The following is a 57,671-nucleotide window of genomic DNA, read 5'->3' as shown; positions in this document are numbered from 1 at the left end:
GGCCGACGAAGAACCCTTCGTCCTCGATGCCTTGCAGCGCTACAGCCTGAGCGACAGCCTGCTGACCGCCGCCCTCGGCCATCTGGATCAACCCGAACCTGCGTTGCTGGCCCAGGCCAAGCGCCTGCAGGACAGCGGCTTGCTGCCCATGGCCGGTTTTGGCGAGTGCCTGCAGCGTGAATTGATCGAGCCCCTGCCGGACCTGCTGCAGCGTTATCAACACCTGCTGCAGTTGTGGCCAACGCCGCTGACCAGCGCCTTGCCCGTGTCGTTGAACCTGCAGGGCGTGAGCCTGGAAGGCTGGTTGGGGGGCCTGCATCAGCGCAGCGATGGCGGGTTGCTGACGGTCACCAGCATTCCCAACAGCATCGGTTCGCCCAAGACGCGCAAATGGCATCGCCTGATCCGGCCCTGGGTCAATCACCTGGTGGCCTGTGCCAGCGGTCTGTCGATGACCACCGGGCTGGTCGCCAGTGATGACAGCCTGCTGCTGGACCCGCTGGACCAGCCCCACGCCGAGCAGCTCCTGGGTGAGCTGATGCAAGCCTGGCAAGCGGGCATGCGCCAGCCCCTGCCCATCGCCGTCAAGACCGCCTTCGCCTGGCTTGGGCAGACCGACCCGCTCAAGGCCGATGCCGCTGCCCGCAAGGCCTACGAAGGCGATGGCCAGACCTCCGAGGGCGAGCGCCGCGAGAGCCCGGCCCTGGCGCGCCAGTTCCCTGACTACAACGCCCTGCTGGCCGACGAGACCTTTGACGGCTGGTGCGAAGCGCTCTACCGGCCATTGCTCGTTGCGCCCTGGCGCTCACTCACCGGCGAGGAGTCCAATTGATGACCGCGACATTGCCCCTGGCCCTGGCGTTTCCCCTGCGCGGCAGCCAATTGATCGAAGCCAGCGCCGGTACCGGCAAGACCTTCACCATCTCCGCGCTGTACCTGCGCCTGGTACTCGGCCATGGCGATGCCGCCAGCGGCTTTGGCCGCGAACTGTTGCCGCCGCAGATCCTCGTCGTAACCTTCACCGACGCGGCCACCAAGGAACTGCGCGAGCGAATCCGCACGCGCCTGGCCGAAGCCGCACGGTTCTTCCGCGACGAGACCCCGGCCCCCGACAGCCTGATTGCCGACTTGCGCGACCAGTACAGCGCTGAGCAATGGCCCGGCTGTGCCAACCGCCTCGACATCGCCGCGCAGTGGATGGACGAGGCTGCCGTATCGACCATCCACAGTTGGTGCCAGCGCATGCTGCGCGAACATGCCTTCGACAGTGGCAGCCTGTTTACCCAATCCCTGGAAACCGACCACAGCGATCTGCTCGGCGAAGTGGTGCGCGACTACTGGCGCCTGTATTGCTATCCCATGCAGGGCGATGCGCTGAACTGGGTCCGCGCCAACTGGGGTGGACCTGCCGCGTTGCTCGCGCGGGTGCGCGGCTTGTTCGACAGTGAGCGCGACAGCATCGAAGGCGAGCCGCCGCAGCAGTTGATCGCCGCCTGCCTTGAGCAGCGACGTGAGGCCCTGGTGACGCTCAAGGCGCCCTGGCCGGTCTGGGCACAGGAGCTGCGGGACATCTGCCTGCAAGGCGTCGCCAGCAAGGCCGTCGACGGGCGCAAGATGCAAGCACGCTACTTCGAGCCCTGGTTCGAGAAAATCAGCGCCTGGGCCGAGGATCCATCCCTTGAGCAACTGGACATCGGCACCGGCTTCACCCGCCTGACGCCCGAGGGCATGGCCGAAGCCTGGAAAGGCCAGGCGCCGGACCACCCCGGGCTGGACGCCATGGCCGGCTTGAAGGCCCGGCTCGATGCGCTGCCGACCCCGGACGCCGCCGTGTTGAAACATGCGGCGCAGTGGGTGGGCGCGCGTTTTGAGGAAGAGAAACGCCGGCGTGCCGAAATGGGCTTCGACGACATGCTGCTGCGCCTGCGCGCGGCCTTGCAGGCCGAGGGCGGCGAGCGCCTGGCGACCTTGATCCGCGAGCAGTTCCCGGTCGCGCTGATCGACGAGTTCCAGGACACCGACCCGGTGCAGTACCGCATCTTCGAGCGCATCTACCGCATCGAAGACAACGACCCGGCGTGCGGACTGTTTCTGATCGGCGACCCAAAGCAGGCGATCTACGCCTTCCGTGGCGCCGATATCTACACCTACCTGCGCGCCCGCCAGGCCACCACCGGCCGCCTGCATACCCTGGGCACCAACTTCCGCTCCAGCCACGGCATGGTCGCGGCGGTGAACCATGTGTTCCAGACTGCCGAACAGCGAGAACAGGGCCGAGGCGCATTTCTGTTCCGCGAGCCCAACGGTGACAACCCGGTACCCTTTGCCCCGGTCGCGTCCCAGGGGCGCAAGGAGTCGTTGCAGATCGACGGCCAGGCCGTGCCGGCGCTGAACCTCTGGCATCTGCCCAGCGAGCAGGCGCTGTCCGGGGTGGTCTATCGTCAGCAACTGGCCGCGGCCTGCGCCAGTCAAATCAGCGCGTTGCTCAATGGCGGCCAGCAGGGGCGGGCGGGTTTTGTCCGCGACAATCAGGCCCTCAAGGGCTTGTTGCCGGCCGACATCGCGATCCTGGTGCGCGACGGCAAGGAAGCCCAGGCCGTGCGCCAGGAGTTATCGGCGCGCGGCGTACGCAGCGTCTATCTCTCGGACAAGGACTCGGTGTTCGCCGCCCAGGAGGCCCATGACCTGCTGAGCTGGCTCAAGGCGTGCGCCGAGCCGGATGTCGAGCGCCCGCTGCGGGCGGCCCTGGCCAGCACCACCTTGAACCTGTCGCTGAGCGACCTGGAGCGCCTGAACCAGGATGAACTGGCCTGGGAGGCGCGGGTCATGCAGTTTCGCCAATACCGCGAAGTCTGGCGCAAGCAGGGCGTGCTGCCGATGTTGCGGCGCCTGCTCCACGACTTCCAGTTGCCGCAGGTGCTGATCGCCCGCAGTGATGGCGAGCGGGTGCTGACCAACCTGCTGCACCTCTCGGAACTGCTGCAACAGGCCGCCGCCGAACTCGACGGCGAACAGGCGTTGATCCGTCACCTGTCCGAACACCTGGCGTTGTCCGGGCAGGCGGGTGAAGAGCAGATCCTGCGCCTGGAAAGCGACGAGCAACTGGTCAAGGTGGTGACCATCCACAAGTCCAAGGGCCTGGAATACCCCCTGGTGTTCCTGCCCTTCATCTGCTCGGCCAAGCCGGTGGACGGCAGCCGCCTGCCGTTGCACTACCACGATGAGCGCGGCAAACCCCAGGTCACCCTGAACCCGACGCCCGAGCTGATCGCCCTGGCCGACCATGAACGCCTGGCCGAAGACCTGCGCCTGCTCTATGTCGCCCTGACCCGGGCCCAGCATGCGTGCTGGCTCGGTGTCGCCGACCTCAAGCGGGGCAACAGCAACAGCTCGGTATTGCACCTCTCGGCCCTGGGCTATGTGCTCGGCGGCGGTGCCGCGCTGGGGCAGTCCGCTGGCTTGTCAGCCTGGCTGCAAGCGCTGGAGCAAGGGTGTGCGGCGTTGCAGCATCAGCCGATGCCCGCCGCCAGCGACGAGCAGTACCAGCCGCCGCGCAACGCCGCACGGTTGTTGGCAGCGCTCAGTCCCAAGCGCAAGGCCGCGGAAAACTGGTGGATCGCCTCCTACAGCGGGCTGCGCATTGGCGACAGCCTTTCGGCCGCCAGCGAGGAAGCCCCGGAAAGTGCCCAGGCGCAAAAACTGTTCGATGACGAACGCCTCGACCCCGATGCCCCCCGTGAAGTCCAGGCCAGTGGCGGTGACATCCATCGCTTCCCGCGTGGGCCCAACCCGGGCACCTTCCTCCACGGCCTGCTGGAGTGGGCCGGTGACGAAGGCTTCAGCGCCGACCCGCAGGCGATTGAAGACGCCATTGCCCGGCGCTGCAACCGTCGTGGCTGGCAGGGCTGGATCGTCACGCTGAGCGACTGGCTACAACACCTGCTGCAGGTCCCGCTGCGCCTGGGCGCCGAGCAACCGCCGGTAGTCCTCGGACACCTGCGCGAGTACCGGGTCGAGATGGAATTCTGGTTCGCCAGCCATAAAGTCGATGTGCTCAAGCTCGACGAACTGGTGCGCCAATACACCCACGGCGGCGTCGCCCGGGTGGGGGCCGAATCGATGCTGCTCAATGGCATGTTCAAGGGCTTTATCGACCTGACGTTCGAGCACGCCGGGCGCTACTACGTGGCCGACTACAAATCCAACTGGCTGGGCAGCGATGATTCGGCCTACACCGAGCAGGCCATGGAGCAGTCGATGCTCGACCATCGCTACGACCTGCAATACGTGCTGTACCTGCTGGCCCTGCATCGCCAACTCAAGGCGCGCCTGGCCGACTACGACTACGACCGGCACATGGGCGGTGCCCTGTACCTGTTTTTGCGCGGTACCCGGGCGGCGAGCCAGGGCGCCTATTTCGCCCGCCCGCCGCGCGAACTGATCGAACGCCTGGACCGCTTGTTCCAGGGCAAACCAGAGGCCAAGCCTGAACCGGCCTGGGAGCAGGGTGTATTGCTATGAACCGTTCCTTTGCCGACCTGTTGCCCACGCCGCTGACGGCCGAGAGCCTGGCGCAACTCCAACCCCTGAGCAGCGCCACTGATTTGTTGCTGTTGCTGGAACGTTGGGTCGAGCGCGGCTGGCTGCGCGCGCTGGACAAAGCCTTTGTCGCCTTCCTCCACGAGCGGGCGCCGCACGACGATCCACTGGTGTTGCTGGCGGCGACCTTGACCAGTCACCAACTGGGGCACGGCCACGTCTGCCTCGACCTGTTCGAGACCCTCAAGGCGCCGGACTTCGCCCTGTCCTTGCCACCGGAAGGCGACGTGCAGACCGGTGCCCAACTGCTGCCCTCGCAATTGCTCGAAGCCCTGGACGGCGCACACTGGTGCAAGGTGCTGGCCTCCAGTCCGTTGGTGGCGCTGGCCGCCGATGGGTGTGAAGGCGCCATGCAGCGGCCGTTGGTGTTGTCCGGCAAACGCCTGTACTTGCGTCGCTACTGGGCCTACGAACGGCGCATCGACCAGGCGCTGCGCCAACGCCTGGTGGCCGCCGAACCGACCCCGGCCGACCTGCCCGAGCGCCTGGCCGGACTGTTCGGCCAGGCACGCGCCGGGGCGCCGATCGACTGGCAGAAGCTCGCCTGCGCCCTGGCGACCCGCAGTGCTTTCAGCATCATCACCGGCGGGCCGGGCACCGGCAAGACCACCACCGTGGTGCGTTTGCTGGCGTTGCTCCAGGCGCCTGCCGTGGAGGCGGGCAAGCCGCTGCGCATTCGCCTTGCGGCGCCGACGGGCAAGGCGGCCGCGCGCCTGACCGAGTCCATCAGCCAGCAAGTGCGCAGCCTGCAGGTCGCCGACGCGGTCCGGGACAAGATCCCCGCTGACGTGACCACCGTCCACCGCCTGCTGGGCAGCCGTCCCGGCACCCGGCACTTTCGCCATCACGCCGGCAATCGCCTGCCGCTGGACGTGCTGGTGGTGGATGAGGCGTCGATGATCGACCTGGAAATGATGGCCAATCTGCTCGATGCCTTGCCGCTCCATGCCCGCCTGGTGCTGCTGGGCGACAAGGACCAACTGGCGTCGGTGGAAGCCGGTGCCGTGCTGGGCGACCTGTGCCGGGATGCTGAAGCTGGCTATTACAGCCCGCAGACCCGGGCCTGGCTGGAGGCGGTCAGCGCGGAAGACCTGGGCCGCAGCGGCCTGCAGGAAGACCTCGACGCCAGCCACCCGCTGGCGCAGCAAGTGGTGATGTTGCGCCACTCGCGGCGCTTCGGCGAAGGCAGTGGCATCGGCCAGTTGGCGCGCTGGGTCAACCAACAGCACGCCGAGGAGGCGCGCAAGTTACTGGCAGCCCGCAGTCACGCCGACCTGTTTGTCCTGGCGCTCAAGGGCGAGCAGGACCGGGCCCTGGAGCGCCTGTTGCTGGAAGGTCACGGCGACGGACCGCAGGGTTACCGGCACTACCTGAGCCTGTTGCGCAACCAGCGCCCAAGCCCGGACGCCGCGCCTGAAGATCAGGTGTGGACGGATTGGGCGCGGCAGGTATTGCAGGCTTTCGACGCGTTCCAGCTGCTGTGCGCAGTGCGCAAGGGCCCCTGGGGCGTCGAGGGACTCAATCAGCGCATCACCGCGGCGCTGCTCAAGGCCCGGCTGATCGACAGCGATCAGCAGTGGTACGAAGGGCGTCCGGTGCTGATGACGCGCAACGATTACGGCCTGGGCCTGATGAACGGCGACATCGGCATCGCCCTCAAATTGCCTGAGCGTGATGCCCTGCCTGGCGGCAAGCAGGTGCTGCGTGTGGCCTTTGCCCGCAACGACGGGCAGGGCGGGGTACGGTTTGTGCTGCCCAGTCGGCTCAACGATGTAGAGACCGTGTACGCCATGACCGTGCACAAATCCCAGGGCTCGGAATTCGCCCACACCGCGCTGATCCTGCCGGACGCTCTCAATCCGGTGCTGACCAAGGAACTGATCTACACCGGCATCACCCGGGCCAAGGATTGGTTCAGCCTGATCGAGTCGCGCAGCGGGGTGTTCGAAGAAGCGGTCAAGCGCAAGGTCAAGCGCTTGAGCGGGCTGATGCTGGAACTGGCGGACGACAGCGATAGATGATCGACCAGTCAGTTTCCTGAGCGTCTCCCCCGCACGGCTATAAACGGGATAGCCCCGCCAGCTGGCAGGCGGGGCGTCCTCGCCCGGGTATCGGTGCTGTGCTATCGTTGCGGCATCATTTTGTCGCAATCAACGAGAATCCCCGCATGAAGCTGGCTGTCTGGACGACAGAATCCATGATGAGCTGCAAGCGCTTGGTGCTGGCCGGGATTCTCTGTTTGTTCAGCGCGCAGTTGTTCGCCGAGAGCCAATTGCCGGCCAGCATGGCCGAGCAGCGTGCCCGCTCGGTGACCCAGGTGGTCCTGGGGATTCTCAGCTACGCCCGCTGGCCCGTCGAACCCGACCAATTGCGCCTGTGCCTCCTCGGCCCCACCCAATACACCGACGACCTGGTCAAGGGCACCACCCAGGCCACGGGGCGTCCGGTGGTCGTGCGCCGACTGTTGGCCAGCTACCCGGCCATCGCCAGTCAATGTGATGCGGTCTATATCGGTGAAATGACCGCCGAGGAACGCAGTCAACTGTTCGCCTCGTTGTCCGGGCACCCGGTGCTGAGCATCAGCGAGGCTGACGAGCACTGCGCGGTGGGCAGCCTGTTCTGTCTGCGGGTCAGTGACCAGCAGGTCTCGTTCGAGGTCAACCTCGACTCGGTCGCGCGCAGCGGCGTGCGCATTCACCCCAGCGTGCTGCAACTCTCGCGCCGCAAGGCGGTTGCGCCATGAACCTGTTCAACCGAGAGGGGCGTCCGACCCTGCGTTCGGTCATTGGTCGGGGCAACCTGATCGTGGCGCTGGTCGGGGTGGCCATGACCAGCTTGTCCCTGACCGTGCTCGGCGTGCTGGCATTGCGGGTGTATGCCGATCACAACCTGCACCTGATCGCCCGCTCCATCAATTACACCGTGGAAGCGGCGGTGGTGTTCAACGACAAGGTCGCCGCCAACGAAGCACTGGCCTTGATCGCCTCCACCGAAGAGGTGGCCGACGCGCAGGTGTTCGATGCCCAGGGCCAGTTGTTGGCCCGTTGGCAGCGCGGGGAAAGCGGCCTGGTCTCGGCACTGGAGCTGCAGATCGCCCGCCACCTGCTGGAAGAGCCGATCCGCATGCCCATCGTCCATCAGGACCGGGAAGTCGGCAGCATCCTGATCGTCGGCCATGGCAGCAGCCTGATGCGCTTCCTGCTCAGCGGCCTGGCGGGCGTTATCCTGTGCAGCGCCCTCAGCGCCTGGGTTGCGTTGTTCCTGGCCAGGCGGCAACTCAAGGGCATTACCGGGCCGTTGCGCAGCCTGGCGCAAGTGGCGCACGCGGCCCGCAGCGAACGGGCCTTCGACCGGCGCGTGCCGCCGGCGCGCATCGCCGAGCTGGACAGCCTGGGCAACGACTTCAATGCCTTGCTCGACGAACTGGAGTCCTGGCAGACCCACCTGCAGAGCGAAAACGAAAGCCTGGCGCACCAGGCCAATCACGACAGCCTCACCGGTTTGCCCAACCGGGCCTTCTTTGAAGGACGGCTGGCGCGGGCGGTGCGCAGTGCCAGCAAGTACAACGAGCGAGTGGCCGTGCTGTTTCTCGACAGCGACCGGTTCAAGGGCATCAACGACAACTACGGGCACGCGGCCGGGGATGCGGTGCTGGTGGCGGTGGCGACCCGGGTACGCGCGCAATTGCGCGAAGAAGACCTGGTGGCGCGGCTCGGTGGCGATGAATTTGCCGTGCTGCTGACCCCCCTGCACAAGACCGAAGATGCCGAGCGCATTGCCGACAAAATCATCGCCAGCATGGCACTGCCGGTGCAGTTGCCGGATGGCTCCTCGGTCCAGACCTCGCTGAGTGTCGGGATCGCGCTGTACCCGGATCATGGTGACACCCCCGGCACCTTGTTACATGCCGCCGACGCGGCGATGTACCAGGCCAAACGCCTCTCCCGAGGCGGGCAATACACGGCACGGTCGGAGCACCTTGCCGCCCATCTTAAAACCAGGAGCTAACCTCGTGTTCTCAGTGACCCAGCGATCCTTTCGATTCTTCACCCTGACCCTGTTCATGGCCATGCTGGCCTTGACCGGGTGCCAGACGGCGCCGCAAAAAGGCCTGACCGCCGCGCAGATCGCCGTGCTCAAACAGCAAGGGTTCGAACTGACAGACGAAGGTTGGGCATTTGGCCTGTCGGGCAAGGTGCTGTTCGGCAGCGACGTGGAAAGCCTCAACGTGCAGAGCACGGAAATTGTCGAGCGCATCGGCAAGGCGCTACTGGGGGTTGGGATCGACCACGTGCGAGTCGACGGCCACACCGATGCCTCCGGCAAAGAAGCCTACAACCAGCAACTGTCCATGCGCCGCGCCAAGAGCGTGCGCAACGTACTGACCCGCGTCGGCATGCCTGAAGAAAACATCCAACTGCGCGGCCTCGGCAGCAGCGTACCGGTGGCCTCGAACAAAACCGCCAGCGGCCGCACCGAAAACCGCCGCGTGGCCATCGTCGTCAGCGCTGACTAATCGGTAAAGAAGATCTGGTGGAGCCGCAGCAGTACATCGAGTACTCCAAGGAACTCAGGTGACCCAATGAATACAGGGGCTAACCGCTATGAGCATCCTTGAAGTTCGAGTTGTGGTTACAAACCTCGCTGTTCCCTGAAACCGAGCACGAGGCTCGTCCACCATCGCCGCGTGAACTCCTCTGCGTATTTGCCATACTTGCTCAGGGTCGGAAAGGGTCAGATTCGCCTTTGCGCGGCTTCAAGCGAGCAATAACATCAGGGGACGTTTTTATAGGATGCTTTCGGAAAAGACCTCCGGTCATGCCCACATATCCGCAATGGATGTTTGATCAGATGTCATAGAAGTTTTCGTACTGTCCTTGTTTGCGCCAAATCCCGCTTCCCCTGATTCTAGAAAATATCGCCTTATGGTTTCGCTGTATCCGTGGTGCACTGCTTCAAGCGATCTGTATCCGTGCCACTGCCTTCACTTCTATCGATATCGCCGTTCGCATCAAGGTAAATGTGGGTCGTTGGCCATTTTGGGGTGATGTTGACGCAATGGTTGCGAGTCTTCTCACCCCACCAATAGAACTCCATAAAGAAGTCTTCATCTGGGAATATGTGTCCATAGTCCAACGTCGTTTCGCCGGGATACAGTCCTCCGCGGCCACTTCTGTAAATCCTGTTCTGCGTATTCCAGACGGCTCCGAGTTTTTCTGAGGCCTCCTTTGAATATTGGATGGTTACCCTTGGGGTTGCGATATACCAGAATGCAAACGGCGAGAGCAGCAGAAGTACGGTAAAGATTATCCTGCGTCTAATTGGTTTCACATTTGTGCACACGTACACCATCTCCCCATTCTATTGGCGAGACTGACAACACTTTGTCCATAACCATTTTGATTGTGATGCCTCCTCTTGGTTGCTCCTTGTAGAGCTGTACACCTATGCCAATCGATATCCGGTCGGGAGCATCATCCCAAGCCCGTAGCCCTTCAACATCCCCTGAGCGTTGTGGGCCGGGAAGTGGTTTTTCCGGCGTTTGCTGAGTCAGTAGTTCTTTAAAGTTTTCTCCCGACTTACGGAGGGAGTCCGAGACAATTTGCTCAAGCCCCGCACCATCAGAAAGCACACTTTCTGAAAGACCACCGGCCATACCTACATATCCATAATGGATGTTCGACCAAATGTCATAAAAGTACTCGTAGTCACCTTGCTTGTGCCAAACACCTCCCATGATCTCGGGAATCTTCCCCTTGTGATCCCAGTCCCGACCCTGACCTACTCTTTCAGTCCAAAGTGCCATAGCAGCCGCACCATTTGCAGCGCCAATAGCTTGAGGATTGGTCATGCCGATTTTGGCATACCAAGGCAGCTCCATTTGCTTGCGGGTTTCCTGCACAACGTCATAGCTGAGCAGTTCTTTCATCTTCAGAACAGAGGGGTGAAAGATATTGCGATTCATCTCGCCAGCAATGTATCTGGCGAGCTCTTCCATCTGGTGGGGATGATTGCACGTGGCGGAATTCGCGCTCGGCATGCTTGGAAAGGCAGCAGTATCATCTACTGACGTCGGATCAACCCAATTGGAGTTTGTCGCCGCTGGGTTGGATGCCCTAGTTGCTTGCGCTGCAGCACTTGTTCGCAACGGCGCTATCAGGCGGTTGCGACCCGTGGGGCAACCGCAGTGGATTCTTGAACCATCCAGCGCCGTAGCAACTCCCATCCACTTCATGGCGGGTAGGCTTTCGACAATTACGCCCTCTTCGCCGCATAGCGGGCAGGGGGTGGTTTTATCCCCAAGGCGCAAGACACCTCGACCCCCTTGTGTCGCATTGGGAAGGCTGCTGATACATATCGCGCCAGTAGTGGTTACATCACCGTGCAGACCTTGTCCTAAGCCGTTGACACTTGCCCGTATCATGATTCAACCCTCAATCGATGTCGGGAGGTCTTGTCACCTATTCCAATGTCGCGTCCTGTAACCATCGAGTGTCCCTACTTACTGTATTTGAATGCGGCAGGACGCTACCTCATGTGGTCATGGCGTGGCTGTAGGATGGTTCTCTAAGTTCATGAGGAATTTTCAATTGTTGCTTTGAAGGGGTGACTCTAGTGAGAGGGGCAATGCAGGCGTCGAGGTGTGACAAGCAGGGTATCAAGCACTGCTTCAAAGTCTTGGCAAAGACCTGCTTGCCTCATGATGCTGCTACTTGATTCCTTGAGGATCTGTCAGTCCGCAAACAGCGTCTCGCGACTGTCGCCCATCAGCAGACCCTGATTTTTTTCGGTCACGTTACGGATGTAGTCCCACAACAGGGTAATCCGCTTGAGCTTGCGCAGGTCCTCGCGGCAGTACATCCAGAACTGCCGGGTGATGTTGATTTCTGTCGGTAGCACCGGCAGCAGCCGTGCATCCTGGGCCGCCAGGAAGCACGGCAGGATCGCCAGCGAGCGCCCTTGCTGCGCGGCGACGAATTGGGCGATCACGCTGGTGCTGCGCAGGTTGGCACTGGCGCCGGGCAGGACGTTGGCCAGGTACAACAGCTCCGAACTGAAGGCCAGGTCGTCGACATAACTGATGAACTGATGCTGGGCCAGGTCCGCCGGGCGGCGTATCGGCGGGTGTTGGTCGAGGTAGTCCTGGGTCGCGTACAGCTGCAGACGGTAGTCGCAGAGCTTGCAGCAGACATAGGGCCCGTGCTCCGGGCGCTCAAGGGCGATGACGATGTCTGCTTCGCGCTTGGACAGGCTGATGAAGTGCGGCAGCGGCAGGATGTCCACCGAGATCGCCGGGTAGGCGTCGACGAAGTGGCTCAACTGCGGCGTGATGAAAAAGCTGCCAAAGCCTTCGGTGCAGCCCATGCGCACATGGCCGGACAACGCCACCCCCGAACCTGACACCTGCTCGCACGCCATGTGCAGGGTGCTTTCTATCGACTCGGCATAACCCAGCAGACGCTGGCCCTCGGCAGTGAGGACAAAGCCGTTGGTCCGCGACTTCTCGAACAGCAGGGTGCCCAGGGCTCCTTCCAGGGAACTGATGCGCCGCGACACGGTGGTGTAATCCACGGCCAGGCGTTTGGCGGCCGTGCTGGCCTTGCGGGTGCGGGCGACTTCAAGGAAAAACTTCAAGTCATCCCAGTTCAGGGAGCCCAAGGATGTGATGTTTTTTTGCATGTTTGACCGGCTTTTATGTGGGTTCTTATTAGAAGTTTGCACATCTATACTCCAAAAACAGTCCGCCCACCACGTCGCGGTCCACGCCTCATCTCAAGGCGGCTTGTTCGCCTTGGCTCCCAGCATAACTATAAGTCCCGGAGACCAGCATGAACGCATCCCTCACGCCCAACGAAACCACCGTGCAAACGGCCAAGCTGTTGATCGATGGTCAATGGGTCGAGTCCAAGACCACCGAATGGCACGACATCGTCAACCCGGCGACCCAGCAAGTGCTGGCCAAGGTTCCGTTCGCCACCGCTGAAGAAGTCAACGCTGCCATCGACGCCGCCCATCGTGCGTTCCAGACCTGGAAGCTGACCCCGATCGGCGCGCGGATGCGCATCATGCTCAAGCTCCAGGCCTTGATCCGCGAACACTCCAAGCGCATCGCCGTGGTCCTCAGTGCCGAGCAGGGCAAAACCATCGCCGACGCTGAAGGCGACATTTTTCGTGGCCTGGAAGTGGTCGAGCACGCGTGCTCCATCGGCACCCTGCAAATGGGCGAGTTTGCCGAGAACGTCGCTGGCGGCGTCGACACCTACACCCTGCGCCAGCCAATCGGCGTGTGCGCCGGTATCACCCCGTTCAACTTCCCGGCGATGATTCCACTGTGGATGTTCCCGATGGCCATCGCCTGCGGCAACACCTTCGTGCTCAAGCCGTCCGAACAGGACCCGCTGTCGACTTTGCTGCTGGTGGAACTGGCGATCGAAGCCGGCGTACCGGCCGGTGTGCTCAATGTGGTGCATGGCGGCAAGGACGTGGTGGATGCACTGTGCACCCACAAAGACATCAAGGCAGTGTCCTTCGTCGGCTCGACCGCAGTCGGCACCCACGTCTACGACCTGGCCGGTAAACACGGCAAGCGCGTGCAATCGATGATGGGCGCCAAGAACCACGCCGTGGTACTGCCCGATGCCAACCGCGAGCAAACGCTCAATGCCCTGGTCGGTGCCGGTTTCGGCGCGGCCGGTCAGCGCTGCATGGCCACCTCGGTGGTGGTCCTGGTGGGGGCGGCCAAGCAATGGCTGCCGGACCTCAAGGCGCTGGCGCAAAAACTCAAGGTCAATGCCGGCAGTGAGCCAGGCACCGACGTCGGTCCGGTGATCTCCAAGCGCGCCAAGGCGCGGATCCTCGACCTGATCGAAAGCGGTATCAAGGAAGGCGCCAAGCTGGAACTCGATGGCCGCGACATCAGCGTCCCGGGCTTCGAGCAAGGCAACTTCGTCGGCCCGACCCTGTTCTCCGGGGTGACCACCGACATGCAGATCTACACCCAGGAAATCTTCGGCCCGGTGCTGGTGGTGCTCGAAGTCGACACCCTCGACCAGGCGATCGCCCTCGTCAACGCCAACCCGTTCGGCAACGGCACCGGCCTGTTCACCCAGAGCGGAGCGGCGGCGCGCAAGTTCCAGAGCGAAATCGACGTCGGCCAGGTGGGCATCAACATCCCGATCCCGGTACCCGTGCCGTTCTTCAGCTTCACCGGTTCCCGTGGCTCCAAGCTCGGCGACCTGGGCCCGTACGGCAAGCAAGTGGTGCAGTTCTACACTCAGACCAAGACCGTCACCAGCCGCTGGTTTGACGACAACAGCGTCAACGACGGTGTGAACACCACCATCAACCTGCGCTAAGGAGCCCCACATCATGAAGATTGCGTTTATTGGTCTGGGCAACATGGGCGCGCCGATGGCGCGCAACCTGATCAAGGCCGGCCACTCGTTGAACCTGGTCGATCTGAACAAGGCGGTGTTGGCAGAGCTGGAGCAACAGGGCGGGCACATCAGTGCCACCGCCCGTGAAGCCGCGCAGGGCGCCGAACTGGTGATCACCATGCTGCCGGCCGCCGTGCATGTGCGCAGCGTCTGGCTGGGTGAAGACGGCGTACTGGCGGGGATCGGCAAAGGGGTCCCGGCGGTGGACTGCAGCACCATCGACCCGCAGACCGCCCGCGATGTCGCCGCAGCGGCAGCCAAGCAGGGCGTGACCATGGCCGATGCACCGGTGTCCGGCGGCACCGGCGGCGCGGCGGCCGGCACCCTGACCTTCATGGTCGGCGCCACGGTGGAGCTGTTCGCCACCCTGCAACCGGTACTGGCGCAGATGGGCCGCAACATCGTGCATTGCGGTGAAGTCGGCACCGGGCAGATCGCCAAGATCTGCAACAACCTGCTGCTGGGCATTTCCATGGTCGGCGTCAGTGAAGCCATGGCCCTGGGCGACGCGCTGGGGATCGACACCGGCGTGTTGGCAGGGATCATCAACAGTTCGACTGGCCGTTGCTGGAGTTCGGAGATGTACAACCCCTGGCCTGGGGTGGTGGAAACCGCGCCGGCGTCGCGCGGCTACACCGGCGGTTTTGGTGCCGAGCTGATGCTCAAGGACCTGGGCCTGGCGACCGAAGCGGCCCGTCAGGCGCACCAGCCCGTGGTACTGGGCGCGGTGGCCCAGCAGCTGTACCAGGCCATGAGCCTGCGCGGTGAAGGTGGCCAGGATTTCTCGGCCATCATCAACAGCTACCGCAAGCCGCAGTAAAAGTACCACGGCCACGCATAAATACCTGTGGGAGCGGGCTTGCCCGCGAAGAGGCCGGCACAGTCAATATCAACGTTGACGGTGCTGGCGCATTCGCGGGCAAGCCCGCTCCCACAATGGTTTTTTTGCACCCATTACCGGGTGCAATGTTCAGGCAAACACGAAGTACTTGCGCACGGTCTCCACCACTTCCCAGGTGCCTTTCATCCCCGGCTCGACCACAAAGATGTCACCCGCACGCAGATGGATCGGCGCCATGCCGTCCGGGGTGATCACGCAGTAGCCTTCCTGGAAATGGCAGTACTCCCACTTCACATAGTCGACCCGCCATTTGCCTGGCGTGCAGATCCAGGTGCCCATGATCTTGCTGCCATCCTCGCTGGTGTAGGCATTGAGGTTGACGGTGTGCGGGTCGCCCTCGAGCTTTTCCCATTTGCAGGCATCGAGCACTGGCAGCGGGTGGGTATCGCGAAGGACGGTAATGGGTTGGGACATGCTGACTCCGAGCGTTGGGCAGGAATGAACCTGCACCCTATAGCGCCCGGCGAAGGTTCAGTTGTCTGTGCTCGACACTCAGCTGTCCAGAAACGCGCAGGGCCTCAGACCCGCTCCAGCGTGCACTGGTCCTTCACCTGGGCCAGGCTGGCCTGCAGCGCGCTCAATTGCTGGTGTTGGCGGGTCAGTTGCTTGATGGTGTCGGTCAGTTGCCGCTTCTTGTCGGTGATCGCCTGGTGCGCCAGGTCCCAGGGCGGGGTCTGGCCACGGTACGGCTCGAACATCGCCTGCATTTCCTTGAGCTTGAAACCCAGTTGCTGGGCGCACTTGATGAAGCTCAGCAACTCGACGCTCTGCTGGTCGTAGATGCGGTATTTGCCCTGGCGCTGGGCTGGCGGCAGCAGGCCGATATCTTCGTAGTGGCGAATGCTCTTGATGGTGGTGCCGGACAGTTTCGCCGCTTTACCGATGTACATGAAAAGTCCCTTTTTCGTGGATGTCCCGGATAACGCGGCGGATTATCCCTGAGACTTACCCCTGAGCGATAGCCTTGGCGCGTGCCAGCCAGGTCTGGCGCTGACGTGCGGTCGAGCTCAGCAGCGGGCCGAAGGTCAGGGTGGTGCGCGGGCGGATGCCGCAGAACGCCAGGGTGGTCTTGCGCACCTGGTGCAGCCCGGGCATGCGATACACCCAGCGGTAGTACCAGGGCGGTGTGTCCATGGTCACCAACAGATCGGCGGTGCGCCCCTGCAGCAGCTTTTGCGGAAAGGCTTTGCCGGGGCGGTACTTGAACGCAAAGCCGGGAAGCAGCACCCGGTCGAAAAAGCCCTTGAGCAACGCAGGAATGGCCCCCCACCAGATCGGGTAGACCAGCGTCAGGTGCTCGGCCCAGGTGATGTCCTCCTGGGCCTTGAGCAGGTCGGCTTCCAGAGGCTGGATCTGCTGGTAGCCTTCGCGCAGGATCGGGTCGAAACTCAAGGTGCCCAGGCGCAGCTCGCGCACTTCATGCCCGGCCTCCCGGGCCGCCTGCACGTAGTGATCGGCGAGGGCGCCGCAGAAACTCTGGTTCGAAGGATGGCCGAGAATCACCAGTATCCGTTTGCTCATGTGCTTACCCCGCGATAGTCGAGGCGCGAGGATAAAGTCGGCCCCATGGGGGAGAGTCAAGGGCGGCGGTGGATGCCGCTGGCGCGGCGTGAAATTTCTATCGGCGAAACGGCGGTTTTTTAGCATTAAGTGCGAAACATTTGCCGATTGCCGAAGTTTTTCGCAAGAAAGTTCAGGGGTTTCGCTCGTATCATTCACGCGTGAGCAAGCCGAGATTTGAACAATGAAAAAAACACCATCCTGGTGGGACATCAGCCCACCCTTGAGCACCGCGACGCCCACCTGGCCGGGTGATACACCCTTTCAGGAAGAGCGGGTCTGGACGTTCGGCCCCGAGTGTCCGGTCAACGTCGGGCGCATTACCCTGTCGCCGCACACCGGCGCCCACGTCGACGCGCCTCTGCACTACAGCCCGGACGGCGCGCCCATCGGCGAGGTGTCGCTGGAGGTCTACATGGGCCCGTGCCGCGTCCTGCATTGCCTGGACAGCGGCGCCCTGGTGCAGCCCGAGCAACTGACCGGGCGCCTGCAACAGTTGCCTGAGCGGGTGCTGTTGCGCACCTACCGCCAAGTACCACTGGCCGCCTGGGACCCGCACTTCACGGCCGTGGCCAAAGACACCGTGGACTTGCTGGCCGGCCTCGGTGTGCGCCTGATCGGTATCGATACGCCGTCCCTCGACCCGCAACAATCCAAGACCATGGACGCGCACAACGCTGTCGCGCGCCATGGCATGGCGATCCTCGAAGGGATCGTCCTCGATGACGTGCCGGAAGGTGACTACGAACTGATCGCCTTGCCGCTGCGCTTTGCCAATCTTGACGCCAGCCCGGTCCGGGCGATTTTGCGTCCGCTGAACACATCGCCACTTGAGGAGCCTGCGCAATGAGCCAATGTCCCTATTCCCCGGGCAACCAGACAGACGAATGGCATAACGCCGAGCTGAATTTCTCCGACTCCATGAGCTACGGCGACTACCTGGACCTGGGGCGGATTCTCAGCGCCCAGCACCCGTTGTCGCCAGACCATAACGAAATGCTGTTCATCATCCAGCACCAGACATCCGAGCTGTGGATGAAACTGATGCTGCACGAACTCAAGGCCGCCCGTGAACACGTGCGCCTGGGCGAGCTGCCGCCAGCGTTCAAGATGCTGGCGCGGGTGTCGCGGATCTTCGACCAACTGGTGCATGCCTGGACCGTGCTGGCGACCATGACCCCCACCGAATACCACGCGATCCGGCCATTCCTCGGGCAGTCCTCGGGCTTCCAATCGTTCCAGTACCGAGAGATCGAATTCATCCTCGGCAACAAGAGCGCCACCCTGTTGCGCCCCCATGCCCACCGTCCGGAACTGCTGGCCGAGTTGCAGCAGTCGCTGGCCACGCCGTCGCTCTACGACGAGGCGATTCGCCTGATGGTCAGCGCTGGCCTGGCGATCGACCCACAGCGCCTGACCTGCGACCCCACCCAGCCCACCGCCCATGACGCCTCGGTCGAAGCCGCCTGGCGAGTGGTCTACAAGAACCCGACGCAGTACTGGGACCTGTACCAGTTGGCCGAGAAGTTCATCGACCTCGAAGACTCGTTCCGTCAGTGGCGCTTCCGCCATGTGACCACGGTCGAGCGGATCATCGGCTTCCAGCCAGGCACCGGCGGCACCGAAGGCGTGGGTTACCTGCGCAAGATGCTCGACACCGTGCTGTTCCCCGAGCTGTGGCGCGTGCGCTCCACCCTCTAAACACATCGCCTTATAGCCGCTGCCGAGCCGGCTCGGCAGCGGCTACAGTGGGTGTGGTTGACGCAGACAGCAAAAAGCCCCGGCATTCATCGAATGCCGGGGCTTTTTTAGTGGCTGGCGGTTATCGCGCGACCGACAACGCTCGTGTGCGGGCAACCCGCAGACGGTAGGCCACGTACAGGATCGCAACCCAGACCGGAATCGCGAACACCGATGCCCGAATGCCCGGGATCGCCAGCATCACGCAGATGATCACGAACATGAAGGCCAGGCACAGGTAGTTGGTGTAGGGCGACCAGAAGGCCTTGAAGCCCGGGACGATGCCTTTGAGGTGCATGGCCTTGCGGAACTTCAGGTGCGTCAGGCTGATCAGCGCCCAGTTGATCATCAACGAAGCAACCACCAGGGCCATCAGCAGCTCCAGCGCACCGTGAGGGGCCACGTAGTTGACCACCACGCACAGCAGGGTGACCAGCGCCGAAACGCTCAACGCCAGCAGAGGCACGCCTTGCTTGGTCAGCTTCATCAACTGCTTGGGTGCATCGCCCTGTTCGGCCAGGCCGTAGAGCATGCGGCTGTTGCAGTAGACACCGCTGTTATAGACCGAGAGCGCCGCGGTCAGGACCACGAAGTTGAGGATCTGCGCCGCTGTGTCGCTGCCGATCAAGGCGAAGATCTGCACGAACGGGCTGCCGCTGTAGGCATCGCCGGAAGCGCCGAGGGTCTGCAGCAGTTGGTCCCAGGGGTACAGCGAAAGCAGCACGGTGAGTGCGCCGACGTAGAAGATCAGTACCCGGTAAACCACCTGGTTGATCGCCTTGGGAATCACTTTGCGCGGCTCGCTGGCCTCGGCGGCGGTGATGCCCACCAGTTCCAGGCCACCGAAGGAGAACATGATGAACGCCATCGCCATCAGCAGGCCGGTGGTGCCATTGGGGAAGAACCCGCCGTGCTCCCACAGGTTGCTCACCGAGGCCTGCGGGCCGCCGGTACCACTGAACAGCATGTAGCAACCGAGGGCGATCATGCCGATGATGGCCACGACCTTGATGATCGCGAACCAGAACTCCATCTCGCCGAACACCTTGACGTTCATGGTGTTGATCAGGTTGACCAGCACAAAGAACACCGCCGCACTGACCCAGGTCGGCACCTCCGGCCACCAGAACTGGATGTACTTGCCGACCGCGGTCAGCTCCGCCATGCCCACCAGCACGTACAGCACCCAATAGTTCCAGCCGGACAGGAAGCCGGCAAACCCACCCCAGTAATTGTGGGCGAAGTGGCTGAAAGAACCGGCGACCGGTTCCTCGACAATCATCTCGCCGAGCTGGCGCATGATCAGGAAGGCGATGAACCCGGCAATCGCATAGCCGAGAATCATCGAGGGGCCCGCTGACTTGAGTACACCTGCGGAGCCGAGGAACAACCCTGTGCCAATGGCACCACCCAAGGCGATCAGCTGGATATGTCTGTTCTTCAGCCCTCGCTTGAGTGTGCCCTGTTGCTGTATTTCATCCGCCATCTGGTTACCTTCTAGTTGTTTTGGTCCGGCTGTGTTGCACCCCGACAGCTTATTCAATTACCGCCCGTTTGTGAGCGTCAGACGTTGCTTTCGGTGAACTTTTCGTAATAAAGCTGCACATTTTCCAGGCTTTGCGCCGCCAGCCAGGTCTTGATCGACTCGACCATCGGCGGTGGTCCGCAGACGTACATGTCGGCGGCGCTGTCGCGCCATTGGCTGGCATCGAAGTGCTCGGCGATGTAGCCGCGCTTGCCGGTCCAGGCCGGCGTGGGTTCGCTGACCACCTCGGTGTAGCGAAACCCCGGCAGGCGCTCGGCGTAGGCCTGGATGCGCGCGGCCTCGCACAGATCGGCTGCATCGCGCACCCCGTAGTACAGGTGCACAGGCTGATCACAACCGCGTTCGGCCATCTCGTCGAGCATCCCCAGCAGCGCCGATAAACCGGTGCCGCCGGCCACCAGCACCAGCGGCCGGGTGATGTGGCGCAGGTAAAACGCCCCCAGTGGCGCTTCCAGTTCGATGCGGTCGCCAACCTGGCAACGCTGGCGAATGTAGTTGCTCATGGCGCCGTCGGGCAGCAGGCGAATCAGGAACTGCAACTGATTGCTGGCGCCGGGGCGGTTGGCGAACGAATAGGAGCGTTTGCTGCTGGTGCCGGGAATCAGCAACCGCGCATATTGCCCCGGGAGAAAGTCCAGCAGCGGTGCGTCGGGGTCCAGCACCAGGTGCAGGATCGCGGTGCTGGCCGAGACCTGGGTGACCTGGCTGACGGTGCCGCTGAGCTGGCCCGGTCCGGCGGCGTTGCACAGGCTGGACGCGAAGTCGAAGTAGAAGGCGGCATCGGACTTCACCCGGGTCTGGCAGGTGAGCATCTTGCGCTGTTGCAGGTCCAGGCTGGAGAGGGCTTCCTCATCCACATAGTCCTGGCTGTAATCGCCGGATTCACAGCGGCCCTGGCACGTGCCACAGACCCCTTCGCGGCAATCCAGGGGAATCTTGATGCCATTGCGCAGCGCGGCATCGAGCAGTATTTCGTTGGCCTGCACGGGAAAGAACAGGGTCTTGCCGTCGGCAAAGCTGAACGCGACCTTATGGTTCATTCAGAACTCCTAAAATTTTCCGTAGCAGCTGTCGAGCCCCGGCGAGGCTGCGTTGCGTGTCCGCAGGACCGCCCCCTGGGGTTGACGTGCCTCGCGGGCTCGGCAGCTGCTACAGGTCACAAGTGGTAGAAGTCGAGCACCGAGTTGATGGTGTCGTTGAGCAGCAGCACATGCTTGCGGGTGATCAGCCAGCTGTCGTTGTGCGGCGTCAGGCGATAGGTGGCGTTGCCGTAGAACTGCTCGGAAGTGGCCAGGCGGTAGAACAGGGTGTGCCAGTTCAGGCGCACTTCCAGTTCGCCCTGGGGCAGCTCGCGGATCCGCACGTTGTTGATCAGGTGCAGGGTGCGGGGCATGGGCGTGGCCGAGGCGGCCTTGCCGGTGCGCAAGCGGAACACCCGGTCTTCCAGGCCGGAACGGTTGGCGTAGTAGATCAGCGACATTTCGCGCTTGGGGTCCTGGGTGTAGACGTGCTCTGAGTCCCATTGCGGCAAGTGGAACTCGCTCTGCTCAGCGAACAGCTGGAGGTAGGCGTCCCAGTCCTTGGCGTCGCACAACTCGGACTTGCGGTAGAAAAACTGTTCGATCTGATACTGCAATTGCGCATTCATGGTTACACCTCACGCAGCTTCAGGGATTTTTTGTCCAGGCCATCGAGCAGGAACTTCTGCCAGTTGGCGTGCTGGTTGACGTACAGCCCTTCGTGGGTGAACTCGGTGCCGGTCATGGCCGGGGCAATGCCGATGGCCTCGCTGTTGGGCGTGGCACCCGTGGCCCAGCGGTGGCTGCCGCGGGAGATATCGCTCCAGCGTTCCAGGCGGGCCTGGAAACCGCGCTGGGCTTCACGGAACTCCACCAGGTCGTCCGGGGTGCCAAGGCCGGAGACGTTGAAGAAATCCTCGAACTGGCGAATGCGGTTTTCCCGGTCGGCGTCCGACTCGTTTTTCACCCCCAGGCACTGGCTGATGATCTCGGTCTTGTTCCACGCCACCGGGCGGATGATGCGCAGCTGCGAGCTGATCTGATCGAGGAAAAACAGGCTCGGGTAGACGTTCAGGTTGCGCAGGCGATGCATCATCCATTCGGCCTTTTGCTGGCCGTGTTCTTCGATCAGGCGCGGCATGATGGTGGCGTAGCCGGAGCGTACCGTGGGGTTGGGCATGTCACTGAACAGCACGCTGTGCCCGTTGTTGAAGGCAAACCAGCCGTCATCGGTATTGGCGTCGCCGGCGCCGAGCTTGCTGTAGTCCAGGGTGCTGCCGCCGGCGCTGCCGTTTTCGCTGTTGACCTGCTGGCGATGCTGCACCGTGGCCACGTAGTTATAGTGGACCGTGCTCACGTGGTAGCCATCCAGGCCGTTCTCGTTCTGCAGTTTCCAGTTGCCGTCATAGGTGTACGCCGACTTGCCGGGCAGCACTTCCAGCTCGCCGGTGGGCGACTGCGCAACCATCATGTCGAAGAACACCCGGGCGTCACCGAGGAAATCTTCCAGGCTGTCGCTGCCCTGCACGTCGAGGCTGATGAACACAAACCCCTTGTAGCTCTGGATGCGCGCCTTCTTCAGGCCGCGAGTGGCCTTGTCGAAGCCTTCCGGGTACTCGCCGGGTGCCTTGACCTTGACCAGGCGGCCGTCGCTTTTGTAGCACCAGGCGTGGAACGGGCAAGTGAACGTGGACTGGTTACCCTTGCCAACCCGGGTCAGGGTGGTGCCGCGATGCTGGCAGGCGTTGATCAGCGCATTGAGCTGGCCGTCACCGTCGCGGGTGATGATCATCGGCTGGCGCCCGGCACGCATCGTGACGAAGTCGTGGTTGTTGGCCAGTTCGCTTTCGTGGCAGGCGTAGATCCAGTTCTTCTCGAAGATCAGTTCCATTTCCAGGTCGAACAGCTGCGGCTCGGTGAACATCTCCCGGGCAATGCGAAACACACCCTCCACCGGACGGAAGTCCAGGCAACCTTCGATAAACGTTTTCCACTGCTCGACGTTTTTCTCGCCACTCATGGGTCTGCCCCTTTTTTTATTCAGGCTAATCGGTGCGCACATTAGAGAGAGCAGGGCGGGGCAGGGTCTATCCGCTTACTCGACGAAGGTAATCCACAAAATTCGCGGGCTCGAACATCTGGCGGCGGCCAGGGGTAACACCTGGGCAGCGAATACCCATCGCCGCGCCCCAAACGATGAACGGCTGCCCCAATCGGCAGCATTGAGGTACTGTTTTGCCCAGTTTGCAGGACGGTGCCAGGGCAACTGTTCTGCTCTGCCACGCCAGGTTATCCGCTTATTCGGCGATTGTTATCCATCGACTCAGGGAGCGGGTCGAGTGGTCTGGAACTTGCTCCGTCCAAACCAGAGGTGCGCCGTCAGAGCGCACTGAAAAAATATTGCCGTGGGTGCGCCGTGATGAGTAGCAAAGCCGATCCGCAGAGTCGCGATATCCGTATCGATCACTATGACCTCGAAGGGGCCAGGACCTGGATGTCCGGTATCTGTGGCCCCCATCGCCTGGAAACCGCGACCCCGGAGCGGATCCGTTTTCACCACAGTGCCAATGTCTTCAAGTCCATGGCCACCACCCTCGGAACCATCGAGTACGGCACCGACGTGACGGTGGACATCGAAGACGCCGAGCACTTCAGCAGCTACAGCCTCAGCCTGCCGCTGGTGGGTGAGCAGGAGTTGCGCAAGAACGGCAGCCTGCTGCGCTCGGATCGTGACCAGGGGGTGATCATTTCACCGAACGAAAACCAGGTGCTGGCGATTTCCGGCGACTGTCGCAAGGTCCAGGTGGTGATCACCCGGGCGGCCATGTGCGAGTCCCTGGAAGGCATCCTGCAACGCCCACTCGACGCCCCCCTGCGCTTTGAACCATTGATGGATGCGGTGGACGGCGCGTCGGCGGCGTGGTGGCGCATGGCGCGCTATTTCATTGCCGAGCTTGAGCACAACAGCTCGCTGTTTGACCAGGTGACCTTCACCCGCGACATCGAAAGCTCGTTGATCAAGGGCCTGATCCTCGCCCAGCCCAACAACTACTCGGAGGAGCTGCGCGACGTGCTGGGGGTGAAGGTGCCGCACTACCTGGTGCGGGCCAAGCAGTACATTCACGACAACGCCCGCGAAGCCTTGCACCTGGAAGACATCGAGGCCGCGGCGGGGGTGTCGCGGTTCAAGCTGTTCGAGGCGTTTCGCAAATACTTCGCCCTGTCGCCCATGGCCTACCTGAAAAAACACCGCTTGAACGCGGTGCGCCAGGACCTGCTCGAACAGGGTCAGGCGCGCAATATTTCCGAGGTTGCCATGGCCTGGGGCTTTACCCACATGGGGCGTTTTTCCGCCGAGTACCGCAAACTGTTCGACGAGTCCCCCAGCGCGACCGTGCAGCGCAACGAAGCCCGGCGCATGCGCGGGCTGTGAGCCGTTGCCGGGCTACTTGCGCGCGACCAGGTCCAGCAGGTCGTCGCGCTCCTTGATCTTCTGCAGGACGATCTCCGAACGGATATCGGTGACCCCGGCCGTGCGGTTGAGCTTGTTGACGATGAAATCCGAGAAGTGCTTGAGGTTGCGTGCCTGCACCCGCAACACGTAGTTGCTGGCACCGGTGATCACATAGGCGGTGGCCACCTCCGGCCACGACTGGACCTTCTTGATGAAGGTCTCGTGCCAGTCCTCCGTGTCCTGGCGCAGGGACACATGGACAATGGCCTCAAGCTCCACCCCGAGGCGCTCGGCGCTCAGTTCGGCGCGATACCCGGTGATGATGCCCTCGCTTTCCAGCAGGCGTAGACGACGCAGGCAGGCCGAGGGTGACAGGGAGACCTTTTCCGCCAGTTCCTGGTTGCTGATGCGCCCATCCTGCTGCAGGTGATGGAGGATCCGCAGGTCTGTGGAGTCGAGATTCATGGTTTGAATAAATCCGCGTTTTTATCGGTTGGATTCGAATAATCTTCGAGATAACTACTATATGACCTCGCACTTTGCACGAAAATTCTGCAAGTCTTCGTTCATTATTTGCTCATCGTGCAGGTGCGAAAACCCCCGAAAATCGGTGCTCGCCGGCCGCATGCCACTTAAAGAACAGGACCGACAATGACCACAAGAAACGCTTGCCTGGCGCTCGATGCCGAGGACTCCCTGGCCCCTTTGCGTGCACAGTTCGCCCTGCCTGCCGGGGTGATCTACCTCGACGGCAACTCCCTGGGCGCCCGCCCGGTCGCCGCCCTCGAGCGGGCCCAGGCCGTGATCGCCCAGGAGTGGGGTGATGGCTTGATCCGCAGCTGGAACAGCGCCGGTTGGCGTGACCTGCCACAACGCCTGGGCAATCGCCTGGCCAGCCTGATCGGCGCGGGCGACGATGAAGTGGTGGTCACCGACACCACCTCGATCAACCTGTTCAAGGTACTGGGCGCAGCGCTGAAGGTGCAGGCCGGCCGTGCGCCGGAGCGCAAGGTGATCGTCAGCGAGTCGAGCAACTTCCCCACCGACCTGTACATCGCCCAGGGCCTGATGGACCTGCTGCAACAAGGCTACAGCCTGCGCCTGGTGGACAGCCCCGAGGCGCTGGCACAGGCCATCGACCAGGACGTTGCGGTGGTGCTGCTGACCCACGTCAACTACAAGACCGGCTACATGCACGACATGGCGGCCCTGACGGCGCTGATCCACGAATGTGGTGCGCTGGCCATCTGGGACCTGGCTCACTCGGCAGGGGCGGTGCCGGTGGATCTGCGCCAGGCCGATGCCGACTACGCGATCGGTTGCACCTACAAATACCTCAACGGCGGCCCGGGTTCCCAGGCGTTTGCCTGGGTCTCGCCGAAGCTCTGCGACCTGGTCGCGCAGCCGTTGTCGGGCTGGTTCGGCCACGTCCGCCAGTTCGACATGGAGTCCGGCTACGAGCCGAGCAAAGGCATCGCGCGCTACCTGTGCGGCACCCAGCCGATCACCTCGCTGGCCATGGTCGAGTGCGGCCTGGACATCTTTGCCCAGACCGACATGCTCAGCCTGCGCCGCAAGTCCCTGGCCCTGACCGATCTGTTCATCCAGTTGGTCGAGGAACGCTGCGCCGCCCACGACCTGACGCTGATCACCCCGCGTGAACACGCCAAGCGTGGCAGCCACGTCAGCTTCGAGCACCCGCAAGGCTACGCGGTGATCCAGGCCCTGATCGCCCGGGGCGTGATCGGTGACTACCGTGAGCCGCGGATCATGCGGTTCGGCTTCACCCCGCTGTACACCAGCTTCACCGAGGTGTTCGATGCGGTGCAGATCCTCGGCGAAATCCTTGATGAGAAAACCTGGGCCCAGGCGCAGTTCCAGGTGCGCCATAGCGTGACCTGACCCATAGGCTCACCGGATCCCTGTAGGAGCGAGCCTGCTCGCTCCTACAGGCCCCGGTGCCTGATCGACGATGTGCTCTAAAAAAACAAAATCCAGAGGACAGACACATGAGCGAAGCCGGCGGCTTTGACACGATTTCCAAGCGCGAACAGGGCCTGCGCCGACAACTGACGTCGGGGCAGATGAGCATGATCGCCATTGGCGGGGCCATCGGTACCGGGTTGTTCATGGGCAGCGCCTACGCCATCGGCTATGCCGGGCCCAGCGTGCTGCTCAGCTACGCGATCGGCGCGATCATTACCCTGCTGTTGATGGGCTGCCTGGCGGAAATGACCGTGGCCCACTCCACGTCCGGTTCATTCGGCGCCTATGCCGAGTTCTACGTCAGCCCGCTGGCCGGGTTCCTGGTGCGGTACGCCTATTGGGCGGCGATTGTGCTGGCGGTCGGCACGGAAGTGACGGCGGTGGCGATGTACATGAAGTACTGGTTCGCCCACGTGCCCGAGTGGATCTGGATCGTCTCGTTTTCCAGCGTGCTGATCGTGCTCAACGCTATCAGCGTGAAGACCTTCGGCACCTTCGAGTACTGGTTCTCGACCATCAAGATCGGCGCAATCGTCGGCTTCATCATCCTCGCGGTGTATGTGGTGTTCGGCTCCGGCAACCCGGAGTACGGGGTGCAGCATTACACCGCCCATGGCGGCTTCTTCCCCAATGGCCTGCAGGGCATGTGGGTGGCGGTGATCGTGTCGATCTTCAGCTACCTGAGCGTGGAAATGATCGCCGTGGCGGCCGGCGAGGCCGAGGACCCCGAGCGTGCGGTGAAACAAGCCTTTCGCGCGACCATCGTGCGCCTGGTGGTGTTCTACCTGCTGACCCTGGCCCTGATGCTGGCAATCGTGCCGTGGGTTCAGGCCGGGCAGGCGCAGAGCCCGTTTGTCACCGTGATGCAGACCATCGGCATTCCCGGGGCGACCGGGGTGATGAACTTCGTGATCCTGATTGCCGCCTTGTCGGCGATGAACAGTCAGTTGTACATCACCACGCGCATGATGTTCAGCCTGTCCCGTGGCGGTTACGCACCCAAGGCAATGGGCGCGCTGAGCAAGAGCGGAATCCCGCTCAACGCCCTGCTGCTGTCGAGCTCGGGCATTGCCCTGGCGACGCTGCTGAACCTGATGTACCCGGAAAGTTCGTTCACCCTGATGATGGCGATCTCGATGTTCGGGGCGATCTTCACCTGGTTCATGATCTTCCTCACCCACTACTGTTTCCGTCGCTATCACCAGCGCCACGGTGAGAAAAAACTGTCCTTTCGCATGCGCTTTTTTCCCTACAGCACGCTACTGGGACTGGTGCTGATGGCCGCGGTGATGATCACCACCTACTTCACCGATGCATTCAAGATGACCCTGGTGTTCGGCGTGCCGTTCCTGCTGATCCTGTCGGCGGTGTATGGGCTGTTCTTCAGAAAACCCAAGCCGTCCACCGTCAATCTGGAACGCGCCTAAGCCCTCCGTCAATCGGCGGACAGCGCCTCGAGCAAGGCACCCGCATACCGCGGCAAGGCCTCGAACGAGCGGGCGCACAGCAGCAGTTTGCGTTGCGCCCAGGGCTCTTCCAGGGCGCAGCATTTCCAACCCTGCCCGGCGGCAAATCGCTGCACCGCCGCCTGCGGCACAATCGCCAGTCCTGCGCCATGGGCGACCATGCGCATCACCCCGTCAAACCCTTCGGCCCGGATGCGCATCGACATGCGTTGGCCGCTGTGCAAGGCCTGTTCTTCCAGATAGATCGCCAGTGCATTGTGGGCATTGAGCCCGACGTACTCATAGGCCAGGGTCTGGTTGAAGCTCGGTGCTCGAACGTCGGCCAGAGGGTGGTCGTTAGGCATGATCAGCACCAGCGGATCGTCGCGAAACGGCCGGGTGTCCAGGCCCGAGGTGTCCACCGCATCGGACACAATGCCCAACTCGGCCGTGCCTTGATGCAGGGCGTGGGTGATGCGCAGGCTCGGCAGCTCTTGCAGGTCGATGTCGAGGTTGGGGTGTGCGCGCAGAAAATCCGCCAGCAACTCGGGCAGGTATTCGGTGATCGCCGTGGTGTTGCACAGCAAACGCACCTGGCCTTTGACGCCCTTGGCGTATTCCGCCAGGTCCTGTTGCAGGTATTGGGCCTGTTGCAGCATCAGCCGCGCGTGTTGCGCCAGTGCCTTGCCGGCGGGTGTCGGGCTGACACCCCGGCGCCCGCGCTGGAAAAACGCGATACCCGCCGAAGCTTCCATCCCGCGGATGCGCGCACTCGCCGCGGCCAGTGACAAATGACTGCAAGCGGCGCCGGCGGTGATATTGCCGGCTTCGAGGATGTTCAGGTACAGCCGAAGATCAATCAGATCGAAGTGCATGGGGGGACACCCTGTAGGAGCGAGCGCCCGCTTGCGGCGCCCGCTTGCGGCGCCCGCTTGCGGCTTGCTCGCGATGTTGGCATCAGCCGCGATGAAGTCTCTGGCTCTATTAAAACAAGAGGCAGCCTCAGTATATGGCAGATTTTCAGCGATGCCGGAACGCGCCAGGATACCCCCATGAACACACTTCTGGCGTTTTACCACAATCTTGGCCTGGGCCTTTCTTTGCTGGTGATCGTGACCTTCCTGATGGCGGGCATGATCAAGGGGGTGATCGGTCTTGGCCTGCCGACTATTGCCATGGGCTTGTTGGGTCTGGCTATGGCGCCAGCGCAGGCTGCGGCGTTGCTGATCATTCCGGCGACCCTGACCAACCTCTGGCAACTGGCGTTTGGCGGGCACCTGCGGGCGTTGGTGCGGCGGTTATGGCCGATGCTGCTGGCCATTTTTCTCGGCACCGGCGCGGGCACCCTGTGGCTGGGGATCGACGGCGGGCAGTGGGTGGTGCGGGCGTTGGGCGGCGCGTTGTTGCTTTACGCCCTGAGCGGACTGCTGCTGCCAGCCCTGCGTGTCGGCGGCGACCACGAGCGCTGGCTTGGGCCGCTGTGCGGCGTGCTGACCGGGGTCATCACGGCGGCCACCGGGGTCTTTGTGATTCCGGCGGTGCCGTACCTGCAAGCGTTGGGCTTGGGCAAGGATCAACTGGTGCAGGCCCTGGGCCTGTCATTCAGCGTCTCGACCCTGGCCCTCGCCGCCGCCCTGTTGTGGCGCGGCGCACTGGGCGGCGGTGAGTTGAGTGCGTCGCTGCTGGCGCTGATTCCCGCCGTGCTCGGCATGTGGCTGGGGCAATGGCTGCGCCAGCGGATCAGCGCCGTGCTGTTCAAGCGGGTGTTTTTCATCGGCCTGGGCTTGCTCGGCACTCACCTGCTGGTCAACGGCTAGCGGATGAGGGGCTGAGCATGTCGATCTGGCGGATCTCGAAATCGCGCTCCAGGTACTCCATGCGCTTGGCGAAGAATGCCTGCATGTGCGGCAGGTTCGAGTGCCGGTCCAGATCAGCCTGGGATGCCCAGATCTCGTAGAAGATGAACAGCGTCGGGTCCTGCTGATCACGCAGCATGTGGTACTCGATGCAGCCCGGCTCCGCGCGGCTGGGTTCGACGTAGGCGCGAAACAGCGCGGCAAAGGCCTCGGCCTGCTCCGGGCGGGTTTTGGCGTGCAGGATAAAACCCTGTTGCTGGTTCATGGAGAACTCCTCTTGAGTGGATGAGGGGAATTCTAAGGCAACAATCTGCTATTCATTCGTGCGTATAGGTCAAATGTATTTTGCTGCAACAGGGCTTATTCCGCCCAAGGGCGCTCTATAACCTGCCGTCATCGAATCAAACCTTACGGATCCCGCCACCTGTCCCAGGCAGCGGTGGATCAAACCCAGATGACGAGGCTCCCATGAAAAAAGTTCTGTTGCTCAACGGTGGCAAACAATTCGCCCACTCCGACGGTCGCTACAACACCACCCTGCATGAGGCCGCGATGAGCGTGCTGGATCGGGGCGGTATCGACATCAAGGTGACCCACATCGACGAGGGTTACGACGTTGCTGAAGAAGTCGCGAAGTTCCTCTGGGCCGATGTGATCATCTACCAGATGCCCGGTTGGTGGATGGGCGCGCCCTGGACCGTGAAAAAGTACATCGACGAAGTCTTCACCCAAGGCCATGGCAGTCTCTATGCCAGTGACGGTCGCACCCGCTCCGACGCCTCGCAGAAATACGGCAGTGGTGGCCTGATCCAGGGCAAGCAGTACATGCTGTCGCTGACCTGGAACGCCCCGCAACAAGCGTTCGACGACCCCACTGATTTCTTCGAGGCCAAGGGTGTGGACGCGGTGTACTTCCCGTTCCACAAGGCCAACCAGTTCCTGGGCATGAGCGGCTTGCCGACCTTCCTCTGCGTCGACGTGATGAAACGTCCGAACATCGAAGCCGACGTGGTCCGCTACACCCAGCACCTGCAATCGGTGTTCAACTTGCCGGCCGCTGCATGAGCTAGTATCGGCAGCTCAAAGCGCTGCCGGGAACGAGGACACACGTGAAAGCCAGATCCGATGAGTTGCAGATTTTTGTCTGCGTGATCGAGTGCGGTTCGATTTCCGCGGCGGCCGAGCAGGTCGGGCAGACGCCGTCGGCGGTCAGCCGCACGCTGTCGCGCCTGGAGGCCAAGCTCGACACCACGCTGATCAATCGCACCACGCGGCGCATGGACCTGACCGAAGAGGGCAAGTATTTCTTCGAGCAGGCCAAGCGCATCCTCGATCAGATGGAGGAACTGGAAGAACGCCTGTCGTCACGCCACAGCACGCCGTCCGGGCGCCTGCGGATCAACGCGGCGTCACCCTTCATGCTGCACGCCATCGTGCCCTACATCGATGAGTTCCGCCGGCTGTACCCGGATATCCAGCTGGAGCTCAACAGCAACGACCTGATCATCGACCTGCTGGAACAGAGCACCGACATCGCGATCCGCATCGGTGCCCTGGCCGACTCGACCCTGCATGCGCGTTCGCTGGGCTGCAGTCCGCTGCACATCCTCGCCAGCCCCGCCTACCTGGAGCGACACGGTACCCCGAGCACCGTGGCCGAACTGGCCGGGCACACCCTGCTGGGGTTCACCCAGACCGAAACCCTCAACCACTGGCCGCTGCGCCATGTGCACGGCGACCGCTGGCAGATCGAGCCGAGCATCAGCGCTTCCAGCGGCGAAACCCTGCGTCACCTGGCGCTGGAGGGGCAGGGCATTGCCTGCCTGTCGCACTTCATGACCATCGCCGACCTCAAGGCCGGCCGCCTCAAGCTGCTGCTGGCCGAAGCCAACAGCGGCTACCGCCAGCCGATCAACGCGGTGTACTACCGCAACTCGCAACTGGCCTTGCGCATCCAGTGCTTCCTGGACTTTATCCAGGGCAAGCTGGCGGGCTACGCCAACGAGGTGTTCGACGGCTGATTCGCCCCCGGAGCCTGTCAGTGCAACGCATCACAAAACGGCCACCTTCGGGTGGCCGTTGACGTTTTGGGATTGCTCAACACCCGTGCCAGGGCCTATGGTTCCACCTGCCTCAATAACAAGAAAAGGATGGATCTCATGCGTTATGTTTTGTTCAAGACCCTGACGCTCGCCGTGGCGATTGCGGCCAGTTCGTCATCATTCGCCGCGCTGCTGGAAGGGGGCGCCGTGGCCGCGCCGAACCAGTATGGCGCCGACGTCGCCGCACAGGTTCTGAAGAAGGGCGGCAACGCAGTCGACGCCGCGGTAGCAACCGCCTTTACCCTGGCCGTGACTTACCCGGAAGCCGGCAACATCGGCGGTGGCGGCTTCATGACGATGTTCATCGACGGCAAGCCGTATTTCCTCGACTACCGCGAAACCGCCCCGAAGGCGGCGACCCGTGACATGTACCTGGACGACAAGGGCGAGGTCATCGAGAACCTCAGCCTGGTAGGTTCCCGCGCGGCGGGCGTGCCGGGCACGGTGATGGGGCTGTGGGAGGCGCACCAGAAATTCGGCAAGCTGCCCTGGAGCGAGCTGATTACCCCGGCCATCGGTTACGCCAAGACCGGCTTCAAGGTCGCCGACAAGCAGTACCAGTACCGCGAAGATGCGCTGAAGCTGTTCAACGGTACCACCAACTTCGCCGACTACTTCGGCAGCATGAAACCCGGCGAGACCTTCCGCCAGCCGGAGCTGGCCGCCACCCTGGAACGCATCGCCGACAAGGGCGCCAACGAGTTTTACCAAGGCCAGACCGCCGACCTGCTGGTCGCCCAGATGAAGGCCGACAAAGGCCTGATCACCAAGGAAGACTTGCAGGACTACAAGGTCAACTGGCGCGAGCCGCTGACGGTCAACTGGCGTGGCAACACCCTGTACACCGCGCCGCCTCCGAGCTCCGGCGGCATTGCCCTGGCGCAACTGATCGCCATCAAGGAAGACCGCGCCGCGGATTTCAAGGGCGTTGAGCTGAATTCGGCGAAGTACATTCACCTGCTCGCCGAGATCGAAAAACGGGTATTCGCCGATCGCGCCGACTACCTGGGTGACCCGGCGTTTTCCGATGTGCCGGTCAAGCAACTGACCGATCCGGCCTACCTGAAAAAACGCGCGGCCGAGGTCAACCCTACGGCCATCTCGCCGACTGAAAAAGTCCGTCCGGGCCTGGAACCCCATCAGACCACGCACTTCTCCATCGTCGATGCCGATGGCAATGCGGTGAGCAACACCTACACCCTCAACTGGGACTACGGCAGCGGTGTCGTGGTCAAGGGCGCGGGCTTCCTGCTCAACGATGAAATGGACGACTTCAGCTCCAAGCCCGGCGTGGCCAACGCCTTTGGTGTGGTCGGCGGCGACGCCAATGCCATCGCTCCGGGCAAGCGCATGCTGTCGTCGATGAGCCCTAGCCTGGTGACCCGCGATGGCAAAGTCACCCTGGTCCTGGGCACCCCAGGCGGTTCGCGGATCTTCACCTCGATCTTCCAGGTGCTGAACAACCTCTATGACTACAACCTGCCGCTGGAAAAAGCCGTGGCCGCGCAACGCGTCCACCACCAGCTGCTACCCAAGGACACCATCTACTACGACGCCTATGCGCCGCTGACCGGCAAGGTCGCCGACGAGTTGAAAGCCATGGGTTACACCCTGGAAGACCAAGGCTGGGAAATGGGTGACATCCAGGCCATTCGTATCAACGGCAACCAACTGGAAACCGCCTCCGACCCACGGGGACGTGGGGTTGGCACAGTCGTGAAATAACCTGGCGTAACCCGGCGGCTGCACAGTCGCCGGGTTACTGCGCTCGCATTTCTCCTGTGGGAGCGAGTGCCCGCTTGCGGCTTGCTCGCGATGGCGATCTGCGCCACACCCTAGGTCTCGGTAATCCCCCCAATCCCCTGTAGCAGCTGCCGAGCCCGCGAGGCTGCGTCGCCGCGTTCGACTCAGACCCCATCCGCCTCACGGTGCATCTGGCGAAACTCGCCTGGGGGCATGCCGCGTCGGCTTTTGAAGGTGCGGTGGAAGGAGCGTGGTTCGGTGAAGCCCAGGTACTGGGCGATGTCCTGGATCGGCAGGGTGCTGTGCAGCAGGTAGTGTTCGGCCAGTTCCTGGCGCAGGTCGTCGAGGATCTGTTGGTACGAGGTGCCGGCCTGGTGCAGTTGGCGCTGCAGGGTCCTTACCGAGATGGCGAACTGTTCGGCTACCTGTTCCTTGCGCGGCAGGCCCTCCTTGAGCAGTTGGCGCAGGATGTTTTTCACCCGTTGTTCCAGCGAGGCGTCTTCCAGTGTGGCCATCAGGCCCAGGGCGTGTTCTTCCAGGGTGCGCAGCAATTGTGCGTCGGCCTGGCGCAGCGGCAGTTGCAGGTAGGGCAGGGGCACGATCAGGGCTGAGTAGGGCTGGCCGAACAGTACCGGGCAGTCGAAGAATTGTTGATAGGACGCCGGATCGGTGTCACTGGGCAGCGCATGTTCGAACCACACCGCGGCGGGCGAGAGGTGGGTGTCGGCGATCCAGCGTGCGTATTGCAGCCACGAACCCAGCACGTTTTCCACCAGGTGGCGGCGGATGCGTGGGCGCTGGTGGCGGCAGTTCCAGATCAGGTGCACGTGCTCACCCTGCAGTTCGGCGCGGCTGACCCCCATGTCACCCACCAGTTTCTCGAACGGCATGATGCGATTCATGGCGTCACCCAGGGTCGCGCAGTTCATGGTGATGTAGCCCAGCACGCTCCAGGAGTTGGGCAACACGAAGCGCGCCGAATTCAGGCCGAACAACGGGTCGCCGGAGTGCTCGCAGAAGTAGTCCAGCAGCCGTTCATGGGCCTCGCCCGGCAACCGCAGGCTGTTGTCGCTCAATTGCTCGACCTGCAACCCGGCCGCCGCCAACGCCGGTTCGATGGCCAAGCCCAGCTGTTCGGCATGGCGCACGTACTTGAGCAGCGGGGGCAGCGAGGTGTAGCCGAGGGATTGCATGATCGGGGTCCTTTGATCGAGGCAGACTGGCGCGGGTCAAGACCCTGAAAGGTAATTTGAAAGCACAGCTAAAGTAAATGCCTGGGGCCGGGTTCGCGTGTTGGCTCAATTGGCTACTCGCGCTGGCCGGATGCGACCGTGACAGGCGCGGGGGGCTGGCTAGTATAGGCGCCTGAAATGTCACTTATAAGAACCGCAAAAGGACACACGCATGCGACGCTGGAACGGCTGGGGGGATGCAACCACGGTGGTCGAATTGCCGGCCCAGGGCGCGGGGTTTCTCGCCGCACGGGTGGGCACCGGACGGGCATTGCCCGACGCCACACTGGAAACAGCCCTGGCCCGGGTCCCGGCTTCGCGCCTGGCGGAGCACCCGCTGTACAGCGTGCAGGCCCAGGACCGGCTGATGCACGCCCGTGGCCAGAGCCTGCCGGACTGGCTGGCACTGCGTGAGGGGGCGCTGGGCGTTTACCCCGACGGGGTGGCCTTCCCGCAGAGCGCCGAGCAGATCCGCGAGTTGCTGGCGTTGGCTCAGGAGCGCGACCTGTGCCTGATTCCCTACGGGGGCGGCACCTCGGTGGCCGGGCACATCAATCCCCCGGCCTCCACCCGCCCGGTGCTGACCGTGTCCCTGGCCCACATGAACCGTTTGCTCGACCTCGACGAGCAGAGCCTGCTGGCCACCTTTGGCCCAGGCGCCAGCGGGCCACAAGTGGAAAGCCAGTTGCGTGCCCGGGGCTACACCCTGGGGCATTTCCCGCAGTCGTGGGAGTTGTCGACCCTCGGCGGCTGGGTGGCGAGTCGCTCCAGCGGCCAGCAGTCGCTGCGTTATGGACGGATCGAGCAACTGTTCGCCGGCGGCACCCTGGAAACCTTCGCCGGCCCGCTGCAGATCGCGACCTTTCCGGCCTCGGCCGCCGGCCCCGACCTGCGTGAGGTGGTGCTGGGGTGTGAAGGACGGTTCGGGATCATTTCCGAGGTCAAGGTGCGGATCAGCCCGCTGCCGGCCGACGAGCGCTTTTATGGGGTGTTCCTGCCGAACTGGAGCCAGGCCCTGCAAGCCATCCGCCAGTTGACCCAGGCCCGCGTGCCCCTGTCGATGCTGCGCCTGTCCAATGCCGTGGAGACCGAAACCCAGCTGGCGCTGGCGGGCCACCCGCAACAGATCGCCTGGCTGGAGAAGTACCTGGCCCTGCGCGGTGCCGCTGCCGGCAAGTGCCTGCTGACCTTCGGCGTGACCGGTAACCGACGGCAGAATGCCCTGTCCCTGAGCCAGGCGCGGCAGCACCTCAAAGCCTTTGGCGGAGTGTTCACCGGAACCTTGCTGGGCAAGAAGTGGGCCCAGAACCGGTTCCGCTTTCCTTATCTGCGCGAGAATCTGTGGAACGCCGGCTACGTGGTGGACACCCTGGAGACCGCCACCGACTGGAGCAATGTCGACAACCTGCTCAATCGCATCGAAACCAGCCTGCGCGACGGTCTGGCGACCGAAGGCGAGCAGGTGCACGTGTTTACCCACCTGTCCCATGTCTATGGCGAAGGCTCGAGCATCTACACCACCTACGTGTTCCGCCCGGCGGCCACTTACCCGGCCACCCTGGCGCGCTGGCAGGCGCTCAAGCACGCGGCCAGCCAGACCATTGTCGAGCACCACGGCACCATCAGCCACCAGCACGGCGTGGGCAAGGATCACGCCCCCTACCTGTTGCGCGAGAAGGGCGCGCTGGCCATGGACACCCTGCAGGCGCTGAGCCAACACTTCGATCCGGCCGGGCGTCTGAACCCCGGCACCCTGCTGCAGGAGTGACGGCATGAGCCAGGACTGGAATGCCGCGTGGCGCCAGCAGGTACTGCCGACCCTGGCGCAGCAACCCTGGGACCTGATCGTCATCGGTGGCGGCATCAGCGGGGCCGGGATCCTGCGCGAAGCGGCCCGTCGCGGTTGGCGTTGCCTGCTGCTGGAGCAACGCGACTTTGCCTGGGGCACTTCCAGCCGTTCCTCGAAGATGGTCCATGGTGGCTTGCGCTACATCGCCAAGGGCCAATGGCGCCTGACCCGCGACTCGGTCCACGAACGCCAGCGCCTGCTCGACGAAGCGCCGGGGCTGGTGGAGCCCATGAGTTTCATGATGCCGCACTACCGGGGCGGGTTTCCCGGGCCAGGGGTGTTCGGTGGATTGTTGACGGTGTACGACGCCCTGGCTGGGCGCCGTAACCATCACTTTCATGACGCCCAGCAACTGCGCTACCTGGCCCCCGGGCTGAAGGAAGACCGGTTGCTGGGGGGCACCTGTTTTGTCGATGCGCTGACCGACGATGCACGCCTGGTGATGCGCGTGCTCGCGGAAGCGCGGGCGGACGGCGCGCTGGCGCTCAATGGCATGCGGGTCGAACAATTGTTGCGCGAAGACGGTCGGGTCTGCGGGGTGCAGGTGGCCGACAGCGAGGGCGGCGAGCCAATGCAATTGCGCTGTGGCGCGTTGGCGGTGGCCACCGGGGCCTGGGCCGAGCGACTGCGGCCCCGTGATGCCCCGTCGCAACTGCGTCCACTGCGCGGTAGTCATCTGTTGCTGCCGGGTTGGCGCTTGCCGGTGGCACAGGCCTTCACCTTCCTGCATGCGCGGGATCGGCGGCCGGTGTTTGTATTCCCCTGGGAGGGCGCCACGGTGGTGGGCACCACGGACCTCGATCACCAGGACGACCTGGACACGAGCGCGAGCATCAGCAGCGAAGAACTCGAGTACCTGCTGGCCGCCTGTGCCCAGCAGTTTCCCCAGGCCGAGGTGGTGGCGGACGATGTGCTGTCGACCTGGTCGGGGGTGCGTCCGGTGGTGGGCAGTGCCCATGGCGAGCAGGCGGGCAAGCCGTCCAATGAAACCCGCGAGCATGTGTTGTGGCTCGAACCTGGCTGCGTGACCCTGGCCGGCGGCAAGCTGACCACGTTCCGCCCGCAGGCTCTGGAGGTGCTCAAGGCCTGTGGGCAGATGCTCGGGCGCGAGGTCAGCGATGACGGCGCGCCGGTGTTTGCCAGCGTGCCGACGTTGCCGATCCCCGGGCTCAGCGCCAGCCAGTGGCGGCGCCTGGCCGGACGCCATGGCCGCGACTTGCCACGCCTGGCGCGGTTGCTGGAGCAACTGGGTTACGGCTGTGTCGGCGCGAGCGACACCCTGTGGGCGGAGCTGGCGTTCGCCTGCGACGCGGAACTGATCCTGCACCTGGACGACCTGTTGCTGCGTCGCACCCGGATTGGCCTGTTGCTGGCCCAGGGGGCGGCGCAGTATCTGCCGGCCATTCGCCGTCTGTGCCAGCCCCGCCTGGGCTGGGACGATGCCCGCTGGCAGGTGGAAGAACAGCGTTATCGGGACTTGTGGCAACGCCATCACGGGTTGCCATGACGCTTGCGTCACGGCTGTTACGGGGCGTCAGTTGCCAACGATGTGTAGATATCAGTGCCCATTCAAGAGAGCTCCATGGATAACGACAAGAACAAGCGCTACCTGCTGGCAATCGACAATGGCACCCAGAGCGTGCGCGCCTTGCTGTTCGACCTGCAGGGCAATCTGTTGGGCAAGGGCAAGGTCGAGCTGCAGGCCTACTATTCCAGCCAGCCCGGCTGGGCCGAGCAGGACCCGGACTACTACTGGGCCAAACTGGGCGAGGCCTGCCAGTTGTTGTGGCAGCAGACCGGCGTCGACCGCACGCAGATCGCCGGGGTTTCACTGACCACCCAGCGCGGCACCCTGATCAACGTCGATGCCCAGGGCCAGGCCCTGCGCCCGGCGATTCTGTGGCTCGACCAGCGCCAGACCGAAGTCGAAGGCGGGATCAAGGGACCCTGGGGCTGGCTGTTCAAGCTGGTCGGCGCCCAGGCCACCGTCGACTACTTTCGGGCCCAGGCCGAAGCCAACTGGATCGCCCGGCATCAACCCCAGGTGTGGGCGGCAACCGACAAGTTCCTGCTGCTTTCGGGGTTTCTCACCCATCGCCTGTGCGGGCGCTTCGTCGATTCGGTGGGCTGCTGCGTCGGCTACCTGCCATTCGACTTCAAGCGCCTGCGCTGGGCCGCGCCTGCCGACTGGAAATGGCAGGCGCTGGCGGTCCGTCCCGAACAGTTGCCGAGCCTGCTCAAGCCCGGGGAAACCCTGGGCCATATCAGTGCCGAGGCCAGCCGGCACACCGGTATCCCCGAGGGTGTGCCGCTGATTGCCGCCGGTGCCGACAAAGCCTGCGAAGTGCTGGGCGCCGGCGTGGTCGACCCGGCCACGGTGTGCCTGTCCTACGGCACCACGGCCACCATCACCACAACCCGCTCGCGCTATCTGGAAATCGTCCCGTTGATTCCGCCGTACCCCGCTGCGGTACCGGACCAGTACAACTGCGAAGTGATGATCTATCGCGGCTACTGGATGGTCAGCTGGTTCAAGAATGAGTTCGGCCTGCGGGAAATGCAGCAGGCCAAGGAACAGGGGCTGGAGCCGGAGCAATTGTTCGACGCCCTGGTCAATGCGGTGCCGCCCGGCTCCATGGGCCTGATGCTGCAACCCTACTGGTCGCCGGGCATCCGCGAGCCGGGGGTGGAAGCCAAGGGCGCGATGATCGGGTTTGGCGATGTACACACCCGGGCGCACATCTATCGGGCGATCCTCGAAGGCCTAGCCTATGCCTTGCGCCAGGGCAAGGAGAACCTCGAACGGCGTTCCAAGCAGCCGATCCAGCGTTTGCGGGTGGCCGGTGGCGGCTCGCAGAGCGATGCGGCGATGCAGCTCACGGCGGACATTTTCGGCCTGCCGGCCGAGCGCCCGCATGTCTATGAAGCCTCCGGGCTGGGGGCGGCCATCTGCTGCGCAGTGGGCCTCGGCCTGCACACCGACTTCCCTTCGGCGATCGCCTCCATGACCCGGGTCGGTACGGTGTTTTATCCACAGCCCGAGGCGCAGCAGATCTATGAGCGGCTGTACAAAGAGGTCTACCTGCGCATGTACCGCCAGCTCAAACCGCTGTACCAGAGCATCCGGAAGATCACCGGTTATCCCGCCTGATGTGTGGGAGCGAGCCTGCTCGCGATAGGGCCCGCACAGCCAACACCGGTGCAGCCTGGCACTCCGCTATCTTTCCTGGTGTCCGAATGTCCCCTGTGGGAGCGGGCTTGCTCGCGTGGCGGCCTCTGGGCCGACCAGGATGTTGGATTAGTCCGAGTACATATCCATTCTTGCGGTAACGGCCACTTATGGTTCCGCTCTTACAGCGGCTCACTTTTGAGAGCCCAAAAGTAAGCAAAACGCTCTTACCCCCACCACTCGGCACCTCGCTTGGGCTCGGTGTTCCCTCACTCCGGCTTGAATCCGTGGGCCGCCGCCACGCGCCATCCCTGGCGCGGGGCGGCTAACCCGGCGTCCTGCCGGGTTGCCCACGGCTTCAAGCCTGCGTTCGGCCAGCGTGGTTAACGGGGCGCCCAGGATCAAAAGCCAGAGCCAGAGCCAGAGCCAGATCAAAAGATGGCTGACTTCGTCAGCGTCTGAGGAACTAGAAGCTACACCGCGCATGCCCCAGTGATCAGGTCGGCTTTCAGGCCGCCTCGCTTTGTTTTTGATCCTGGGCGCCCCGTTAACCACGCTGGCCGTACTCCGATATTGATTTGGGGGGTAAACCGGCAGGACGCCGGTTTAGCCGCACTGGGCCAGGGATGGCCCATTGCGGCGGCCCCCCAAATCAATGTCGGAGTACGGGCATGCCGAGCCTAAGCGAGGCACCGAGTGGTGGGGCAAGAGCCTTTTGCTTACTTTTGGCTGGGCCGGCATTCCGGCTCTCAAAAGTGAGCCGCTGTAAGAGCGGAACCATAGGTGGCCATTACTGCAAGAATGGATATGTACCCGGCCTAATCCAACATCCCGATAGCCCACAGATGCAACGTCGCACCACAGTCGTGTAGATACCTATGCCGCGATGGGGCCAGCACCGCCAACATTTATCGACCTGACACATCGCCATCCCGGGTAAACCCGGTCCCACAGGCTCGCTCCCGCAATGGTTTTTGGCTGCTCGCAGATTGCGCATACCGCCACCCAACCTGCTCGCAATGGCGCTATCGGAGAGTTTTTTTGGCCAGATTGGACAGTGTCAGGTCCGGGGTCGGTTGTTAGGCTCAGTCCTCGAATTCAGCCAATAAGAATCAAAAGCAATGAAGCTGACAATTCTCCTGCTGCTGCTCTGCGGCACGGCTCCGGCGGCGTGGGGTTGGTCCAATCATACGGTGGGCAGCTACCTGGCGTTGCAGGCGTTGCCGGCCCTGCGCGAGGCGCCCCAGGTCAGGGTCGAACCGCTGGAGCAGTTCCTCACTGAGCAATATGGCGCCATCGCCGAGTTGCTGGAGCAGCAGGAGCTATTCGCCCGTCAGCACTTTGCCCAGTACCCACCACGTCCCGACAGCCTGCAGTTGCCCGCTACGCCGGGGGACAATGTGCGCCAGGCGTTCCTCAACGCCCTGCGGGTCAATCCGCAGATCCACCTGGCCATGGTGATCCAGCCGATGCCCGGGCAGGACCAGCCCCAGCGCGCGCACCTCAAGGCCGAGCAGGTGATGGTCGAGCAGACCCTGTCACCGTGGCATCGCCAGCGCTTCATCCTGCTCGCGGACGGCGAACACGTCGCGCCCCTGGCGGTGCTGGCCAGCGCCGCCGACGAGCCGGACTACGGGCACGACATCAACCTGTTCAGCGACAACCCGGGCGAGGTGGCTGCGGTTTACGGTTTCGGCCCGCAGCCGTTCGGCGATGATCGATTCCAGTACAGCTCCCAGGCGCCGTTCCACATGGGCTTCTTCCACGAAAGCCCAGTGGTCTATGCCGCCGCCGGTTTCCTGCAGCGCAGTTGGCCGGATTGGCGCGCCTATCAGTACCTGGGCCTGGCGCGGCTGGCGTTCGCCACGGGCCACTCCTACTGGGGCTACCGCTTTCTGGGCTGGGGCTTGCACCACATTCAGGACCTGACCCAGCCCTATCACGCCAAGCCACTGCCGGGCGTCGAGCTGGCGAGCATGCTGCTGATGGAAGGCAAGGCCCTGGCCGGTTACGACGGTGACAAGCACGCGGCCATCGAGCGGGTCGCCAGTCGCCACATGGAAGTGGAGAAGTATCAGGCCGCCTGGCTCTACAGCCTGTTGCACAGCGGGCAGCCCGTGCATCCGATGCTCCAGGCCTATGCCGATACCACGCAAGACGCCAGCTACCCGCCGTATTCGGTGGACTACCTGCGCGACGTGGTCAGCGCCCAGTCCGCGGAGGCCGGCGCCCAGTTTGACGAGGCTATCGGCCAGTGGCTGGCGACGGCACCGGCCACCAGCAGTTTCAGCGCCGGCAATCAGCTGCAGCGCGAAGACTACGACCACCCATTACTCAACCAGCAGCTGTTCCAGTTGCTGGGGCATTTCGGTGCGCACAGCCGGATTTACGTCGGTGCCGGACTCGCGCCAGCGGTTACAGGCAACGCAGCGCGTTAACCGCTGCCCGGACACAAAAACAACAAGATCAGGGAAGGGAGGAACACCGCATGAGGATTCGATTACGCCATTCGGGCGCGGCGATATCCGGAGTAGGCCTGGCAGGGCTGCTGCAACTGTGCGCGGTCGAGGGTGTGTGGGCCGCCGAGTTCAAGGTGCTGGACAACCAGGTCACGGGCTCGTTCGACAGCACCTTGTCCTACGGTCGTTTGTGGCGGGTCCAGGGGCGTGACAAGACCAACGATGACGTCAACACCAACGATGGCAATCGCAACTTCGACACCGGGTTGGTTTCCGAGGTCTACAAAATCACCTCGGAGCTGGAAGCCAACTACCAGAACTACGGGGTGTTCATGCGCGGCACCGCGTTCTACGACACTCAGTTGATGGACAAGCGCAACGATTACTACCACAACAACAGCCCCTCGCAACCGAGCCAGAGTTACCCCAACGACGACCATTTCACCGACCAGACCCGCGACATCGCCGGCAGCCGGATCGAGATGCTCGACGCCTACGTCTACGGCAACTGGGACGTGGCGCAGATGCCGGTGACCGCACGCCTGGGCCGCCAGGTATTCAACTGGGGCGAAGGCATTTTCTATCGCGGCGGGATCAACACCACCAACCCGGTGGACGCGGCCAAGTACCGCCTGCCGGGTGCCGAGGTCAAGGAAGTGCTGATGCCGGTGGAAGCGGTCAGCTTCAACATCGGCCTGAGCGACAACCTGACCATGGAAAGCTTCTACCAGACCAACTGGAAAGAAACCCGCATTGATCCGGTCGGCACCTTCTATTCCCAGGGCGACCTGTTCGCCGACGGCGGCAACACCGGCTACAACAACTTCACGGGCACCGCCCTCGACACCCCGGTGCCGGGCTTTGGCAACGTGATCGGCCTGTACGAAGCACTGGGCAACAACCCGGCGCTCAACCAGATCCTGGGCAGCACAGGCCTGTACGCCAATGGCGTGACCCCGGCCTACGGCAACACCCTCAAGGTGGCGTCCATCGGCAAGGACATCAACGCGCGTAACGACGGCCAGTTCGGCTTCGCCTTCCGCTACATCGCCGAAGAGCTCAACAGCACCGAGTTCGGCCTGTACATGGTCAACTACCACGCCAAGGAGCCGACCATCGCCGCCAATCTGGGTGGCTACAAGGGCATCGACATGGACGCCCTGACCAACCTGTTGAGCGGCCTGGCCGGTAGCCAGGCCGGTGCATTGGCCAATGGCCTGGCCACCGCCGACGTGATGGGCAACATCCAGGCCAATCGTCGCTACGCCGAAGACATCCGCATGTATGGCTTCAGCTTCAACACCACCTTGGGTCAGGCGTCGGTCTTCGGTGAGTTGGCCTACCGGCCGAACCTGCCGATTGGCATCGCGGCGACCAACGACCTGATCGGCGACCTGGCCAACGGCGCAGCCGCTGCGGTCACCGGCCAGTCGATCAACGTCGGCGGGCAGATGGTCACCCTCGACAGCCAGATCAACAACGCCGAGCGCGTGGAAGCGTTCAACACCTCGCTGGGCAGCATCTACAACTTCGGTCCGACCCTGTCGTTCGATTCGATGTTTGGGGTATTCGAGCTGGCCTCCGAGCACTTGCGCGGCAGCAGCCTGCAGTACACCGCCTTCGACGGCAGCAACCGCTACTACGCCGGTACCGGCAACACCTCCTATGTCTCGGGCGGTGATCGAGACGATCAGATCAATCGCGACTCCTACAGCTACACCCTGATGGTCAACGGCACCTGGAACGACGTGTACGCCGGGGTCAACGTTTCGCCGTACGCGGTCTACAAAGACGACTTCAAGGGCAACAGCTACCAGGCGGGCAACACCATCGAAGGTCGCAAGGCCTACACCCTCGGGATCAAGGCCAACTACCAGAACAAGTTGGAAGCGGAGCTGCAATACACCGAGTTCTACGGCGGTGGCCAGAACAACAGCATTCGTGACCGCGACAACGTTGGCTTCAACCTCAAGTACTTCTTGTGAGTGCCAGAGTCAGTTGAGTGCGCCCCCCGGTGGGAGCGAGCAGGCTCGCACCCACCGGGGTGTACCTTTATTTCGGAGAACATCCATGCTTGATACACCGCGACTCTTCAAGACCTCGCTGGCACTGGTCCTGAGCCTGGCAGCCGGCAGTGCGCTGGCGGCCATCTCGGCCGAACAGGCCCAGCAGCTCAAGACCACCCTTACGCCTCTGGGCGCCGAGCGGGCCGGCAACGCCACCGGCACCATTCCGGCCTGGGATGGTGGTATCACCCAGGCGCCCAAGGGGTATGTGCCGGGCAAGCATCACCTGGACCCATTCCCCGGCGACAAGCCGTTGTACACCATTACCAAGGCCAACCTGGAGCAGTACAAGGGGCAGTTGACGGCGGGTCAGATTGCGCTGTTCAACAGCTACCCCGACACCTTCCAGATGCCGATCTACCCCAGCCGTCGCTCCGGCTCGGCGCCGCAGTGGCTGTACGACAACACCCTCAAGAACGCCACCTCGGCCAAGCTGCTGGACGGTGGTAACGGCTTCAGCGATGCCTATGGCGGCGTCCCGTTCCCCGTGCCCAAGGACGGCGTCGAGGCGCTGTGGAACCACATCACCCGCTATCGCGGAATCTATGTGGTGCGGCGCGCTTCCGAAGCACCGGTGCAGCGCAACGGCAGCTTCGCCCTGGTGACCTCGCAACAGGAAGGGCTGTTCACCTACTACCGTCCGGGTGGGCAGTTCACCGACCTGAAAAACATCCTGTTCTACTACCTGGCCTTCGTGAAGAGCCCGGCGCGCCTGGCCGGTGGCGCGGCGCTGGTGCACGAGACCCTGGACCAGATCAAGGACCCGCGCCAGGCCTGGGTCTACGACGCCGGGCAACGCCGCGTGCGGCGGGCACCGAACCTGGCGTACGACACCCCGATCGCCTCTTCCGACGGCTTGCGCACGGCGGACGACACCGACCTGTTCAACGGCTCGCCAGACCGCTACGACTGGAAGCTGGTGGGCAAGAAAGAGGTCTACATCCCTTACAACAACTACAAGGTCACCAGCCCTGAAGTGAAGTACGCCGACCTGCTCACGCCAGGGCACCTGAACCCGAAATTCACCCGCTATGAGCTGCACCGGGTGTGGGTGGTGGAAGGCACGCTGAAGCCGGGCTCGCGGCACATCTACTCCAAGCGCGTGCTGTTTCTCGACGAGGACAGCTGGGGCGCGGCCGTGGTGGACCAGTACGACGGGCGAGGGGAGTTGTGGCGGGTGTCGATGGGCTACCTGAAGAACTTCTACGACCTGCCCACCACCTGGAGTGCGCTGGACGTGTTCCACGACTTGCAGGCGCGCCGTTACTACGTGCAGAACCTGGATAACGAAGAGTCGGAGACCGTGGACTTTTCCCAACCGGTGCCAGAAGACGCTTACTTCATGCCGTCGGCGTTGCGCCAGCGCGGTACGCGGTAAGGCAAAGCCGAGCTCGCTCCTGCAGTGATTTGCGCCACTGTGGGAGAAGCTCTCAAGCACCCATTCGCTCTTGGCCTGTAAGGGCGGGCGAGGCGGCCTACCGGCCGGCCTGCTTTTTTCCTGATGAATGAATTTCCCCTGTGGGAGCTAGCCTGCTAGCGATGGGGCCGGCTCATTCAACATCAATGGTGCCTGACCCACCGCCATCGCGAGCAAGCTCGCTCCCACACATGTGCTGGGTGTCTGCGAGATTTGCAGACAGCCAAAAACACTGTGCGAGCCTGCTCGCGATGCGCGTCAACGATGACGCGCAGGCCTACACCCGGAAGTGGCTGACCATCATCTGCAACTGGTTGCCCAGGCGTGCCAGTTCAATGCTCGAGGCGGCGGTTTCATCGCTGGCGGCGGCGGTCTGTTCCGAGACGTCGCGCACGTTGACGATGCTGCGGCTGATTTCCTCGGCGACCGCGCTTTGCTGCTCGGCGGCTGCGGCGATCTGCTGGTTCATCGACTGGATGTTCGACACCGTGCGGGTGATGTTTTCCAGCGACAGCCCGGCCTTGCGGGTCAACTCGACACTGCTGTCGGTCAGGCTGCGGCTGTTGCTCATCACCGTGGCGACCTGCTGGGTGCCGTTCTGCAATGCAGCCACCAGGCCTTCGATCTCCTCGGTGGATTTTTGCGTGCGTTGCGCCAGGCCGCGCACTTCGTCGGCGACCACGGCGAACCCACGTCCGGCTTCACCGGCCCGTGCCGCTTCAATGGCGGCGTTGAGCGCCAGCAGGTTGGTCTGCTCGGCCACGGCTTTGATCACGTCCATGACGCTGCCGATCTTGTCGCTTTCCTTCTGCAGCACGCTCATGGCCTCGGTGGAACGCACCACCTCGCTGGCCAGGCGCTCGATCTGGGTGATCGCTTCGTTGACCACCCGATCGCCTTCACGGGCTTCGCCATCGGCGGCCGCGGCGGCTTGCGAGGCTTGTTCGGCGTTGCGCGCGACTTCCTGCACGGTGGCCGTCATCTCGTGCATGGCGGTGGCGACCTGATCGGTCTCGACCTTCTGGCTGTTGACCCCGGCGCTGGTTTCTTCGGTCACTGCCGAAAGCTCCTCGGCGGCGCTGGCGATCTGAGTCACGCCATCGCGAATGCCGCTGATCAGGTCGCGCAGGGTCACACCCATGCGGGCGATGCCTTGCTGCAATACGCCGAGTTCGTCGCGACGGGTGACGCGGATGTCCTGGGTCAGGTCGCCACCGGCGATGCGCTCGACCACGGCCAGGGTTTCGCGCAGCGGGCGGGTGATCTGGCGGGTGATGAGCACTGCGGCAAGCACGCCGACCAGCAAGGCCAGCAAGGTGCTGATCAGTTGCAGGGTGCGGGCCTGGGCGCTTTCGATGTCGCGACGATCGAGCTGGATCTGATACAGCGCGTCGCTGCGGGTCACGATATCGCTGCCCTGGACCGTCATTTCCTGGCGTGCGGCGATGGCTTGGCTATTGGCGGCCTTGTAAGTCTGCAAGGCACTGCGGTAGCTGCTCAGCGCCCGTTCCAGCTGGCGCAGGGCGTCGCCCTGGGTGTCGGCAAAGTGACTGTTGAGGGTTTTCAGGCTGGCAATCGCGGCGTCCAGTTGCACGGCGGCCTTCTGCTCAGTGCCCGGGTTGCTGTCGGCGGTGTAGCCGCGCACTTCGTAACGGGCCAGCAGGAACTGCTCCTTGGCCTCGGTGATGGCCTGGAACTGCTCGAAACGCTGATCGCTGAGGGGCATCTGGCGCACACGGCTGTTGATGTCGTTGATCAGGTTGTTGGCGATTTCGGCGTTGTCGCCCATGGTCTGGCGCGCGCTGTTGGCAGCCAGGTAGGCACTGCGCATTTTGTTCAGCGACTGCTGGTAGGCGTCGATGACCGCGCCTTGTTCCCTGAGCAGCTTGAGGTTATCCGGGCTCTTGAACTGCGCCAGCAGGGCCTGTTGCTGGGCCTTGAAGTCATCGAGGGAGCTTTGCACGGTCTGCGCCACGCCCTCGTCACCGTTGGCCAGCATGTATTGCAGGCGGGTGATGCGCAGCTTGGTCAGGCCCGCGTTGAGGCGGGTGATGTCACTCATCCAGTTGCTGCGGTCAATCAGCCCGCCCAGGCTGGTCCAGCCCGTCAGGGCGAGCACGCAGGTAAGGGCCAGCACCAGGCCGAAACCCAGGCCCAGCTTGAGGTTGACGCTGATGTCGGCGAACCAGCTATTCATAAACAATTCCTCCAGGAACGTTGCACTACTTATCGTCATTGGGCTGGAAGATTGTTTTTGTTGGGAGCCAGCAAGGGGTGTAGTGGCCTGTATCGGCCGCGGTCGCGATAGCTGAACCGATTTTTGTCACAAGCGGATCACCGGTATTCAGCGCGTTGTCGGAGGACTTGCCTGAGATCAGGTTTTTTTCACATTCATTTCACCAACCACCCACCTGCCGGTCTTTACTGTCCGGCGATCGATACCGAGTGGGGATCCACGATGCAACTGTTCGCGCGCCAGCGATTCTATTGGATGAACCTGGGGATCCCGCTGCTCTGTGCGGCGCTGGTGTTCCTGTTGTTCGACATGACCCAGGTCGACATAGCCTTCAGCAACCTGTTGTTCGACCCGATCAGCCAGGCCTTCCCGCTTGATCACGTTCGCCTGTTCGAGCAGATCACCCACAAATGGGCGCGGATCGTGCCGAACTGGACGGCGGAAATCGCCCTGATTGGCGGGTTGTTGTCGTTGCTCTGGCCACGGATCAATAGCCAGAAGTACCCGGGCCTGGGTGGCTTTCTCGAGCGAAGCAAGGTGGCGCCCGTACTACGCTTTACCACCGAACACCGCCGGGACTTCTGGTTCGTGGTGTTTGCCTTTGCCATCTGCACCGGGGTGATCCACTTCCTCAAGGCACACACCAGCGTGTACTGCCCGATCGAAACCACCCTCTATGGCGGCAAACTGGCGCATATCGAGTGGTACAGCAACTTTCAACTGTTCAAGGAAGCCGGCGACGGCCGCTGCTGGCCGGGCGGCCATGCCTCCGGCGGCTTCACCATGCTGGCCCTGTACTTCGTCGCCCGGCGCCATCAGTGGCGCTTCGCCAAGGCCATCCTGTGGGGCTCGTTGTGGCTGGGCTTCATCTATGGCACCACACGGGTCCTGCAAGGCTGGCACTACATGTCCCACACCTTCTGGGCGGGAATCTTCGTCTGGCTGGCCTGCTTGCTGACGGCGCTGGCGTTCTACGGACGGGCACGGCTGGATGTGCCCGTGCTGCAGAAGGTCAACGCGCTGGGCTCCACGACGCCGATCCAGGCAGCAGGTTGAGACCAGCTCGCCAGAGAACATCCCGATCTACAAAGGCGATTGCCAGCGAAAGCGACCGTGAGATCGACTTCGCTGGTAAATGAGTACGCCGATAGTGACTACATCCAGCCAGCTATTTTGCCGATGCCACCCACTAGAAAAAGCAGGCTCACAAGCACGAATACGCTCCTGCGCAGAAGCACCAGCTTGTTTTTCAGTGACGGGGGGAAGTTATCGATATCTTGCGCGCTGAGGCGGCCGCTTTTAATGCTCTTGCCAGGGGAGGTGACGAGCGCAGCAATTTCCCCGATCAACTTCAAGTGTCCCCAGACTCCCAGTTGTCGATAGAACGCCAGCGCCTTGACCGCTGAACTGTTCTTCAGGTGCTCCAGCATCACATCCATCTTGGTGTAGGCCAGGTAGAGCGCGACGGCGATCCAGATGAATATCAGTATGAGAACGGCTCCGCCGAGAGAACCCAGGGCAAATTCGGCTTTGCTCATTCGACTTCATAGCCGCCGTCGGCGGTGGTCTTGGCCCCGACAGTGATGTGATAGCGCTTCATGCGACATGCGTCCTTGTTGGCTCGAAAGGACGCACGCTAGATAGCGGGGCAAAGGAAGATAAATCGGGCGTTTCTTTGGTTGTTGTAGGTTCTTTCTCTAAGTGATCGGCCGTCTTTCAAAAACGCTGCCTTTGGCGCAAATGCCGAAAGGTCCACGGTGCCTGATCGCTGGCGACCAGGCACCGTGGGGGCTGATCTAGGCGTCGGGTGTTGATGCTGACGCCAGGTTATCCAGAGTCTCTGCCGCCAGCGTGGTGAGTATCAGGCGCGAGGCAAAGCCTGGGCTTAGGTGCACGGTGTTGTTCGCGATGCGTTTGTGCCGGGCCTGGCCCTCGGGTTCGCCGCTGTTGGGGTTGACGTCGAAGCGCGGGAAGTTGCTGCTGGCGATGTCCAGGCGCAAGCGATGGCCGCGCTTGAACAGGTTGCAGGTGGCAAACGGCTCGATCACCACCTTGACCCGTTGCCCCGGCGTGAGCAGCGTCGGGTGTTCCCACGAGTCACGGTAGCGGCAGCGGCGAATGCCGTCGGTGAGGTTCATGGCGTAGCCTTCGGGGTAGTCGGCACTCGGCGGGTAGACATCCACCAGCTTGGCGGTGAAGTCGGTGTCCGGGGCGTCGCTGTCGATCCACAACTCAATCTGCAGGGGGCCTGCGACGATCAAGTCCTCGGCCAATGGCTCGGTCTCGAAGCTCAACACATCCGCACGCTCGGTCAGCGGCTGATGGTTGCCGTGGGTGCCGAAGAAGTCCGGGCGCTCACGCTGATCGAAGGCGCCGCCGACAAACACCGGTGCCCCGGACGTGAGGGCGCCGCCGAGGGTCGGGACCGGGTGATCGGGATCGGCGCGATAGCTCAGGCTGGCGTCGGACGCGGTGGGCGCGTGCGGGCTCAGGCGCTGGTGGTGATCCAGGTACAGGTTCAGCGTCTGGCTGCCCGGCAGGGGCCATTGCGTGCTTTCAAGCCAGCGACCGCCGTGTTGCAGGCGTCCGTGGGCGTCCGGGGTGCCGGCGCCGCCGCCCATCAGGAACACGCGCACCGAGGCATTGTCCGGGGGCGCTGCTGGCGAATCGTTGAGCGAGCGCTCGAACCAGTCCAGCCGGCACGCCAGCCAGTTCTCGGCCACGTGCCCATCGAAGGCAGCCTGCGGGCCGAACTCGACATCGCCGCTGTGGGTGATGTTGCGATCGCCGTGCAGCCAGGGGCCCATGATCAAATGCTGCGGCGCGCGGTTGTGGCGCTTGAACGCGGTGTAGTTGGCCAGCGTCGAGCTGACATAGGCGTCGTACCAACTGGACATGAACAACACCGGAATGTCCGGTAACGCCTCGTAGTGACCTTCGGCGTAGATCCCGGGCTTTTGCCAGTACGGGCCGAAGCTGCCCTGGGCCCATTGCTCCAGCAGATAGGCTTCGTATTCGGGGACATGGCGAATCGGCGATTGCCCCGGTTGCCACGGCATGCGGGCGAACCATTGGTGGATGTCTTCCTGTTCCAGCGCCTCGCGGATCAGCGGGTCGGCCAACGCGGCGGGGCTTTCCTTGGCCTGGCGAAACGCCCAGGTCGCCTGCTTGAGTTCGAACGCGCCGCCCTGGCGAATACCGCACTGGAAGGCGTTGGCGAAACCGCCGGAGTCCAGCGCCATGCTGACCAGCCCCGGTGGGTGCAGGCAGGCCATTGCCAGTTGGGTATGGGCGGCATAGGACAGGCCCATGCTGCCGATCCGGCCGTTGCACCAGGGCTGCTGGACGATCCAGGCCAGGGTGTCGAAACCGTCCTCGCCCTCGGCGGTGTACTTGGTGAACAGCCCTTCGGAGGCGTAGCGCCCACGGCAGTCCTGGAAGATCGCGACGAAGCCTTTGGCGGTAAACCGCTCGGCCATTTGCTCGCGGCTGATGTGTTGGCCGTCGAGCTGTTTCTCCGAACGCGAGGGTTTGCTCTTGTCGTAGGGCGTGCGTTCGATGACCACCGCAAACGGCTCTGGCAGGTCAGCCGGCAGGTAGATGTCGGTGGCCAGGCGCACGCCGTCGCGCATCGGGATCATTTGGTTGCGCAGTATCTGCATGGCGGGTAGGGAAGCGATCGTCATAAAAAACCTTGTGCTAATCGGCGCCCGCCCCAAGGGGCGTGGGCGCCGCGGAACTCAGTAGCCGGTGGACACCGCAATCGCCAGCAAGACCATCGCCAGCACGGTGTAGATCAGGAACAGCGGCAAGATGTAGCGCGCCCATTGGCCCCAGCCGACCTGCGCGGTGGCCAGCAATACCAGCAGGCCGCTGGAGGTCGGCGTGATCATGTTGGTCAAGCCGTTACCCAGCAGGAACGCATAGACCGTGGTCTGCGGGCTGACGCCCGAGAGCTGGCCGAGCGGGCCGAAGATCGGCATGGTCACCGCCGCTTGTCCCGAGGTGGAGGGAATCAGCACATCCAGGCCCAACTGCGAGAAGAACATGGCATAGGCCGAGACGACCGGGCCGTGATCGCTGACCACGCTGGCCAGGCCATTGACGATGGTGTCGAGCACCTGGCCGGTACTGAGGATGATTTCCACGGCCGTGGCCAGGCCGATCAACACCCCGGCGATCAGCACTTTTTTCATGCCATCGACGAACGCACTGGCGGCGACGCTGGCGCCCAGGCCGGCGATGACGGCGAAGGCCACGCTGAGCAGCAGGTAGAACGCCGACAGTTCGTGGTACTTCCAGCCAAAGCGGTTGGAGGCATACACCATGAAGCCGACACCCAACCCCAGCACCAGCAGATTGAGCAAGTGGCGCAACGGCAGCGGCTTGTGTTCGAAGGTGATTTTGACGCTCGCGTCGTAGCCGTGCCTACGGATGCTCCAGAGCACAAACGCGATGCCTACCGCCAGGAACAGCGCGTAGGCGGCAATGCGCATGCTCATGCCGCTGAAGATTGGCAGGCCGACCATCGGTTGCGCCACGGACAGCGCCACCGGGTTGGTGATGGACGCCAGGTAGCCGATCTTCACCGAGATGCAGACGATGGCCAGGCCAATCAGGTTCGACAGCCCCAGGCGGTTGGCCATGGCGACCATCAAGGGCACGATCAGGATGAACTCCTTGGCCAGGCCCATGAAGGTACTGCCGGCGGAGAACACCAGCATCAACATCGGCACCAGCACGTAGATGTTGCCGCGGGTCATGCCGAGCAAACGCTCCAGCCCGGCGTCGATCACCCCGGCCTTGTTCAGTACGCCGAACATGCCGCCGATGAACAGCACCATGAAAATCAGCGCGGCGCGTTTTTCGATGCCCTGGGGGATGGCCATGAAGCCTTCGATCAGCGACACCGGGCGGGCGATCGGGTCTTTGGCGGTGCGCGGTTCGGCGTTGAACAACTGGCTCAACGAGTGATCTTTTTCCAGGACCTGGTACGAGCCGGGTACGACCAGGCCGTTGGCACGCTGGAACTTGCCGGAGTTGACCGCATAGGTGAACGCGACGGCGAGCAACACGATGCTGAGCAGGATAATCGCCGGGTTGATCTGCTTGCGCTGGCGCACTTGCGCCGGCTGCGTGGGCGCTGAATCGGCGCCCGGCGGGGAGAGGGTAATCGGTGGTGGTTGCATTGAGGCGTGCCCTCGGGAAGTTATTGTTGTGGGTGTCGGCGCGTGGACGGGGCAGACACTAGGGCAAACCTTTGAGGGCGACAACGTTATGCGTGGGGCGGGTTGGGCTATGCGTTTTGTACCCAAGTACCGCTGGTGCGGGCGATGGTGCGATGTGCTGGCGTGGCGTGGGTGGCGAGCACATTCGCTCGCCACAGCGACTAAATCGAGGTCGTGAGCGAGGCGTTCAAGCGCTGCTTGAGGTGTTCGGCAAAGGTACTGACCATCAGCGAGCGCGGCTCGTCACGACGGAATGCCAGCCCGAACGCGTAGGGCAGCGCGGGGCGGAAGGGGCGGGTGACAATCGGCAAATGGGCGAAGTGGCTGGCCAGCAGTCCGTTGACAATCGACACCCCCAGGCCTTCGGCGACAAAGGCGCAGGCCGCGCCCACGGAGTGCACTTCGATGCGCACTTGTGGCGTCAGGTGGGCGGCGCGGAACACTTGATTGAGCTCGGCGCGCAGTGCCCGCTGGCGCCCCAGCAGCACCAACGGCACGTCATGCAGCAGGCGTACGTCGATTTCGGCGTGGCGACTCAGCGGGTGGTTGGCCGGCATCACGCACACGCCTTCGGTCTGCAGCACCGACTCGATCTCGAAGTCCGGCAGCTCGGTGGGCAGGCGCACAAACCCCAGGTCGGCGGAGCGGTCCAGCACCGCGCGCTCGATCATGTCGTAGGAGCCGGTGAGCAACTCGATTACCACGTCTTGGTGATCATTGAGAAACTCGGCGACGATCCTGGGCAGCAGCTCGGAAGCCATGCTGGTGGGCACGCCGATCTTGAGCAGGCGCTTGCGTGAGCGCCCGATGCGCAACTCGTCGGCCAGGCGCTGGATGCGCTGCATGCCATCGACCAGGCCGGCGACTTCGGCCAACAGTTCCTCGGCTTCGGGCGTGGCCATCAGGCGGCCCTTCTTGCGCAGGAACAGGGCGAAGCCCAGGGCCTCTTCCAGTTGGGTGAGCAGGCGGCTCACCGCTGACTGCGACAGGCCCATGCGGGTGGCGGCACCGATGGTCGAACCGGTGGACATGATGGCTTTGAAGGCTTCGAGTTGCTTGAGGTTCACACGACGATTCCCATGGTTTTCCAGGTGCGCGACGCCCCGTCTGACGAACTTACGCATAGCCTGATGCGCTTCTCGCATAACGTTGTGGGCGTGCCGACGAGCCGCTAGTGTCCGCCCCAACGCGCCGCCGAGTCCAGCGTGGCGCCACTCACTGAATCAGGCAGACCCCACTTAGGGAGCGTTGCCACTGCCCATAAAATCGACAAGACGGCAATGAGGAAACAACCATGCGTGAGCTGTTCACGAGAAGCGGCATCGTGTCCGCAGGCTTGCTGGCGACGGTATCGCCAGCACTGATGGCCCAGGGTTTCATCGAGGATGCAAAAGGCAAGCTGACCTTGCGCAATTACTACTTCAACGATGACTACCGCGATGGCGGCAACGACCGTCGGGAGTGGGCCCAGGGCTTCTTGCTCAACCTGCAGTCGGGCTACACCGAAGGCACCGTCGGCTTTGGCCTCGACGCCCTGGCACTGGCCGGGCTCAAGCTCGATTCCAGCCCGACCCATGCCGGCACCGGCTTGTTGCCGGTACACGATGACGGCCATGCGGCCGATGAATTTTCCAGCCTGGGCCTCACCGCCAAGCTGCGCCTCGGCGAAGCCGTGGTGAAAAGCGGCACGCTGTTGCCCAAGATCCCGGTGCTGGTCGCCAACGACGGGCGCCTGTTGCCGCAAACCTTCCAGGGCACCCAGGTCGAGTACAACGGCATCCGCAACCTGTACCTGCACACCGGTCACCTGGACAAGTTCAAACAGCGAAATTCCACCGACAGCGTCGATATTTATCCCCAGGGCTACAGCGGCAAGGGCACCGACTTCGACTTCGCCGGCGCCACCTATGCCTTCACCCCCACGCTCAGCGGCACTTGGTACTACGGGGAAATGCGCGAGTTCTATCGTCAGCAGTTCCTCGGGCTGGTGCACAAGCAGCCGGTAGGCAGCGGCACCTTGACCAGTGACCTGCGTTATTTCATCAGCAACGATGCCGGCGAGGCCCGCAACGGTGCGGTGGACGCCGACATGTTCAGTGGCTTGTTCACCTACAAGTTGGGTGCTGGCGCCTTGGGCGTGGGCTACCAGAAAGTCAGCGGCTCCACCGCGCTGCCCTACACCAGCGTGTCCACCGTCTACTCATTCAGCAACGCCGGGGTGGGCAAGTTCATCCAGGCCGGCGAGCAGACCTGGATGGTGCGTTACGACTATGACCTGGTGGCCCTGGTGCCGGGCCTGACGTTCATGACCCGCTACTACAAGGGTGAGAACGGTGAACTCAAAGGCCGCGAGGTCCGAGAGTGGGAGTCCGACACCAACCTGCGCTACGTGATTCAGGACGGCGCGCTTAAGGGCGTGGGCATGGAGTACCGCAAGGCAACGTACCGCTCGACCTACGCCAGCGACCGCGACAACAACCGCCTGTACCTGACCTATGAGCTGGCGCTTTGGTAGAGGTGCGTTGATCGCTGTTGTGGCGAGCTACGGTACTGGCATCACAGCGTGACGAAGTAATAGAGCTGGCTCCCCACCGACATGCGCTTGAGCACCTGCAACGGCGGCGGGGGCGGCGTGGCCCTGGCGATCAGCGCGACGTTACCCGGTGACGCGCCGAGGAAGGCCATCAACTCGGCTTCGGTTTTCAGGTCCTTGAGCAGGCTCTGGATGTAGAACACCGTCGCCCCGGCGGTGCGTTCGTTGGCCTGGTACAGGGCCACGATCTGACCGTTGGCTTGCAGCGTCTGGATCTGCTCGGTCAGCGGCAGGAACGACAGCTTGCGATCAGCCCTCGGCGCGGCCCAGTGCGCGGCGCCCAGGTAGACGGCGATCAGCACACCGAGGATGCCCACCGCGATCCGCTGGCGATGACGGGCGATCATGCCCAGCAAGCCGGTGGCCGTGGTGCGCTGGCGCAAGCGCTCCAGCAGTACGAAGGCGTATTCGGCGGCGATCACCGCAGCGGCGGGGGTCAGGGACATCAGGTACACCGTGCGTTTGCTGGAGGCCAGGGTCAGCATCAGGAACTGGGCCAGCAGCCACACCGTGAAGAACAGAAGGTAGCGATTGTTCGCCAGGCTTTTGCGAAAGTGCCACAGCCCCAGGTAGACCAGGATGTTCCACGGCAGGAAGGCTTCTGGCAGTTTGCCCAGGTAGTAGTAGAACGGCTCGTAGTGGCCGGCTTCGACAAACGAGCCGTCAAAGCGCCCGACGCTGTTGGTCAGCAGGATCTCGGTCAGGGCCGGTGCGCCGCCGCGCTGGTAGAGCATGTAGAGCCAGATCACCAGCGGAAGCAGCCCGCATGCGGTCATCAGTGCCGGGCGAACCCAGCGCGCCAGGGTGAAGCGCTTGTCGATCAGGCTCTCGGCCACCAGGAAGGTAAAGATCACCACCCCCGGCATGGCCAGGCCGAGCACGCCCTTGCTCAGCGTGGCGATGGCGATCCCGAGCGCGAACATGCTCCAGCTGGCCTTGGTGCTCTGCTGCGCGGCCTGTTGTTTGTGGGCCTGATAGAAGGCCAGCAGCGCCAGGCTGACCCCCAGGCTCAGCAGCGCATCTTCTCCGACGCCGCGCACATTGCCCCAGTAGCTGCCCATGGTGGCCAGCATGATCCCGGCGCTGAAGGCGATCGCCTTGGGTCGGCCGAAGCGGCGCAACGCCCCATACAGCAGCATCACGCTGCACAAACCGGCAAAGGCCGACGCCAGGCGCACCGCCCAGGGGGTGCCGCCGAATGTGCGAATCGCCGCGGCATCGAGCCACAGGCTCAGGGGGGGTTTTTCCAGAAAGGGTTGGTCGAGCAGGCGTGGGGTCACCCAGTCATTGTCCAGGTGCATCTGCATCGCAATGCCCGCGACCCGGGCTTCGGTGGAGCCTTGCAATTGGTGGTTGCCCAGGGCGAAGAAAAACAGCAGGGCGGCGAGCAGAAATAGCAACGGAGCAGGGCGCGTCATGTGCTTTGGGCCACCGAAGGAAAGGACGGGGAGGAGGGCGGCAAAGTATAGGGCGGCGAATCTGAACAATCAGTGAACGGCGTGTGACAGATGGCGCATTGCAGGGCGATTGAGCCGATGTGCGGATTGGCTGGCTATAACGGTCGAGAATACTTGACGCAGGCTTTTCTATTTTCGGGTAATGGCATGCGAGGGTAGCATCAAGCCACTTCGTAGCGGACTGCCCCCTCAAGTCGCAGACCGCCGACCCTATTAGAAAAAGAAAATCCTGAAGGAGCCTGTATGTCCATGTCCAGCCCCGCGACGCGAGCGGATTTTGAGTACCTTGACCGTCTTGATGCCTTGGGCGCCTCGCGTGAGCGTTTCGATTTGCCGGAGGGCGAGATCTACCTCGACGGCAATTCGCTGGGCGCCATGCCGGCCCACATTCCCGCGCGAATCGAGAAAGTCCTCAAGCAGGAATGGGCCCAGGGCCTGATTCGTTCCTGGAACGATGCCGAGTGGTACCCGGCCCCGCAGCGCACTGGCGCGAAGATCGCGGCGTTGATTGGCGCCCAGGGACACGAGGTGATCGTTGCCGACTCCACCTCGATCAACCTGTTCAAAGTGCTGGTGG

45 protein-coding genes and 1 pseudogene (2 of these 46 only partly in view) are annotated in these 57,671 nt (G+C 63.1%); 26 read left to right on the top strand and 20 right to left on the bottom strand.

What is annotated here, in order from left to right; genetic code table 11:
* From recC to yfiB, 6 genes are all read left to right on the top strand, one after another.
* A protein-coding gene (gene recC / locus Q1W70_RS06815) for an exodeoxyribonuclease V subunit gamma (RefSeq protein ID WP_302098704.1) crosses the window boundary here: on the top strand, positions 1–832 show its final stretch. 2,618 nt of this gene lie to the left of the window's left edge; the window shows 832 of its 3,450 coding nt (coding positions 2,619–3,450); the start codon falls outside the window, past its left edge; its stop codon occupies positions 830–832.
* Positions 832–4,521 (top strand): exodeoxyribonuclease V subunit beta, encoded by a 3,690-nt coding sequence (gene recB, locus Q1W70_RS06810; RefSeq protein ID WP_302098703.1) that lies wholly within the window; start codon positions 832–834, stop codon positions 4,519–4,521. The genes recC and recB overlap by 1 nt, the downstream gene beginning before the upstream one ends.
* Entirely contained in the window at positions 4,518–6,620 is a 2,103-nt protein-coding gene (gene recD, locus Q1W70_RS06805) for an exodeoxyribonuclease V subunit alpha (RefSeq protein ID WP_302098702.1), read from the top strand. Before recB ends, recD begins: the two co-directional genes overlap by 4 nt.
* A 146-nt stretch (positions 6,621–6,766) precedes the next feature.
* Entirely contained in the window at positions 6,767–7,342 is a 576-nt protein-coding gene (gene yfiR / locus Q1W70_RS06800) for a regulatory sequestration protein YfiR (protein WP_166590332.1), read from the top strand.
* On the top strand, positions 7,339–8,607 hold the full coding sequence (gene dgcN / locus Q1W70_RS06795; protein WP_182343380.1) for a diguanylate cyclase DgcN/YfiN: 1,269 nt from the start codon (positions 7,339–7,341) through the stop codon (positions 8,605–8,607). The genes yfiR and dgcN overlap by 4 nt, the downstream gene beginning before the upstream one ends.
* 4 nt (positions 8,608–8,611) lie before the next feature.
* On the top strand, positions 8,612–9,115 hold the full coding sequence (gene yfiB / locus Q1W70_RS06790) for an outer membrane lipoprotein YfiB (RefSeq protein ID WP_302098701.1): 504 nt from the start codon (positions 8,612–8,614) through the stop codon (positions 9,113–9,115).
* An 801-nt stretch (positions 9,116–9,916) separates the two neighbouring features.
* Here yfiB and Q1W70_RS06785 read toward each other — a convergent pair.
* Both Q1W70_RS06785 and Q1W70_RS06780 read right to left on the bottom strand, forming a co-directional pair.
* On the bottom strand, positions 9,917–11,023 hold the full coding sequence (locus Q1W70_RS06785) for a polymorphic toxin type 44 domain-containing protein (protein ID WP_166590335.1): 1,107 nt from the start codon (positions 11,021–11,023) through the stop codon (positions 9,917–9,919).
* Positions 11,024–11,331: 308 nt separating this feature from the next.
* Positions 11,332–12,279 (bottom strand): LysR family transcriptional regulator, encoded by a 948-nt coding sequence (locus Q1W70_RS06780; RefSeq protein WP_182343385.1) that lies wholly within the window; start codon positions 12,277–12,279, stop codon positions 11,332–11,334.
* Positions 12,280–12,428: 149 nt separating this feature from the next.
* Between Q1W70_RS06780 and Q1W70_RS06775 the strand changes: the two genes are divergently transcribed.
* Both Q1W70_RS06775 and mmsB read left to right on the top strand, forming a co-directional pair.
* Positions 12,429–13,955, top strand: coding sequence for a CoA-acylating methylmalonate-semialdehyde dehydrogenase (locus tag Q1W70_RS06775; protein ID WP_166590343.1), 1,527 nt, complete (start codon positions 12,429–12,431; stop codon positions 13,953–13,955).
* A gap of 13 nt (positions 13,956–13,968) precedes the next feature.
* Entirely contained in the window at positions 13,969–14,856 is an 888-nt protein-coding gene (gene mmsB / locus Q1W70_RS06770; protein WP_302098700.1) for a 3-hydroxyisobutyrate dehydrogenase, read from the top strand.
* Positions 14,857–15,006: 150 nt separating this feature from the next.
* On the opposite strand, the gene Q1W70_RS06765 is transcribed toward mmsB, so the two are convergent.
* From Q1W70_RS06765 to Q1W70_RS06755, 3 genes are all read right to left on the bottom strand, one after another.
* Positions 15,007–15,351, bottom strand: coding sequence for a cupin domain-containing protein (locus Q1W70_RS06765; RefSeq protein ID WP_095171292.1), 345 nt, complete (start codon positions 15,349–15,351; stop codon positions 15,007–15,009).
* A gap of 104 nt (positions 15,352–15,455) precedes the next feature.
* Positions 15,456–15,827, bottom strand: a complete 372-nt coding sequence (locus Q1W70_RS06760) for a MerR family transcriptional regulator (protein ID WP_166590345.1) — start codon at positions 15,825–15,827, stop codon at positions 15,456–15,458.
* A 55-nt stretch (positions 15,828–15,882) separates the two neighbouring features.
* The gene (locus Q1W70_RS06755) at positions 15,883–16,458 is read right to left on the bottom strand and encodes an NAD(P)H-dependent oxidoreductase (protein ID WP_166590346.1); all 576 of its coding nucleotides are present in this window, start codon (positions 16,456–16,458) and stop codon (positions 15,883–15,885) included.
* Positions 16,459–16,681: 223 nt separating this feature from the next.
* Between Q1W70_RS06755 and kynB the strand changes: the two genes are divergently transcribed.
* A complete protein-coding gene (gene kynB / locus Q1W70_RS06750) occupies positions 16,682–17,347 on the top strand; it encodes an arylformamidase (protein WP_166590347.1) in 666 nt (221 codons plus the stop codon).
* Positions 17,344–18,198, top strand: coding sequence for a tryptophan 2,3-dioxygenase (gene kynA / locus Q1W70_RS06745; RefSeq protein WP_095171285.1), 855 nt, complete (start codon positions 17,344–17,346; stop codon positions 18,196–18,198). The genes kynB and kynA overlap by 4 nt, the downstream gene beginning before the upstream one ends.
* 121 nt (positions 18,199–18,319) lie before the next feature.
* Here the strand turns inward: kynA and Q1W70_RS06740 are convergent, their stop codons facing one another.
* From Q1W70_RS06740 to antA, 4 genes are all read right to left on the bottom strand, one after another.
* Positions 18,320–19,723, bottom strand: coding sequence for an amino acid permease (locus tag Q1W70_RS06740; protein WP_166590348.1), 1,404 nt, complete (start codon positions 19,721–19,723; stop codon positions 18,320–18,322).
* A gap of 77 nt (positions 19,724–19,800) precedes the next feature.
* Complete coding sequence (gene antC, locus Q1W70_RS06735) at positions 19,801–20,823, bottom strand: anthranilate 1,2-dioxygenase electron transfer component AntC (protein ID WP_166590349.1); 1,023 nt, start codon at positions 20,821–20,823, stop codon at positions 19,801–19,803.
* Positions 20,824–20,939: 116 nt separating this feature from the next.
* Positions 20,940–21,431 carry an anthranilate 1,2-dioxygenase small subunit gene (gene antB / locus Q1W70_RS06730; protein WP_166590350.1) on the bottom strand — a complete coding sequence of 164 codons (492 nt, stop codon included), beginning with the start codon at positions 21,429–21,431 and terminating at the stop codon, positions 20,940–20,942.
* Between the two features lie 2 nt (positions 21,432–21,433).
* On the bottom strand, positions 21,434–22,822 hold the full coding sequence (gene antA, locus Q1W70_RS06725) for an anthranilate 1,2-dioxygenase large subunit (protein ID WP_166590351.1): 1,389 nt from the start codon (positions 22,820–22,822) through the stop codon (positions 21,434–21,436).
* 399 nt (positions 22,823–23,221) lie between these two features.
* Here antA and Q1W70_RS06720 point away from each other — a divergent pair, with 399 nt between their 5' ends.
* Positions 23,222–24,235, top strand: coding sequence for an AraC family transcriptional regulator (locus Q1W70_RS06720; protein WP_166590352.1), 1,014 nt, complete (start codon positions 23,222–23,224; stop codon positions 24,233–24,235).
* 12 nt (positions 24,236–24,247) lie between these two features.
* On the opposite strand, the gene Q1W70_RS06715 is transcribed toward Q1W70_RS06720, so the two are convergent.
* Positions 24,248–24,721 (bottom strand): Lrp/AsnC family transcriptional regulator, encoded by a 474-nt coding sequence (locus tag Q1W70_RS06715; protein ID WP_095171274.1) that lies wholly within the window; start codon positions 24,719–24,721, stop codon positions 24,248–24,250.
* A gap of 186 nt (positions 24,722–24,907) precedes the next feature.
* On the opposite strand from Q1W70_RS06715, the gene kynU (Q1W70_RS06710) reads away from it, so the two are divergent.
* Together kynU (Q1W70_RS06710) and Q1W70_RS06705 are read left to right on the top strand one after the other, a co-directional pair.
* Positions 24,908–26,158, top strand: a complete 1,251-nt coding sequence (kynU, locus tag Q1W70_RS06710; RefSeq protein ID WP_182343389.1) for a kynureninase — start codon at positions 24,908–24,910, stop codon at positions 26,156–26,158.
* A gap of 107 nt (positions 26,159–26,265) precedes the next feature.
* Entirely contained in the window at positions 26,266–27,669 is a 1,404-nt protein-coding gene (locus tag Q1W70_RS06705; RefSeq protein ID WP_166590354.1) for an amino acid permease, read from the top strand.
* A gap of 8 nt (positions 27,670–27,677) precedes the next feature.
* Here the strand turns inward: Q1W70_RS06705 and Q1W70_RS06700 are convergent, their stop codons facing one another.
* A complete protein-coding gene (locus Q1W70_RS06700; RefSeq protein WP_166590355.1) occupies positions 27,678–28,562 on the bottom strand; it encodes a LysR family transcriptional regulator in 885 nt (294 codons plus the stop codon).
* Positions 28,563–28,739: 177 nt separating this feature from the next.
* On the opposite strand from Q1W70_RS06700, the gene Q1W70_RS06695 reads away from it, so the two are divergent.
* Entirely contained in the window at positions 28,740–29,504 is a 765-nt protein-coding gene (locus tag Q1W70_RS06695) for a sulfite exporter TauE/SafE family protein (protein ID WP_182343393.1), read from the top strand.
* Here the strand turns inward: Q1W70_RS06695 and Q1W70_RS06690 are convergent.
* Positions 29,494–29,808 carry a putative quinol monooxygenase gene (locus tag Q1W70_RS06690; protein ID WP_182343394.1) on the bottom strand — a complete coding sequence of 105 codons (315 nt, stop codon included), beginning with the start codon at positions 29,806–29,808 and terminating at the stop codon, positions 29,494–29,496. The two genes, Q1W70_RS06695 and Q1W70_RS06690, sit on opposite strands and share 11 nt — an antisense overlap.
* 203 nt (positions 29,809–30,011) lie before the next feature.
* Between Q1W70_RS06690 and mdaB the strand changes: the two genes are divergently transcribed.
* The 3 genes from mdaB to ggt all read left to right on the top strand — a co-directional run bounded on the left by mdaB (position 30,012) and on the right by ggt (position 33,370).
* Positions 30,012–30,608, top strand: coding sequence for an NADPH:quinone oxidoreductase MdaB (gene mdaB / locus Q1W70_RS06685; protein ID WP_166590358.1), 597 nt, complete (start codon positions 30,012–30,014; stop codon positions 30,606–30,608).
* Between the two features lie 44 nt (positions 30,609–30,652).
* Entirely contained in the window at positions 30,653–31,564 is a 912-nt protein-coding gene (locus tag Q1W70_RS06680; protein WP_166590359.1) for a LysR family transcriptional regulator, read from the top strand.
* Between the two features lie 138 nt (positions 31,565–31,702).
* Entirely contained in the window at positions 31,703–33,370 is a 1,668-nt protein-coding gene (gene ggt, locus Q1W70_RS06675; protein ID WP_182343398.1) for a gamma-glutamyltransferase, read from the top strand.
* A 182-nt stretch (positions 33,371–33,552) separates the two neighbouring features.
* Here the strand turns inward: ggt and gliR are convergent, their stop codons facing one another.
* Positions 33,553–34,581 (bottom strand): AraC family transcriptional regulator GliR, encoded by a 1,029-nt coding sequence (gliR, locus tag Q1W70_RS06670; protein WP_166590361.1) that lies wholly within the window; start codon positions 34,579–34,581, stop codon positions 33,553–33,555.
* 211 nt (positions 34,582–34,792) lie between these two features.
* Between gliR and Q1W70_RS06665 the strand changes: the two genes are divergently transcribed.
* The 6 genes from Q1W70_RS06665 (at position 34,793) to Q1W70_RS06640 (ending at position 45,541) form a co-directional block, all read left to right on the top strand.
* Positions 34,793–36,388 (top strand): FAD-binding oxidoreductase, encoded by a 1,596-nt coding sequence (locus Q1W70_RS06665; protein WP_166590362.1) that lies wholly within the window; start codon positions 34,793–34,795, stop codon positions 36,386–36,388.
* Between the two features lie 4 nt (positions 36,389–36,392).
* Entirely contained in the window at positions 36,393–37,976 is a 1,584-nt protein-coding gene (locus Q1W70_RS06660) for a glycerol-3-phosphate dehydrogenase/oxidase (RefSeq protein ID WP_302098699.1), read from the top strand.
* A 75-nt stretch (positions 37,977–38,051) separates the two neighbouring features.
* A complete protein-coding gene (locus Q1W70_RS06655) occupies positions 38,052–39,620 on the top strand; it encodes an FGGY-family carbohydrate kinase (protein WP_166590364.1) in 1,569 nt (522 codons plus the stop codon).
* A gap of 1,139 nt (positions 39,621–40,759) precedes the next feature.
* On the top strand, positions 40,760–42,076 hold the full coding sequence (locus Q1W70_RS06650) for a phospholipase C/P1 nuclease family protein (protein WP_302098698.1): 1,317 nt from the start codon (positions 40,760–40,762) through the stop codon (positions 42,074–42,076).
* A 50-nt stretch (positions 42,077–42,126) separates the two neighbouring features.
* Complete coding sequence (locus tag Q1W70_RS06645) at positions 42,127–44,082, top strand: DUF1302 domain-containing protein (protein ID WP_166590366.1); 1,956 nt, start codon at positions 42,127–42,129, stop codon at positions 44,080–44,082.
* 85 nt (positions 44,083–44,167) lie between these two features.
* On the top strand, positions 44,168–45,541 hold the full coding sequence (locus Q1W70_RS06640) for a DUF1329 domain-containing protein (RefSeq protein ID WP_166590367.1): 1,374 nt from the start codon (positions 44,168–44,170) through the stop codon (positions 45,539–45,541).
* A gap of 316 nt (positions 45,542–45,857) precedes the next feature.
* Here Q1W70_RS06640 and Q1W70_RS27235 read toward each other — a convergent pair whose 3' ends face one another.
* Both Q1W70_RS27235 and Q1W70_RS27230 read right to left on the bottom strand, forming a co-directional pair.
* On the bottom strand, positions 45,858–46,562 hold the full coding sequence (locus tag Q1W70_RS27235; RefSeq protein WP_436799882.1) for a methyl-accepting chemotaxis protein: 705 nt from the start codon (positions 46,560–46,562) through the stop codon (positions 45,858–45,860).
* Between the two features lie 201 nt (positions 46,563–46,763).
* Positions 46,764–47,642 (bottom strand): annotated as a pseudogene (locus Q1W70_RS27230) (methyl-accepting chemotaxis protein); the annotation flags it as partial.
* A gap of 396 nt (positions 47,643–48,038) precedes the next feature.
* Here Q1W70_RS27230 and Q1W70_RS06630 point away from each other — a divergent pair.
* Positions 48,039–48,872 carry a phosphatase PAP2 family protein gene (locus Q1W70_RS06630; RefSeq protein WP_166590369.1) on the top strand — a complete coding sequence of 278 codons (834 nt, stop codon included), beginning with the start codon at positions 48,039–48,041 and terminating at the stop codon, positions 48,870–48,872.
* Between the two features lie 98 nt (positions 48,873–48,970).
* On the opposite strand, the gene Q1W70_RS06625 is transcribed toward Q1W70_RS06630, so the two are convergent.
* The 4 genes from Q1W70_RS06625 to Q1W70_RS06610 all read right to left on the bottom strand — a co-directional run bounded on the left by Q1W70_RS06625 (position 48,971) and on the right by Q1W70_RS06610 (position 54,111).
* On the bottom strand, positions 48,971–49,354 hold the full coding sequence (locus tag Q1W70_RS06625; protein ID WP_166590370.1) for a hypothetical protein: 384 nt from the start codon (positions 49,352–49,354) through the stop codon (positions 48,971–48,973).
* Between the two features lie 258 nt (positions 49,355–49,612).
* A complete protein-coding gene (locus Q1W70_RS06620; protein ID WP_302098883.1) occupies positions 49,613–51,478 on the bottom strand; it encodes a CocE/NonD family hydrolase in 1,866 nt (621 codons plus the stop codon).
* Between the two features lie 78 nt (positions 51,479–51,556).
* A complete protein-coding gene (locus Q1W70_RS06615) occupies positions 51,557–53,005 on the bottom strand; it encodes a YfcC family protein (protein WP_178117388.1) in 1,449 nt (482 codons plus the stop codon).
* A 200-nt stretch (positions 53,006–53,205) separates the two neighbouring features.
* The gene (locus Q1W70_RS06610) at positions 53,206–54,111 is read right to left on the bottom strand and encodes a LysR substrate-binding domain-containing protein (protein WP_166590406.1); all 906 of its coding nucleotides are present in this window, start codon (positions 54,109–54,111) and stop codon (positions 53,206–53,208) included.
* Positions 54,112–54,338: 227 nt separating this feature from the next.
* On the opposite strand from Q1W70_RS06610, the gene Q1W70_RS06605 reads away from it, so the two are divergent.
* On the top strand, positions 54,339–55,559 hold the full coding sequence (locus Q1W70_RS06605) for an OprD family porin (protein WP_302098697.1): 1,221 nt from the start codon (positions 54,339–54,341) through the stop codon (positions 55,557–55,559).
* Between the two features lie 41 nt (positions 55,560–55,600).
* On the opposite strand, the gene Q1W70_RS06600 is transcribed toward Q1W70_RS06605, so the two are convergent.
* Positions 55,601–57,055, bottom strand: coding sequence for an ArnT family glycosyltransferase (locus Q1W70_RS06600; protein WP_302098696.1), 1,455 nt, complete (start codon positions 57,053–57,055; stop codon positions 55,601–55,603).
* 282 nt (positions 57,056–57,337) lie between these two features.
* On the opposite strand from Q1W70_RS06600, the gene kynU (Q1W70_RS06595) reads away from it, so the two are divergent.
* Positions 57,338–57,671, top strand: the beginning of a protein-coding gene (kynU, locus tag Q1W70_RS06595; RefSeq protein WP_166590373.1) for a kynureninase. The gene runs 911 nt beyond the window's last position; the window shows 334 of its 1,245 coding nt (coding positions 1–334); it begins with the start codon at positions 57,338–57,340; its stop codon lies beyond the right edge, outside the window.

The organism is Pseudomonas kielensis (assembly GCF_030505375.1).
Taxonomy (GTDB): domain Bacteria; phylum Pseudomonadota; class Gammaproteobacteria; order Pseudomonadales; family Pseudomonadaceae; genus Aquipseudomonas; species Aquipseudomonas kielensis.
Note: the sequence above shows the minus strand (reverse complement) of the source record. Positions and strands in the feature narration are given on the sequence as shown.

Bases quoted from the DNA above. Each gene is read 5' to 3' on its own strand.
- recB (WP_302098703.1), top strand. From the start codon at position 832: ATGACCGCGACATTGCCCCTGGCCCTGGCGTTTCCCCTGCGCGGCAGC.
- recD (WP_302098702.1), top strand. From the start codon at position 4,518: ATGAACCGTTCCTTTGCCGACCTGTTGCCCACGCCGCTGACGGCCGAG.
- yfiR (WP_166590332.1), top strand. From the start codon at position 6,767: ATGAAGCTGGCTGTCTGGACGACAGAATCCATGATGAGCTGCAAGCGC.
- dgcN (WP_182343380.1), top strand. From the start codon at position 7,339: ATGAACCTGTTCAACCGAGAGGGGCGTCCGACCCTGCGTTCGGTCATT.
- Q1W70_RS06785 (WP_166590335.1), bottom strand. From the start codon at position 11,023: ATGATACGGGCAAGTGTCAACGGCTTAGGACAAGGTCTGCACGGTGAT.
- Q1W70_RS06780 (WP_182343385.1), bottom strand. From the start codon at position 12,279: ATGCAAAAAAACATCACATCCTTGGGCTCCCTGAACTGGGATGACTTG.
- Q1W70_RS06775 (WP_166590343.1), top strand. From the start codon at position 12,429: ATGAACGCATCCCTCACGCCCAACGAAACCACCGTGCAAACGGCCAAG.
- mmsB (WP_302098700.1), top strand. From the start codon at position 13,969: ATGAAGATTGCGTTTATTGGTCTGGGCAACATGGGCGCGCCGATGGCG.
- Q1W70_RS06765 (WP_095171292.1), bottom strand. From the start codon at position 15,351: ATGTCCCAACCCATTACCGTCCTTCGCGATACCCACCCGCTGCCAGTG.
- Q1W70_RS06760 (WP_166590345.1), bottom strand. From the start codon at position 15,827: ATGTACATCGGTAAAGCGGCGAAACTGTCCGGCACCACCATCAAGAGC.
- Q1W70_RS06755 (WP_166590346.1), bottom strand. From the start codon at position 16,458: ATGAGCAAACGGATACTGGTGATTCTCGGCCATCCTTCGAACCAGAGT.
- kynB (WP_166590347.1), top strand. From the start codon at position 16,682: ATGAAAAAAACACCATCCTGGTGGGACATCAGCCCACCCTTGAGCACC.
- kynA (WP_095171285.1), top strand. From the start codon at position 17,344: ATGAGCCAATGTCCCTATTCCCCGGGCAACCAGACAGACGAATGGCAT.
- Q1W70_RS06740 (WP_166590348.1), bottom strand. From the start codon at position 19,723: ATGGCGGATGAAATACAGCAACAGGGCACACTCAAGCGAGGGCTGAAG.
- antC (WP_166590349.1), bottom strand. From the start codon at position 20,823: ATGAACCATAAGGTCGCGTTCAGCTTTGCCGACGGCAAGACCCTGTTC.
- antB (WP_166590350.1), bottom strand. From the start codon at position 21,431: ATGAATGCGCAATTGCAGTATCAGATCGAACAGTTTTTCTACCGCAAG.
- antA (WP_166590351.1), bottom strand. From the start codon at position 22,822: ATGAGTGGCGAGAAAAACGTCGAGCAGTGGAAAACGTTTATCGAAGGT.
- Q1W70_RS06720 (WP_166590352.1), top strand. From the start codon at position 23,222: ATGAGTAGCAAAGCCGATCCGCAGAGTCGCGATATCCGTATCGATCAC.
- Q1W70_RS06715 (WP_095171274.1), bottom strand. From the start codon at position 24,721: ATGAATCTCGACTCCACAGACCTGCGGATCCTCCATCACCTGCAGCAG.
- kynU (WP_182343389.1), top strand. From the start codon at position 24,908: ATGACCACAAGAAACGCTTGCCTGGCGCTCGATGCCGAGGACTCCCTG.
- Q1W70_RS06705 (WP_166590354.1), top strand. From the start codon at position 26,266: ATGAGCGAAGCCGGCGGCTTTGACACGATTTCCAAGCGCGAACAGGGC.
- Q1W70_RS06700 (WP_166590355.1), bottom strand. From the start codon at position 28,562: ATGCACTTCGATCTGATTGATCTTCGGCTGTACCTGAACATCCTCGAA.
- Q1W70_RS06695 (WP_182343393.1), top strand. From the start codon at position 28,740: ATGAACACACTTCTGGCGTTTTACCACAATCTTGGCCTGGGCCTTTCT.
- Q1W70_RS06690 (WP_182343394.1), bottom strand. From the start codon at position 29,808: ATGAACCAGCAACAGGGTTTTATCCTGCACGCCAAAACCCGCCCGGAG.
- mdaB (WP_166590358.1), top strand. From the start codon at position 30,012: ATGAAAAAAGTTCTGTTGCTCAACGGTGGCAAACAATTCGCCCACTCC.
- ggt (WP_182343398.1), top strand. From the start codon at position 31,703: ATGCGTTATGTTTTGTTCAAGACCCTGACGCTCGCCGTGGCGATTGCG.
- gliR (WP_166590361.1), bottom strand. From the start codon at position 34,581: ATGCAATCCCTCGGCTACACCTCGCTGCCCCCGCTGCTCAAGTACGTG.
- Q1W70_RS06665 (WP_166590362.1), top strand. From the start codon at position 34,793: ATGCGACGCTGGAACGGCTGGGGGGATGCAACCACGGTGGTCGAATTG.
- Q1W70_RS06660 (WP_302098699.1), top strand. From the start codon at position 36,393: ATGAGCCAGGACTGGAATGCCGCGTGGCGCCAGCAGGTACTGCCGACC.
- Q1W70_RS06655 (WP_166590364.1), top strand. From the start codon at position 38,052: ATGGATAACGACAAGAACAAGCGCTACCTGCTGGCAATCGACAATGGC.
- Q1W70_RS06650 (WP_302098698.1), top strand. From the start codon at position 40,760: ATGAAGCTGACAATTCTCCTGCTGCTGCTCTGCGGCACGGCTCCGGCG.
- Q1W70_RS06645 (WP_166590366.1), top strand. From the start codon at position 42,127: ATGAGGATTCGATTACGCCATTCGGGCGCGGCGATATCCGGAGTAGGC.
- Q1W70_RS06640 (WP_166590367.1), top strand. From the start codon at position 44,168: ATGCTTGATACACCGCGACTCTTCAAGACCTCGCTGGCACTGGTCCTG.
- Q1W70_RS27235 (WP_436799882.1), bottom strand. From the start codon at position 46,562: ATGACGGCCACCGTGCAGGAAGTCGCGCGCAACGCCGAACAAGCCTCG.
- Q1W70_RS06630 (WP_166590369.1), top strand. From the start codon at position 48,039: ATGCAACTGTTCGCGCGCCAGCGATTCTATTGGATGAACCTGGGGATC.
- Q1W70_RS06625 (WP_166590370.1), bottom strand. From the start codon at position 49,354: ATGAGCAAAGCCGAATTTGCCCTGGGTTCTCTCGGCGGAGCCGTTCTC.
- Q1W70_RS06620 (WP_302098883.1), bottom strand. From the start codon at position 51,478: ATGCAGATACTGCGCAACCAAATGATCCCGATGCGCGACGGCGTGCGC.
- Q1W70_RS06615 (WP_178117388.1), bottom strand. From the start codon at position 53,005: ATGCAACCACCACCGATTACCCTCTCCCCGCCGGGCGCCGATTCAGCG.
- Q1W70_RS06605 (WP_302098697.1), top strand. From the start codon at position 54,339: ATGCGTGAGCTGTTCACGAGAAGCGGCATCGTGTCCGCAGGCTTGCTG.
- Q1W70_RS06600 (WP_302098696.1), bottom strand. From the start codon at position 57,055: ATGACGCGCCCTGCTCCGTTGCTATTTCTGCTCGCCGCCCTGCTGTTT.